This is a genomic window from Photobacterium salinisoli, assembly GCF_003614885.1.
In the GTDB taxonomy this organism is placed as follows: Bacteria; Pseudomonadota; Gammaproteobacteria; order Enterobacterales; family Vibrionaceae; genus Photobacterium; species Photobacterium salinisoli.
Window position 1 is genome coordinate 625,649 of sequence record NZ_QZMS01000011.1, and the last position, 57,671, is coordinate 683,319.

Annotated in this window: 47 protein-coding genes and 1 pseudogene (1 of these 48 cut by a window edge); 16 read left to right on the forward strand and 32 right to left on the reverse strand. The window is 49.5% G+C overall.

Translation table 11 applies throughout. The features are described 5' to 3' along the window. On the reverse strand, window positions 1-145 hold the start of the coding sequence (locus tag D6M16_RS14245) for a sensor histidine kinase (protein WP_162941044.1). It extends 1,313 nt beyond the left edge of the window; 145 of the gene's 1,458 nt are visible here — the first part of the coding sequence; the start codon lies at window positions 143-145; its stop codon lies off the left edge, out of view. After that, window positions 123-800: a response regulator transcription factor gene (locus tag D6M16_RS14250; RefSeq protein ID WP_120512521.1), complete on the reverse strand. Its 678-nt coding sequence runs from the start codon at window positions 798-800 to the stop codon at window positions 123-125. The genes D6M16_RS14245 and D6M16_RS14250 overlap by 23 nt, the downstream gene beginning before the upstream one ends. 154 nt (window positions 801-954) lie before the next feature. Between D6M16_RS14250 and D6M16_RS14255 the strand changes: the two genes are divergently transcribed. The 4 genes from D6M16_RS14255 to D6M16_RS14270 all read left to right on the forward strand — a co-directional run bounded on the left by D6M16_RS14255 (window position 955) and on the right by D6M16_RS14270 (window position 5,016). Then, window positions 955-1,437, forward strand: coding sequence for a GlcG/HbpS family heme-binding protein (locus tag D6M16_RS14255; protein WP_120512522.1), 483 nt, complete (start codon window positions 955-957; stop codon window positions 1,435-1,437). Between the two features lie 221 nt (window positions 1,438-1,658). Continuing rightward, window positions 1,659-3,086 (forward strand): Na+/H+ antiporter NhaC family protein, encoded by a 1,428-nt coding sequence (locus tag D6M16_RS14260; RefSeq protein ID WP_120512523.1) that lies wholly within the window; start codon window positions 1,659-1,661, stop codon window positions 3,084-3,086. An 11-nt stretch (window positions 3,087-3,097) separates the two neighbouring features. After that, window positions 3,098-4,201 carry a class II histone deacetylase gene (locus tag D6M16_RS14265; RefSeq protein WP_120512524.1) on the forward strand — a complete coding sequence of 368 codons (1,104 nt, stop codon included), beginning with the start codon at window positions 3,098-3,100 and terminating at the stop codon, window positions 4,199-4,201. A 17-nt stretch (window positions 4,202-4,218) separates the two neighbouring features. Continuing rightward, complete coding sequence (locus tag D6M16_RS14270) at window positions 4,219-5,016, forward strand: response regulator transcription factor (protein WP_120512525.1); 798 nt, start codon at window positions 4,219-4,221, stop codon at window positions 5,014-5,016. Between the two features lie 64 nt (window positions 5,017-5,080). Here D6M16_RS14270 and D6M16_RS14275 read toward each other — a convergent pair whose 3' ends face one another. From D6M16_RS14275 to D6M16_RS14310, 8 genes are all read right to left on the reverse strand, one after another. Continuing rightward, complete coding sequence (locus D6M16_RS14275) at window positions 5,081-5,830, reverse strand: carbonic anhydrase (RefSeq protein WP_205576897.1); 750 nt, start codon at window positions 5,828-5,830, stop codon at window positions 5,081-5,083. A 267-nt stretch (window positions 5,831-6,097) separates the two neighbouring features. Then, window positions 6,098-6,697 (reverse strand): pentapeptide repeat-containing protein, encoded by a 600-nt coding sequence (locus tag D6M16_RS14280; RefSeq protein WP_120512526.1) that lies wholly within the window; start codon window positions 6,695-6,697, stop codon window positions 6,098-6,100. A 20-nt stretch (window positions 6,698-6,717) separates the two neighbouring features. Beyond that, window positions 6,718-7,146, reverse strand: a complete 429-nt coding sequence (locus tag D6M16_RS14285) for a VOC family protein (protein ID WP_120512527.1) — start codon at window positions 7,144-7,146, stop codon at window positions 6,718-6,720. A 220-nt stretch (window positions 7,147-7,366) separates the two neighbouring features. After that, window positions 7,367-8,470, reverse strand: a complete 1,104-nt coding sequence (locus D6M16_RS14290) for an ABC transporter ATP-binding protein (protein WP_120512528.1) — start codon at window positions 8,468-8,470, stop codon at window positions 7,367-7,369. Window positions 8,471-8,475: 5 nt separating this feature from the next. Then, entirely contained in the window at window positions 8,476-9,333 is an 858-nt protein-coding gene (locus D6M16_RS14295; protein WP_120512529.1) for a carbohydrate ABC transporter permease, read from the reverse strand. Next, complete coding sequence (locus D6M16_RS14300; protein WP_120512530.1) at window positions 9,330-10,250, reverse strand: carbohydrate ABC transporter permease; 921 nt, start codon at window positions 10,248-10,250, stop codon at window positions 9,330-9,332. The genes D6M16_RS14295 and D6M16_RS14300 overlap by 4 nt, the downstream gene beginning before the upstream one ends. Window positions 10,251-10,393: 143 nt before the next feature. Further along, entirely contained in the window at window positions 10,394-11,614 is a 1,221-nt protein-coding gene (locus D6M16_RS14305; protein WP_420812256.1) for an ABC transporter substrate-binding protein, read from the reverse strand. Between the two features lie 742 nt (window positions 11,615-12,356). Further along, window positions 12,357-12,689: a hypothetical protein gene (locus D6M16_RS14310; RefSeq protein ID WP_120512532.1), complete on the reverse strand. Its 333-nt coding sequence runs from the start codon at window positions 12,687-12,689 to the stop codon at window positions 12,357-12,359. A gap of 632 nt (window positions 12,690-13,321) precedes the next feature. Here D6M16_RS14310 and D6M16_RS14315 point away from each other — a divergent pair. The 3 genes and pseudogenes from D6M16_RS14315 to D6M16_RS14325 all read left to right on the forward strand — a co-directional run bounded on the left by D6M16_RS14315 (window position 13,322) and on the right by D6M16_RS14325 (window position 18,343). Continuing rightward, window positions 13,322-15,658, forward strand: a complete 2,337-nt coding sequence (locus D6M16_RS14315) for an AAA family ATPase (protein ID WP_120512533.1) — start codon at window positions 13,322-13,324, stop codon at window positions 15,656-15,658. A 48-nt stretch (window positions 15,659-15,706) separates the two neighbouring features. Next, window positions 15,707-15,772, forward strand: a pseudogene (locus tag D6M16_RS22695) (hypothetical protein); the annotation flags it as partial. Between the two features lie 306 nt (window positions 15,773-16,078). Next, entirely contained in the window at window positions 16,079-18,343 is a 2,265-nt protein-coding gene (locus D6M16_RS14325) for an nSTAND3 domain-containing NTPase (protein WP_120512534.1), read from the forward strand. Window positions 18,344-19,438: 1,095 nt separating this feature from the next. Here D6M16_RS14325 and D6M16_RS14330 read toward each other — a convergent pair. Continuing rightward, window positions 19,439-20,155: a helix-turn-helix transcriptional regulator gene (locus D6M16_RS14330; RefSeq protein WP_205576898.1), complete on the reverse strand. Its 717-nt coding sequence runs from the start codon at window positions 20,153-20,155 to the stop codon at window positions 19,439-19,441. Between the two features lie 52 nt (window positions 20,156-20,207). On the opposite strand from D6M16_RS14330, the gene D6M16_RS14335 reads away from it, so the two are divergent. Next, window positions 20,208-20,573 carry a VOC family protein gene (locus D6M16_RS14335; RefSeq protein ID WP_120512535.1) on the forward strand — a complete coding sequence of 122 codons (366 nt, stop codon included), beginning with the start codon at window positions 20,208-20,210 and terminating at the stop codon, window positions 20,571-20,573. A gap of 81 nt (window positions 20,574-20,654) precedes the next feature. On the opposite strand, the gene D6M16_RS14340 is transcribed toward D6M16_RS14335, so the two are convergent. Genes D6M16_RS14340 through bcsQ form a run of 5 tightly spaced genes read right to left on the reverse strand, consistent with a single transcriptional unit; the run spans window position 20,655 to window position 31,261 of the window. Further along, window positions 20,655-24,473 (reverse strand): cellulose synthase subunit BcsC-related outer membrane protein, encoded by a 3,819-nt coding sequence (locus D6M16_RS14340; RefSeq protein ID WP_240435623.1) that lies wholly within the window; start codon window positions 24,471-24,473, stop codon window positions 20,655-20,657. Next, window positions 24,452-25,561 (reverse strand): cellulose synthase complex periplasmic endoglucanase BcsZ, encoded by a 1,110-nt coding sequence (bcsZ, locus tag D6M16_RS14345; RefSeq protein WP_120512537.1) that lies wholly within the window; start codon window positions 25,559-25,561, stop codon window positions 24,452-24,454. The genes D6M16_RS14340 and bcsZ overlap by 22 nt, the downstream gene beginning before the upstream one ends. Next, the gene (bcsB, locus tag D6M16_RS14350) at window positions 25,558-27,846 is read right to left on the reverse strand and encodes a cellulose biosynthesis cyclic di-GMP-binding regulatory protein BcsB (RefSeq protein WP_120512538.1); all 2,289 of its coding nucleotides are present in this window, start codon (window positions 27,844-27,846) and stop codon (window positions 25,558-25,560) included. Before bcsB ends, bcsZ begins: the two co-directional genes overlap by 4 nt. Window positions 27,847-27,849: 3 nt before the next feature. Beyond that, window positions 27,850-30,471 (reverse strand): UDP-forming cellulose synthase catalytic subunit, encoded by a 2,622-nt coding sequence (gene bcsA, locus D6M16_RS14355; protein ID WP_120512539.1) that lies wholly within the window; start codon window positions 30,469-30,471, stop codon window positions 27,850-27,852. A gap of 4 nt (window positions 30,472-30,475) precedes the next feature. Then, window positions 30,476-31,261: a cellulose biosynthesis protein BcsQ gene (gene bcsQ / locus D6M16_RS14360; protein WP_120512540.1), complete on the reverse strand. Its 786-nt coding sequence runs from the start codon at window positions 31,259-31,261 to the stop codon at window positions 30,476-30,478. Between the two features lie 668 nt (window positions 31,262-31,929). Between bcsQ and bcsE the strand changes: the two genes are divergently transcribed. The 4 genes from bcsE to D6M16_RS14380 all read left to right on the forward strand — a co-directional run bounded on the left by bcsE (window position 31,930) and on the right by D6M16_RS14380 (window position 37,112). Then, window positions 31,930-33,510, forward strand: coding sequence for a cellulose biosynthesis protein BcsE (bcsE, locus tag D6M16_RS14370; RefSeq protein WP_120512542.1), 1,581 nt, complete (start codon window positions 31,930-31,932; stop codon window positions 33,508-33,510). Then, window positions 33,507-33,653, forward strand: a complete 147-nt coding sequence (locus D6M16_RS22280; protein WP_162941045.1) for a hypothetical protein — start codon at window positions 33,507-33,509, stop codon at window positions 33,651-33,653. The genes bcsE and D6M16_RS22280 overlap by 4 nt, the downstream gene beginning before the upstream one ends. Window positions 33,654-33,674: 21 nt before the next feature. Next, on the forward strand, window positions 33,675-35,318 hold the full coding sequence (gene bcsG, locus D6M16_RS14375; protein ID WP_420812250.1) for a cellulose biosynthesis protein BcsG: 1,644 nt from the start codon (window positions 33,675-33,677) through the stop codon (window positions 35,316-35,318). 183 nt (window positions 35,319-35,501) lie between these two features. Then, window positions 35,502-37,112 carry a methyl-accepting chemotaxis protein gene (locus D6M16_RS14380; RefSeq protein WP_120512543.1) on the forward strand — a complete coding sequence of 537 codons (1,611 nt, stop codon included), beginning with the start codon at window positions 35,502-35,504 and terminating at the stop codon, window positions 37,110-37,112. A 59-nt stretch (window positions 37,113-37,171) separates the two neighbouring features. Here D6M16_RS14380 and D6M16_RS14385 read toward each other — a convergent pair whose 3' ends face one another. Then, window positions 37,172-38,050: a hypothetical protein gene (locus tag D6M16_RS14385; RefSeq protein ID WP_120512544.1), complete on the reverse strand. Its 879-nt coding sequence runs from the start codon at window positions 38,048-38,050 to the stop codon at window positions 37,172-37,174. 652 nt (window positions 38,051-38,702) lie between these two features. On the opposite strand from D6M16_RS14385, the gene D6M16_RS14390 reads away from it, so the two are divergent. The 4 genes from D6M16_RS14390 (at window position 38,703) to dinB (ending at window position 45,422) form a co-directional block, all read left to right on the forward strand. Next, entirely contained in the window at window positions 38,703-41,297 is a 2,595-nt protein-coding gene (locus tag D6M16_RS14390) for an alpha-amylase family glycosyl hydrolase (RefSeq protein WP_120512545.1), read from the forward strand. Between the two features lie 91 nt (window positions 41,298-41,388). After that, window positions 41,389-43,413 carry an alpha-amylase family glycosyl hydrolase gene (locus D6M16_RS14395; protein WP_240435624.1) on the forward strand — a complete coding sequence of 675 codons (2,025 nt, stop codon included), beginning with the start codon at window positions 41,389-41,391 and terminating at the stop codon, window positions 43,411-43,413. A 594-nt stretch (window positions 43,414-44,007) separates the two neighbouring features. Beyond that, window positions 44,008-44,253, forward strand: coding sequence for a hypothetical protein (locus D6M16_RS14400; protein ID WP_120512546.1), 246 nt, complete (start codon window positions 44,008-44,010; stop codon window positions 44,251-44,253). Window positions 44,254-44,339: 86 nt separating this feature from the next. Further along, entirely contained in the window at window positions 44,340-45,422 is a 1,083-nt protein-coding gene (dinB, locus tag D6M16_RS14405) for a DNA polymerase IV (RefSeq protein ID WP_120512547.1), read from the forward strand. Window positions 45,423-45,707: 285 nt separating this feature from the next. On the opposite strand, the gene D6M16_RS14410 is transcribed toward dinB, so the two are convergent. The 15 genes from D6M16_RS14410 to D6M16_RS14480 form a co-directional block, all read right to left on the reverse strand. After that, window positions 45,708-46,022, reverse strand: coding sequence for a BON domain-containing protein (locus D6M16_RS14410; protein WP_120512548.1), 315 nt, complete (start codon window positions 46,020-46,022; stop codon window positions 45,708-45,710). A gap of 63 nt (window positions 46,023-46,085) precedes the next feature. Next, the gene (locus D6M16_RS14415) at window positions 46,086-46,973 is read right to left on the reverse strand and encodes a F0F1 ATP synthase subunit gamma (RefSeq protein WP_120512549.1); all 888 of its coding nucleotides are present in this window, start codon (window positions 46,971-46,973) and stop codon (window positions 46,086-46,088) included. Next, window positions 46,973-48,511, reverse strand: a complete 1,539-nt coding sequence (locus tag D6M16_RS14420; RefSeq protein WP_205576899.1) for an alternate F1F0 ATPase, F1 subunit alpha — start codon at window positions 48,509-48,511, stop codon at window positions 46,973-46,975. The genes D6M16_RS14415 and D6M16_RS14420 overlap by 1 nt, the downstream gene beginning before the upstream one ends. Then, window positions 48,501-49,304, reverse strand: coding sequence for a F0F1 ATP synthase subunit B family protein (locus D6M16_RS14425; RefSeq protein ID WP_120512551.1), 804 nt, complete (start codon window positions 49,302-49,304; stop codon window positions 48,501-48,503). The genes D6M16_RS14420 and D6M16_RS14425 overlap by 11 nt, the downstream gene beginning before the upstream one ends. Before the next feature lie 3 nt (window positions 49,305-49,307). Then, window positions 49,308-49,589, reverse strand: a complete 282-nt coding sequence (locus tag D6M16_RS14430; protein ID WP_120512552.1) for a F0F1 ATP synthase subunit C — start codon at window positions 49,587-49,589, stop codon at window positions 49,308-49,310. A 42-nt stretch (window positions 49,590-49,631) separates the two neighbouring features. Next, a complete protein-coding gene (locus D6M16_RS14435) occupies window positions 49,632-50,300 on the reverse strand; it encodes a F0F1 ATP synthase subunit A (protein WP_120512553.1) in 669 nt (222 codons plus the stop codon). Continuing rightward, window positions 50,290-50,589 carry an ATP synthase subunit I gene (locus D6M16_RS14440; RefSeq protein WP_120512554.1) on the reverse strand — a complete coding sequence of 100 codons (300 nt, stop codon included), beginning with the start codon at window positions 50,587-50,589 and terminating at the stop codon, window positions 50,290-50,292. Before D6M16_RS14440 ends, D6M16_RS14435 begins: the two co-directional genes overlap by 11 nt. Beyond that, the gene (locus D6M16_RS14445) at window positions 50,579-50,914 is read right to left on the reverse strand and encodes an AtpZ/AtpI family protein (protein ID WP_120512555.1); all 336 of its coding nucleotides are present in this window, start codon (window positions 50,912-50,914) and stop codon (window positions 50,579-50,581) included. The genes D6M16_RS14440 and D6M16_RS14445 overlap by 11 nt, the downstream gene beginning before the upstream one ends. After that, entirely contained in the window at window positions 50,907-51,296 is a 390-nt protein-coding gene (locus tag D6M16_RS14450) for a F0F1 ATP synthase subunit epsilon (RefSeq protein ID WP_205576900.1), read from the reverse strand. The genes D6M16_RS14445 and D6M16_RS14450 overlap by 8 nt, the downstream gene beginning before the upstream one ends. Further along, complete coding sequence (atpD, locus tag D6M16_RS14455; protein ID WP_120512557.1) at window positions 51,286-52,719, reverse strand: F0F1 ATP synthase subunit beta; 1,434 nt, start codon at window positions 52,717-52,719, stop codon at window positions 51,286-51,288. Before atpD ends, D6M16_RS14450 begins: the two co-directional genes overlap by 11 nt. A 422-nt stretch (window positions 52,720-53,141) precedes the next feature. Beyond that, window positions 53,142-53,720: a TerD family protein gene (locus D6M16_RS14460; RefSeq protein ID WP_120512558.1), complete on the reverse strand. Its 579-nt coding sequence runs from the start codon at window positions 53,718-53,720 to the stop codon at window positions 53,142-53,144. 24 nt (window positions 53,721-53,744) lie between these two features. Then, window positions 53,745-54,320 (reverse strand): TerD family protein, encoded by a 576-nt coding sequence (locus D6M16_RS14465; protein ID WP_120512559.1) that lies wholly within the window; start codon window positions 54,318-54,320, stop codon window positions 53,745-53,747. Between the two features lie 20 nt (window positions 54,321-54,340). After that, window positions 54,341-55,510, reverse strand: a complete 1,170-nt coding sequence (locus D6M16_RS14470) for a toxic anion resistance protein (protein WP_120512560.1) — start codon at window positions 55,508-55,510, stop codon at window positions 54,341-54,343. After that, complete coding sequence (locus D6M16_RS14475) at window positions 55,500-56,570, reverse strand: toxic anion resistance protein (RefSeq protein ID WP_162941046.1); 1,071 nt, start codon at window positions 56,568-56,570, stop codon at window positions 55,500-55,502. The genes D6M16_RS14470 and D6M16_RS14475 overlap by 11 nt, the downstream gene beginning before the upstream one ends. A 358-nt stretch (window positions 56,571-56,928) precedes the next feature. Next, window positions 56,929-57,408 (reverse strand): GyrI-like domain-containing protein, encoded by a 480-nt coding sequence (locus tag D6M16_RS14480; protein WP_120512562.1) that lies wholly within the window; start codon window positions 57,406-57,408, stop codon window positions 56,929-56,931. Window positions 57,409-57,671: the final 263 nt, after the last annotated feature.

Below are 57,671 nucleotides of genomic sequence, written 5' to 3' on the forward strand. Positions count from 1 at the left end.
CCTGGTAATCCAGCTGATAAGTCAGAACCAGCGCCATCACAGTCACTATCAGCAGAAAACAGGCAAACAGGGTCAGCAAAAAACGGCTGAATAATGCACGCTGAGCCCCGCGTGTGGCTTGTTCAGCCCTGATGTCTGAGCACATAACCCACTCCGCGAATCGTATGCAGCAGCGGCGTCGCATAGCCTTTGTCGATTTTTCCGCGCAGGCGGCAGACCAGTACATCCACTACATTGGTTTGCGGGTCGAACTGAAATCCCCACACCTGCTCCAGAATCACGGTTTTTGATAACACCCGCCCCGGCTGGGTCATCAGCAATTTCAACAGCGCGAACTCTCGCGGTTTTAACACAATCTGCTCGCCGTCCCGCCGGGCCTCGCGCGATAATAAATCCAGCGTCAGCCCCTGATAACTCAGTACCTCTGTGCCAGAGGCGGCAGGCTGACGTCTGAGCAAAGTCTGACAACGGGCAGCCAGCTCAGCAAACGCGAACGGTTTGACCAGATAGTCATCGGCACCGGACTGCAGGCCCAGCACCCGTTCATCCACCGAGTGCCGGGCGCTCAGGATCAGTACCGGGGTACGGTGCCCTTCGCCACGCAGTTGCCGTAAAACCGTCATGCCGTCCATCACAGGCAGCATCAAATCAAGAATGATCAGATCATAGGGTTCCTGACAGGCAAGCTGATACCCCAGTTTGCCGTCGGCACAGACTGTGACCTGAAAATTCAGCTCTTCCAGCCCCTGTCGTACAAACTCACGAATAGGGGCGTCATCTTCTATCACTAAGATATGCATGCTTAACCTGACCGTGCCCGTGCTAACCAAAACGCTGATAGTACCATGGCAGCACATGGCCTGAAGATTACAAACTGGTAATCTTCAGGCAAGTCTGTGGCAATCCAGACCCAGTAAAGTCATGTCATTCCCCCATCCCATCAAAGGATATGACATGAAAAACCTGACCCCACTTTACCTGGCATGCGCTGTATTCGGCGCTTCTGCTTCGGCTGCAACAACAGTTGCAGAGGCCCAGCTTTCGTCCGGCACGGCTTTTGAACTTGCACAAGCCGCTGTCGCGCAGTGCGCCAAAGACAATTATGCCGTCACTGCCACTGTGGTTGACCGTTCGGGCCGGGTACTGGCACAACTGCGCCAGAACAGTGCCGGCCCGCACACCCTGGACAGCTCGCGTAAGAAAGCCTTCACGGCGGTCAGCATGAAGCAGCCGACAGCGAACCTGATGACACTGGTGAACGACAAGCCGCTGATGGCGCCGCTGAAAGACATGGATGACAATTTACTGTTTCTGGCCGGCGGCCTGCCCATTAGCGTGAATAATCAGGTCGTCGCGGCCATTGGCGTCGGTGGCGCGCCTGGTGGCCATCTGGATGTGGCCTGCGCCGAAGCGGCGATAGGTGCTGTTATCAAATAACGTTAACGCCATATTCTCGTTACTAAAATAATATCAACGGCATAGCTTCAGTTTTCTGACTATGTCGTTGTACATTGGGCCATCTCCCATCACGTTTTGTGTGTTTGGCCTTTCGCTCAGGTACTGTGCGACTTCACAATAACACTGTCCCTTTAGGGACATGTGCAGCCCCGGCCATTTCAATAACAATTCCATAACAACCTCCAGGAAGGATATCGGTTATGGAATACGCCATTACAAAAGAACGCTTGAGAACATTGCCAGTGTCCTGGCTATTAGCGATCAGTGGCCTCGTTATCGTCGCTGTGATGAGTCATGTCTTTTTTGCGGATCAGGGCGACTTTGGCCCCGCCTCATTACTGCCAAGTGCGACTGTCATACTGTTAGCGCTGGCGACCAGACGCACACTTGAGCCTTTGATTGCCGGCGCCCTTATTGGCTTTCTGATTATTTCTCCCACATCTGCATTGCAGGATTTTACCGGTGCGGCCTTAGAAGTGATGCAAGGCCCGGTAATGGGCTGGATACTGCTCCTGACCGGTCTGTTTGGCGGACTGATTGCCTTGCTGCATTTATCAGGCGGAACACTGGCTTTCAGTGAAAAACTGCAGCTTTACATTCAGACACGCCGACAGGCGCTGCTCGCGAGCTGGGTGCTGGGTTTACTGATTTTTATCGACGATTACCTGAACGCGCTGACGGTCAGTGCCGCTATGAAAAAAGTCACTGACAAACTGAAAATCTCGCGAGAAATGCTGGCCTATGTGGTGGATTCCACTTCGGCACCAGTTTGCCTGCTAGTGCCGTTTTCAACCTGGGTTATTTTCATTGCCGGGCTGATAGAAACTAACGGTGTGACGGAAGCCGGAAGCGGTATTGCTTACTACTTCACCCTTATCCCTTATGTGGTGTATCCCTGGATTGCCGTGCTGATCATCCCCCTCGTTGCGATAGGCATCATTCCTCCTCTGGGCGCCATGAAACAAGCAGAAGCCCACCCAGAGATCCCAAAAGAAACATTCACTGCTGAGCTCCACCAGACGCCCAGAGTGATCAACTTTATTCTGCCTATTCTGATCCTGATTGGCGCAACCTGGTACTTCAACATTGATGCCATGATTGGTGTCGGCTGTGCCCTCGCAACATGTTTTGTGCTTTATACACTGCAGGGAATCGCGACTTTCAGCCGGTTGTTTGATGAAATGATGCATGGTTTACAAACCATGCTGGTACCCATTGGTATTGTTTTTACGGCTTTTATTCTGCAAATCGTCAATGATAAATTAGGACTGACTCACTTTCTTATCAACACGGTTACACCTTACATAACCGCAGACTGGCTGCCCGTAACCTCTTTTATTGTCTTGTCTTTACTTACCTTTTCTACCGGCTCATTCTGGGGAATTTATGCAGTGTCATTCCCTATCCTTGTGCCTCTGGCTCAGGCTCTGGATGCCAACATGCCATTGACCCTGGGCGCTCTGATTTCAGCCGGTGCCTTTGGCAGTCACGCCTGCTTCTTTGGTGATTCCACCGTCATCGCCGCAAAAGGCTGTGGCATTTCCCCTATACAGCATGCCCTCACTCAGCTTCCCTATACTCTGATAGCGGCAGGCATCAGTTCTATTATCTTCATTGTACTTGCATAAGGATTAGCATCATGAACAAAACAGGTTTTGCCTTTCATGAGCAGTGCATGTGGCACGATACTGGCCCGTGTAGTGTATTTGACGCACCGGGAGGATTCATCCAGCCGGGTACGGCAGCAGAAAACCCGGAAACCAAGCGGCGTTTCAAGAACTTGCTGGATGTCAGTGGCTTATATGCAACATTGACCCCCATCACAGGTGATCTGGCTAGCCATGAAGATTTACTGCGATTCCACACGCATGAGTACATTCAGCGACTGGCGACGGCAAGCGATAGGCAATGTGGTGATGCCGGGGTCTGCGCACCCTTTCGTCAGGATGCTTTTCATATCGCCAGACTATCGGCAGGCATGGCTATCGCAACCGTTGAAAGTGTGCTGAAAGGAGACGTTAAAAACGCCTACTGCCTGACCCGGCCACCCGGTCATCATGCTGAAAGTCATCAGGGTAATGGATTCTGCCTGTTAGGTAACATCCCTATCGCCATTAAAGCCGCGCAGGCAAAAGGCATGGTGAAACGCGTTGCGGTTGTTGACTGGGATGTCCATCACGGCAATGGTACGCAGGAAGCCTTTTATCAGGATAAAGACGTACTGACCATTTCCATCCACCACGACAATAACTACCCGATAAATTCAGGAGCAATCCATGAGCGCGGAGAAGGACCCGGTGTAGGTTATAACCTGAATGTTCCTTTGCCTGCCGGCTCTGGAATAGGTGCGTATCACGCAACCATGATGCAAATTGTTGAACCCGCCATTGAGCGCTTTCAACCTGAACTCATTGTGGTTGCCTGCGGTTTTGATGCCAGTGCCATGGATCCTTTAGGCTGTATGATACTGAATGCCGAGACATACGGTTGGATGACAAAACGCCTGATGCTGCTCGCCGAGAAACACTGCGGTGGAAAAATAGCAATGATTCACGAAGGCGGCTATTCCGAAGGGTATGTGCCATTTTGCGGACACGCAGTAATGGAAGCGTTGAGCAATTCAACCCTGCATGTGCCTGATCCGCTGGGTTCAGACATTGCGAACTGGGGACAACAATCTTTGCAGCCCCACCAACAAGCGTTACTATCCGAGATAGTCCCATTGTTAAACGCTATCGGTTAAAGCTATAAGTGATTTTGATGCCTGTGTATCCTGCAAGTTTGCAACCTCTGGCTGAATTAGCGGCAAAAATCAGAACCCCTGACTTTTTGCCGGCTTTTGGACGCTTACTGGATAACTACTTTCCAGGCATCAACTTAGCGGTTTTTTTCTACCAGCAAGATCAACGCCCTGTCACTCTGGTTCATAATCTGTCTTATGAACAGGAGATCAACGCTATTTTTGCCTTGGAAAAACACTATCAGGATGACCCATTCTTTCAGTTCTGGCAGTCCAATCGCAAACCCTGCCTGAAAACACTGGAAGATGTCATTCCAGCCGACTTTTATCACAGCCCATTTTATAACGACTATTACGCCAGACTGGGCCTGTATGATGAAGTAATGGCATACTTTCCCCTTTCAGAACAACAGTGTATTGCTGTTTCCTTTGGGTTTTACAATCACAGAAAGCGCTGTAAACGAGACGAGGCATTGGAGCTGATTGTCTATCTGTTCCCTGTTCTGCAAGCCTTGTTTGAACAGTACTGGCTGAGCAGTAGTCTCCACGACAATATGTCGGAAGGGGAACCGCTTTACGTTTCCAACCAATTCGCAGCAGAAATCCTGACAGCGCGTGAAAGACAGGTGGTTCAGCTTATCCTTCAGGGCTTAGCCAGCAAGCAGATTGCAGGTAAGCTGAACATTCAGTTAGGTACGGTGAAGAACCACCGTAAGAATATCTATAAAAAACTGCAGATTAATAGCCAGCAAGAGCTATATCACCAGTTCTGGCTTTACCAGAATCAGGAGCAGCATAATCAATTGGTCAATGACTAAGCAGTGTGCAGGACTATTCACAGTTCTGATAACGCTCACACAACCCTTCAAACGACAAAGAGAATCAGGAAGCCACCACCACACGGCCATGCAAAGGCTGCACAGGGCGGTTATTGCTGTGCTTCATGATTTTCTTGAAATCTGTTATCTGCTTCGCCGATAGGGTCTGGGGCGCTTTCATCACCAGCCAGCGTACCCCTTCCGAGCAGGGCGGTGTCGTCAGTGAACCACTGAAACGATAATAGTCCGGCTGTTTCGGCAGTATCTGTCTGGCATCGACAGGCTGATTCAGCGCCACCGTTTCGCCGACGTTGTCCGGGATTTGCGGCAAGATCGATGCCAGTTCATCATTGACTCTGCCTTCTTTGAACATCACCGCAATCACGGCCAGACTGCCGTCTTTGCCGGCATGGACAAAATGCCCTTCCAGCGGAAAAGACTCACCGTGGATCAGGTTTTCACTGGGGGCATGAAAGTGAAACTGTTTCAGCTCAAACTGCTCACCATCAAGCGTAAGATAGTTGCCGGGCTGATAGTTCACCTGCACTGTGTGGCCATCATTCACGACACTGGCGGCAGAAGGCCGGTAGCTGAGGGCTAACGGCGCTAATACGCCTTGAACGGTAGCGGTTACATTGATCGGGGACTGATTTTTACCAGCCGCGCAGACGTTAAATTCAGGATCCAGCGTCGACCAATGTTCCGGGCCATTGTGCCCGCTGTAACTCCAGTGCGGCTTCTCGGCCGCAAACACCAAACCGGCCTGAATTGCAGCAATCAGACATGACATCGTTAAAACAGGGTGCTTTTTCATTTTCTCTCCAAACTTCATCTAAACCCTAACCTCAGACAATCAGCCGGGACTGACAAGCCAGCGTTGGCCGGACAAGATTCCGTCCCGGATTGTGTCGGCTTATGATAAAAGCGAAGAAAAAGCCGCATTGTCATAAAAGCGTCATAATGCACCTATTCTCATATGCGGCTCAATAAATTAGTTTGCAATAAGAAGCTTTACAAAGAAGTTTGACGCACTGCTCCCATTTCACCGACCCGCTTAATTGAAGTTTTCCGTTACCTCTGTTCAGTCCACCAGCTCAATACCCAGGCTTTCCAGCAGATGGAGCGCTTCAAATCGGGAGAATTTGGCACCTTCAACCTGATTGTCGAGCACGTGAATGTGGTAATGGGTCGATTCAGTGAAGTCGACCCGTCGCAAATCGGATCGCATAAACAGGCTGTGGGTAAAATCGCAGTAGGTCATGGCGGAGTCTTTAAAATCGCCTTCCCTGAAATCGACATCGTGCAGCTTGCAATCATCCAGCTTGAGCGCATTCAATGTCAGGCCGAAAAAAGACGCGTCATTGAGAATACATTTCCGGAACCGCAATTCATGATCAATATTAAATGAAGGCCAGTTGGCCTGCGTCCAGTCGACTCCCACCAGTTTACAGTCGAGAAAATGCACGTCGAAAAAGCGTGTGTGCGGGATCTTCAGTAAGCTCAGGTTACATTGATGAAACTGGCAATTGATGAACTTGCAGTTTTTGAAGACGGCTTCGGTAAAGTTACAGTCGTTGAATTCGCAGTCTTCAAATTCAATGCCGGCAAACTCAGAATAAGGCAACGACAGCTTCTCAAAGGTTTGATTGTAGTACTGCTCGTCATTTTCAATGTGTTTCACTGGTACATCCTTGAGTATCGTTATGCATCTTCAACTGGCAGAAAATCCGGATTCCACACCACTTCCCACACATGCTGGTCCGGATCCTGAAAATAGCCGGCGTAACCGCCCCAGAAAGTATCCTGAGCGGTTTTAATCACAGTGGCTCCGGCAGATTCTGCCTGTTGCATCACACTGTCGACCTCTGCTTTCGAGCCGACATTGTGCCCCAGTGTCAATCCGCCGGGTACAGGTGCTGACTGAGGTAGCCCGGTATCCTGCGCAATACTGCTGCGCGGCCAGAGCGCCAGTCTGAGCCCCGACTGCAAATCGAAAAAGGCCACAGCTCCGTGCTCAAATTCCTGGCCGACAATGCCGTCTGTGTGTAAGCCCATACCATCCCGGTAAAAACGAACCGCTTGTTCCAGATCATCCACACCGAGTGTCAGGACACTGATTCTGGCTTTCATCCTGCTTGCTCCTTATTTGGCTCTTTCTGTACTGCCAAGACTAACAGAATACCTGTCATTCGGCTCAGGCGGGAATGGAATATACGGATACCGGCTATGGCACTGTGTTTCTCTGCTGTACTTGCTGCTCTTGGCTTTCTGCTCTGAGATCAGACAAAAAAGCCCGCTCTGGCGCAGACCAGAGCGGGCAAAACAGCTCAAGTGAGCCTTCCCCAAGAAATCAGATAATGCGTTGCTGGGATTGCGCGTCGAAAAAGACCGCTTTCGACAAGTCAATGTAGAAAGGCATGGTTTCGCCCACTTTAGCCTCATAGTCCGGTGAAATACGGCACGCCACTTCCTGCCCGTTCATGGTAACCATGGCAATAGTGTCCGGGCCTGTGGGTTCCAGCACATCCACCGTCAGCGGCAGCGTGGTACAGCCTTCCCCTTCCACCCGCTGCTCTGTGATGTTTTCCGGACGCAGGCCGATCACAATTGACTGACCATCACGTTCACGCAGCGCTGCAGGCAAAGCTAGCAGGTGCGGCTCTCCCGCAACTGTCACGCTGGCAACCGGCTTGTTCTGGGCATCGAGATCCACTTTGGCCTGAATAAAATTCATTGACGGCGAGCCCATAAAACCGGCGACAAACATGTTGTTGGGCTGGTTGTAGATTTCTTTAGGTGTGCCCAGCTGCTGCAGTTCACCGTCTTTCATCACCGCGATGCGGTCGGCCAGGGTCATGGCTTCTATCTGATCGTGCGTCACATACACGATAGTGGTGCCCAACTGCTGGTGCAGACGTTTGATCTGGGTGCGCATTTCAACCCGCAGCTTGGCATCTAAGTTCGACAAAGGCTCATCGAACAGATACAGCTTAGGCTGACGCGCCAGTGCCCGTCCCATGGCAACACGCTGGCGCTGGCCGCCTGACAGCTGTGCCGGTTTGCGATCCAGCAAGTGATCGATCTGCAGCATGGCGGCAACGCGATCCACTTCCTGCGCAATTTTGGCTTTATCCATCTTGCGGATTTTCAGACCGAAAGCGATGTTGTCCCGCACCGTCATGTTGGGATACAGGGCATAAGACTGAAACACCATAGCGATATCGCGGTCTTTCGGTTCCACCTGAGCGACATCGACACCATCAATCAGGATCTCACCGGAGGTAATATCTTCCAGCCCGGCGATGGTATTCATCAGGGTGGATTTGCCACAGCCGGAAGGGCCGACCAGGATCAGGAATTCACCGGAATCAATGCTGATATCAATTCCTTTCAGGGTCTCAATCTCGGCATTACGGTAGGTTTTACGAATCTGTTTTAACGCGAGTGTAGCCATGCTTGTTATCCTTTCACTGATCCCGCGGTCAGACCGCGAACAAAATACTTCCCTGCCAGCACGTACACCAACAGCGTTGGTAATGCGGCAATAATGGCGGCGGCCATGTCGACGTTGTACTCTTTCACCCCGGTGCTGGTATTGACCAGGTTATTGAGCGCCACCGTGATCGGCTGGGTTTCTGCGCCGGAATACACCACGCCGAACAGGAAATCGTTCCAGATAGCGGTGAACTGCCAGATCACTGTCACCATGAAGATAGGGGTCGAGAGCGGCAGCAGAATCCGGAAGAAAATGGTAAAGAACCCCGCCCCGTCGAGCTTGGCCGCTTTGACCAGCTCATCAGGCACGCCAACGTAAAAGTTACGGAAAAACAGTGTGGTAAATGCCAGACCGTAAATCACGTGCACCGTCACCAGACCGGCTGTGGTATTGGCCAGTCCCAGTTTGCCCAGCAACGCCGCCATGGGTAACAAAATGACCTGAAACGGAATAAAGCAGCCGAACAGCAGCAAACTGAAAAACAGCTGAGAGCCCCGGAAACGCCACTTGCTGATCACATAGCCGTTAAAGGCCCCCAGCAGCGTAGAAATTGCCACCGCCGGGATCACCATCTGGAAGGAATTCCAGAAATAGCCTTTGATACCGTCGCAGCTCACCCCGGTACAGGCACCGGACCAGGCTTTATTCCAGGCATACCCCACCCATTCCTGTGGCAAAGACATCAGGTTGCCGCTTTTGATATCGGGCAGGGTCTTGAACGAGGTAATCACCATCACAAACAGCGGCATCAGGTACACAACGCAGAAAAAGAGCAGCCCGCTGTAAATCGCCATCCGGCCCAGAGTGACATGCTTATTCATGATTTCTTCTCCCGCAATTCGGAATAGAGATAAGGCACCAGAATCGCCAGAACGCCCGCCAGCATCATGATGGCACTGGCTGCACCCAGACCCACCTGTCCGCGGGTAAAGGAATGCGCGTACATAAAGAGTGCAGGTAAATCGGACGAATAGCCCGGACCACCCGCGGTCAGCGCGGTGACCAGATCGAAGCTCTTAATGGCAATGTGCGAGGTGATAATCACCGCACTGAAAAAGACCGGACGCAGGCATGGCAGGACAATTTTCCAGTAAATCGTCGGCATGCTGGCCCCGTCGATCTGGGCGGCTTTGATGATCGAAGAATCGATCCCGCGCAGGCCCGCCAGGAACATGGCCATCACAAAACCCGACGACTGCCACACCGCGGCGATCACCAGGGTGTACACCGACATGTCCTGATCCACCAGCCAGTTAAATTCAAAGCCGGTAAATCCCCAGTCGTGCATCAGTTTTTCGATCCCCAGACCCGGGTTAAGAATCCACTTCCAGGCCGTGCCGGTGACAATGAAGGACAGCGCCATGGGATAGAGATAAATCGTCCGGATTGCGCCTTCCTGGCGGATATTCTGATCCAGCAAAATCGCCAGACCGACCCCCAGTACAATCGCAATCAGCATAAACATCAGGCCAAAAATGCCAAGATTGGTCACCGAGGTGATCCAACGGTCGTTGTCCATCAGCTTCTCGTATTGCATCAGCCCGGCAAAATTAAAGCTGGGCAGAAAGCGGGAATTGGTCAGCGACAGATAAAATGTCCAAAACATAAAGCCATAAATACACACCACAGTGACCAGCATGGTCGGGGCCAGCACGATTTTCGGCAGCCACTTCTGTAATCTGTCCGCCAGGCTGGGCCGGGCCGCTTTCTGTTTGGTGAGCGACAAGGTTTGCTCCATAGTGCGTCCTTGATTCGGGTTGTGTCTCAATGATCACCTCTCAGGCACGCGCGTGCCCCGGCCTGAATATCGGATTCATTCGCCGCAGAGGTAAAAAAAGCGCAGGGGAACCGGCGGGCTGAACACCCAGCCCGCCGACAGGGTTACATGGCTGCTTTTACTGCACGAGCCAGCTGTTGCGCGGCTTGTTTAGGATCGGCAGATGTATCGTTGAAGAAGTTGGTCACCACATCATAGACCGCACCCTGCACATAGCTGGTGGTGGCCAGACCGTGGGCCATACTTGGCACCAGATCGCCCGTTTGCGCTGAGGCTTTGAAGGTAGCCATTGAATCCAGCGCACACTTGTCGAACTTGTCCATGTTCATGTCCAGACGCACTGGGATCGATCCTTTGTTGAGGTTAAACACTTCCTGGAAGTCTTTATTGAGAATGGTTTTGGCCAGATGTTTCTGCGCCTGCTCATTGTCTTTGTTGCTCAGTTTGAAGAAGGCAAAGCTGTCGATGTTGAAGGTAAACTGGTTTGCTGTGCCCGGCGCAGGTGCGCAGATGTAATCTTTGCCCGGCTGTTTACCGGCCGCCGCAAATTCACCTTTTGCCCAGTCACCCATGATTTGCATGGCAGCCTCGCCATTGATCACCATGGAGGTGGCGATATTCCAGTCACGACCCGGCGAGTTCTCGTCGATGTAGTCGTGCATACGCTGGAAGGTCGCGAAGGTTTCAACCATTTTCGGACCGGACAGCACGTCCATATCCAGATCAACAAACGCCTTGTTGTAGTCTTGCGAACCTAAAACATCCAGCGCAATCGCTTCAAACAGCGTTGCGTCCTGCCAAGGCTGACCGCCATGCGCCAGAGGCACAAAGCCTGCGGCTTTAATCTTCTCTGCCGCGGCAAAAAACTCGTCCATGTTGGCAGGCACTTTCGCACCGGCTTGCTTGAACACCTCAGGGTTGGCCCACAGCCAGTTCACACGGTGTACGTTCACCGGCACGGCCACGTAGTCGCCGTTATACTTCATGACTTTGGTCACCACGGCTGGCAGCACCTTGTCCCATTGGCCAGCTTCTGCCACATCATCCAGCGAGGTCAGAAAACCCAGATCGCCCCACTCCTGAATATCGTGACCTTTAATTTGCGCCGCAGAAGGCGGATTCCCCGATACCGCACGGGTTTTGAGTACTGTCATTGCACTCTCACCGCCGCCACCGGCCACGGCGAAGTCTTTCCAGCTATCGCCCTGCTTTTCCAGCATTTGCTTGAGCACAGCGGCCGATTTCGCCTCACCGCCCGATGTCCACCAGTGCAGCACTTCCACTTCACCGGCATTGGCCACAGAACTGGCTGCCGCGAATGTCATAGCGATCAGCGATTTTTTCAGAGTAAAGGTACCTTGCTTTGTCATTATTATGCTCTTCCTTGTTTATCAGGGATATGACCGGCGTGTAGGGTACAGAGCGCCGGTTGTGTAGAGTCTACCCAAGCAAGGAAACGGCACTGTAACAAAAGGAAACCCGAACGTAACACGCGCGTAACATTTAGGCTTATTTGATTATTTATCAGTGAGTTAGGGTGTTAAATAGATGCTAAAAAGTGTGATGTCAGTAAGGGGGAGGTTGCCCTCGGCAGGGCTGGCGGGAATTCATACAGCAAGTGCGATTTTTAAGACTGGGTGAGTATGTCGCGCTTGAGATCGGTGCTTCTTTTGGCATTGTGTGACGCGCGCCAGTTACTCTTTGCTGGCACAAACAGTAACCAGAAATGCCTTTTTGTTCTTTGGTGTGGGCCGGGACGGTTGTAGGCGCTCCCGGCGCCGACAACCTAAAAATTCGTCCTGAATTTTTCCCTGGGGGAATGGATTATTTTGATTTAGCGTAGACGATAAACAGGTGATTTCAGGTAAAGCAGAAGGTATGTCGCGCTTGGGTTCGGTGTATCTCTCAACATTGTATGATGCGCGCCAGACACTCTTTCTGGGGCCAAAGAGTGCCCAGAAAAGCCCTTTTGGTTCTTTGGTGTGGCCCGGGACGGTTGTAGGTAACTCTGGCTTATTTCTCGTGAATTGCCAGATACGATTAAGAGCTGTTACATCATTAGGTTTATTAAGTGTAAGTCCCCACGACTTCGGAAACTTCAAAACTCATTGCCAAAAAAGAGAGCCCAGAATCGGATTCAAAGTTATGAACTTCTATCTGAGAATGAGCCCATTGACGCGAACTTATATCCACAATAGCCGTACCACCGAGATATCCAGTGAAACCTTTTTCGATCACTAGGTTAGACACATTAGCAAACTTGAATCTTCTGAATGTACCCGTCCTATCGTGAGTAACCATCTCAATTGAACTGGATGAAGAATCCCAAGGATCGATGTTGTATTTCAACTCGACCAAATCATTATTTGCAAAATCTGCAAAAAGCACTTTTTCTGACAATTTGATCTCCTGGCACAATCTATCTAGGCTTTGACGTAACCAAACATAGCTAAGTATCCACGGCTAAGATCAGCAAGGCAAGGTGTTGATCCACAAAACCATTACGGATTATTTCGTTTCAGAAGAACGATAAACAGGAGTCTTCTGTTGGGCAGAAAGTATGTCGCGCTTGAGTTCTGTGCTTCTCTTTGCATTGATTAACGCGCGCCAGACACTCTTTGTTGGGCCAAAGAGTGTCCAGAAAAGCCCTTTGGTTCTTTGGTGTGGGTCGGGACGGTTGTAGGCGCTCCCAGCGCCGACAACCTAAAAATTCGTCCTGAATTTTTCCCTGTGGGGGATGGAATATCCTAATTTGTAACTCGTTTTTGGACAAAAGTGAGTTAGAGTTTCTAATAAAACTCTGCTGGTTTGGATTAGGGAAAGTAAGCCAATATTACTTAGCAGAACGTAAAAATCACCTAACTACCATCACATTCGTACTATTAGATCACATATATTAGCACTGCCCAACAACCTAATACGCTGCCATCCTTATTGTTCCGCTTCCAATTGACGGTTGTTGTGACGATCGACCACATTCTAGATATGACCCTTTGGTAACATGAAACATCATCTATCAAGTGGGTATCATAATGCTAAGAAGAATACGAAAAATTGAAGGCATCGGTAGCTATCACAGCGCAAGAGCTGGTAACACGCAATTTTCTGATGCGAACATAATCTATGGTGAAAACCGAAATGGTAAAAGTACGCTGTGTGACATTTTTTATTCTCTAGCGTCGAACAACCCAGAGCTAATCAAAGACCGCAAAGCTATACCAAGGCAAGGAACAGCGGCTAATGCAATGAAAGTCGAATTTCAGTTCGATAACGCGCCAATCTCTGTGTTTGCAGACGAAACTTGGGCACCTGGATTGCCTGCTGATTGTGAACTACATATCTTTGACCACAACTTCATTCATCGAAATGTAATGAGCGGTACGGTTAATAACCGCGAAAACTCAGAGAACATTTCAAACTTCATTCTAGGTGAAGAAAATACCGAGCGTTTTGAAGCTCTCAAAGCAGAGAAAGAAGCTTTAGCTACTACAAATGCAAGTTTACGAACAGCTAAGACTGCACTAGAAGTGAGCGGTATCACCGATGTAGCAACATACGTTGCTTCTGAACTTCCAACAGAGTCTATCGAAGAGCTGAATATTGCAATTGCCGCATCTATCGCTGAGCAAGAATTATTAACGGTACAGATTGGTAGCATCACTCAATCTAAAGGACGAAAGAACTTAAAAGATATTTCTACTACTTTTGATATCACAGCGATAAGCAATGAAATCAATGAGTGCTTAGCAACTAGCATGGAAGAAGCTCACACCGACGCAAAAGCTCTAGTACAAGCACACATGGAACACCTAAAAGAGCAAAACGGCTTTAAAGGCTGGGCTTCCAGTGGTCTGACTCATTTAGATGAAAATTGTCCATTTTGCGGTCAAGAACTTCAAGGCGATTCATTAGAACTAATCGAAAGCTACAAAGTTGCATTCAATGAAGCATTTTCTAACTTCATTAGGGAAACCAAAGCAAGTGCTACACAACTACTGACCAAGCAATTAATTTCAATTGATGAGCAAGCCATTAATCGGATTCACGAAGAAAATAAAGGAATACTTGAGCTATACCCTGAACAATCTGTGACTGAGCAAATAGCGGAGCTGATTCCGCTTGTAGATGATATGTATGAGGTAGTTAAGGGATCGATTAAACAGTTAAGCGAAAAACACAATGAGTTAAAGCCTCAAGTTCTTGAGCTTCTAAATGTTAAAATCGAAACAGCGTACAACTCTGTTGAAGCAATTGATTTCTCGCCTCTACAGTCGGCGATAAACTCATTTAATGATGCCAAGGAAGCCTATAAGGTCGTAATCGAATCAATAAATGAAAAGCTTATTGAGTTTAAAGACGGCCTTGATTCTGCAGCGCTAGCTGCTATTAAAACCGCTGAAAACACAAATCAGAAAGCACTTGAGAATAAAAAACTACGTCATACGTTAGAAGAAAAATGCGCAACTTATAGACAACTTAGCACTCAAGTGGGACAAGACCAAGAAACATACAATAACAACAAGGAAACACTAGAAGCATCACAAGAGGAGTTTCTAGATAACTACTTTGACGAGATTAACCTACTATTCCAAAGCCTTGGCTCTCGAAACTTCAATATCAGTAGAAAGCAAAATAATGGTGGTAGAAAAATAGTCTATGACTTAGAGGTCAGTTTCAACGGCACAAATATTCCAAGAAACAAGATGAACTGCCTGTTCAGCGAGTCTGATAGACGTGCTTTGGCGCTATGCATCTACCTAGCTAAAATTAACAAGCTTTCAAATGAGGATAAAGCCAAAGCCATATTGGTAATGGACGACCCTGTGACCAGCTTTGATAATGAACGAATCTCTAGCATTTTGAATAAGCTCTATGAGATTTCGCCAGCTATAAAGCAGTTGTTCATAACAACTCACTACCGTGGAATGGCCGCGACAGCAATTAAGAAGTTCGCTAATACGAGCGCACTAAAAATTGTAAAAGTAGCGAATGGCTCGGACTTTGCTGCTACTACAGAAGCAGAGATGACAGCGACGGAGCATGATGACGCATACAACGAAATCACTGCATTTATAAACAATGAAACCCAAGACAACAAAATACTGATACTTAGACCGTTCTTGGAAACAGAGCTTCGCCATCGATACAAAGACCAACTCAGAGCCAACGGAGCCACTTGGAGAACTGACTTTTCAGTTTGTATCGATACTCTCAAGAACAAAGGCATTATCACAGAAGCAGTAGCGAACGAGATTCATTCATTTAGAACAACTTTAAACCCACCCATGCACGTGTTGATGGATATGAATATTGAAGATGTTCGCAATACCGCAACTAATATGATGGATTTGATTTATAACCGCATGTAAAGCATAAGGGAGCCGAGCAAATACTCGGCTTTTATACAATTCAATTGGCTACACTGGACAGATGACGCGTTTGGCTATTTTCCATCTTATACTCTTGGTGCGATGTACGCGGCAATTTATCCCCAACCCGCAGACACTTTCAAAGTATGAGGTAAACCACACCACTGTGGCTCGAGAGGCTTGGCGAATTAATGCACCATGCATAGCTGCTAGCGAACATGCGAACAATAAATTGGCTTTACAAGTACCAAATGATAGTAATTTTCGGCGTCAGAAATAATATAACGAACCAAATAAGGAAGCCAGGATAGGCCTTTTGATTATTCCGTCAAAACTCAGCTACTGGCCTTTGAAGTGTTTCTGATGAAGATGTCATGATGTAAGCTAAGCCAATAAAATAGAAATGGATTTAGAATTTATATGTTTAATCTTCATACTCTTGGCTGGCACAGCTTTCAACAATTGTGCCTTTCGGTATTACGCGAAGTCCTCGGTCAAACTGTCCAGTCCTTTCTAGATACTAATGACGGAGGTAGAGATGGAGCATTTTCGGGTATCTGGAGCCCACAAAATGGTGAGTTGTTCTCTGGTCGCTTTGTGATCCAATGTAAGTTCACCGCTCGCGTTGGACACTCTCTCACACCATCAGATCTCGAAGACGAATTCAGCAAGGCCGAACGATTAGTCAGCAAGAATGAGTGTGACATTTATATTCTAATGACAAATGCTGGTGTTTCCGGTGCTACCGAACTAAAGATTAAGGAAAGGTCCAAAGAAGCAGGAATCAAAGATTTCCTTATATTTGGTTCCACTTGGCTGGAAGACCAAATTCGTGAGAATAAGCATTTAAGGATGATGGTGCCAAGAGTTTACGGTCTCGGAGACTTGAGCCAAATTCTAGACGATCGAGCATATGCTCAGGCCAAAGCTGTTCTTGAAACAATGAAAGAAGATCTAGCTAAGGTCGTTTTAACAGAGTCTTATCGAAAAGCAGCTAAAGCTCTCGACACGCATCGTTTCGTGCTTCTAGTTGGCGAGCCAGCCTCAGGAAAAACGACCATAGCATCATTGCTTGCGATGTCATCTGCTGACCAATGGGGAGCGTCTGTGGTTAAGTTGATGACACCTCAGTCAGTCGTTGAGCGTTGGAATCCTAATGAAAAGTCCCAACTATTCTGGATCGATGACGCATTCGGAGTGACTCAGTATGAAAGTAGCCTTGCCTCCGGTTGGAATCATATCCTCAATGAGGTAAGAACCATTCTTCGCCAAGGAAACCGTATCGTTATGACGTCACGAGACTACATCTATAATCGTGCACGTCAGGATTTGAAGGACGGTGCTTTTCCGCTCTTCCAGGAAAGTCAGGTTGTTATAGATGTTCATAACCTAACGTCTGACGAACGAAGGCAAATTCTCTACAACCATCTAAAGCTTGGAAGACAACCCAGAGAGTTTCGTGCTGCGGTGAAACCACATTTAGAGTCTGTTGCAGATCATGATAGGTTCATTCCGGAAACAGCTAGGAGGTTGGCAGATCCATTTTTCACCAAAAATTTGTATCTGTCTGATTTGAGCTTGGAGAGGTTTGTAGATAAGCGCGAACAATTCCTCATAGATACCTGTAAAGAGCTAGACGCCGGTTGCAAAGCAGCATTGGCATTAATTTATATGTCCAACGGTCAATTACAGAGTCCGGTCACACTGACGACTGCCGAGGATGACACTCTGAGGCGATTGGGCAGTGACTTGGGAGGGTGTACAGCTGCACTCGAAGCACTGCGCGATAGTCTAGTAGTTCACGTGAATTCGGACGGAAAGTCCTTTTGGACCTTCAAACACCCGACTATTGGAGACGCATACTCTGTCATGCTTCGAGGCAGTCCGGAACTGCTTGGAATTTATGTCCACGGTAGCGATATCCAAAAGCTGATGCGTCAGATAACTTGTGGAAACGTAGACATTGAAAAAGCTGTTGTGCTGCCTAGTTCTATGTTTGGATTACTCATTAAGCGACTTATTGCATACAAAACAAGCTCTGCCTACAAAACACAATGGATGTCAGGTTGGTGGGCTCGACGAGAACTGCTAAGTTTTTTAGTCGGACGGTGCAACAAGCAGTTTCTTGAATCGTATCTCAGTGCTGATCCCAAATTAATTGATCTTATCACTACACCTACGCCGAACTTAGATTTTTCAGTAGAAGTCGACCTAGCTATTCGCTTGTTCAAACTAAACCTCCTGCCAGAAAACGCGCGTAAAACACTGGTAATTACGGTCTCGAAATATGCTCAAAATGGCAAAGATGCCAGAGTTCTAAGTGACCCTGAGCTTCGTTCACTATTAAATGATAAGGAACTTAGAATACTAAGAGAAGCGATTCGTACTGAATTACTGCCGCGAATTGAGGAAGTGCGTTGTTTACATCAAGAAGAGCGCGATCCCGAAGAAGATCCTGAATGGCACATGAAACGTTTTACTCAACTGCTTTCATGCATTGTAGATGAATATCCACATAGTTTGCGTATTATAAATATTATTGAAAAACAGCGCATGCTAGTTAAAGAATGGGTCGATGAAAACCCACTGGAGGAAGACAGTTCGACTTCGCGAGATATCATAGTTGATGAACCGAATGTAAGCTATACGAGCAGTCGAAGCATTTTTGATGATATAGATGAGTGATATCTGCTACGACGCGATTTCTATAAACACTTTGTAGCATTACTAAAATTTGGTCAACAGAATTGGTAAAACTGGACAGGCCCACTGCGTCTGTAACACAGAATGGGGCAATAACGAGCTTCAAAACCTAAATATTGCCCCACTCCCCCAGGGAAAAATTCAGGACGAATTTTTAGGTTGTCGGCGCCGGGAGCGCCTACAACCGACCCGGACCACACCAAAGAACAACCAGGGCTTTCTGGGCACTCTTTGGCCCCGCAAAGAGTGTCTGGCGCGCATCACACCATGCCAAGAGAACCACAGAACTCAAGCGCGACATAACTCACCCAGCCTTAAAAGCCACACCCGCTGCGCGGGAATGACAGGTTGAAAATGTACATTGATGGCACTCCCGCAGGGAAAAATTCAGGACGAATTTTTAGGTTGTCGGCGCCGGGAGCGCCTACAACCGCCCCGGACCACGCCAAAGAACAAAAGGGCTTTCTGGGCACTCTTTGGCCCAACAAAGAGTGTCTAGCCCGCATCACACCATGCCAAGATAACCACAGAACTCAAGCGCGACATACCTCACCCAGCCTTAAAAGTCGCACCCGCTGCACGGGAATGACAAGTTGAAAATGTACATTGATAGCACTCCCCCAGGGAAAAATTCAGGACGAATTTTTAGGTTGTCGGCGCCGGGAGCGCCTACAACCGACCCGGCCCACACCAAAGAACAAAAGGGCTTTCTGGGCACTCTTTGGCCCCACAAAGAGTGTCTGGCGCGCATCACACCATGCCAAAAGAACCACAGAACTCAAGCACGACATACCTCACCCAGCCTTAAAAGTCGCACTCGCTGCACGGGAATGACAAGTTGAAAATGTACATTGATGGCACTCCCACAGGGAAAAATTCAGGACGAATTTTTAGGTTGTCGGCGCCGGGAGCGCCCACAACCGCCCCGGACCACACCAAAGAACAACAAGGGCTTTCTCGGCACTCTTTGGCCCCACAAAGAGTGTCTGGCGCGCATCACACCATGCCAAAAGAACCACAGAACTCAAGCGCGACATACCTCTGCAGTCTCAGCACAGGGGAAGTGAACATACATCCCTACCGCCGCGATGAAAGCTCCTTCTCCCGCCATTCCTGAAACAACCCATGACGCCGCCTTGGATACGCCTGATCCATCATCATAGGATCAGCAATCCACTCGGTACGGAAGTGGCGAAAATCCTGCCGCAGTTCGCACCAGGCGGCGAGCACTCTGCCCTGAGCGAAATAGCCGATCGCAAACGGCCAGATCACCCGGGTGCTCTCTTGTCCGTCGGCCGCGCGATAGCGAATGGCGAGTTTTCTTTCCCGCCGGATGGCCGTTCTGAACAGGGTCAGATCTTCCGTGGCAAGCTCACCGGGCGGGCCGACGCGGAGTGGCACCTCATTGGCACCCTGCACCAGATCGGCGGGGAGCACGGCGGTGACTTTCGCCAGTGCAGTGTCGGCGGCGCTGGCCATCGGCACATCGCCAAAGGCCGAGACCCAGCGGACACCCAGCATGATGGCGCTGATTTCATCTTCGGTGAGCATTAACGGTGGCAGGAAAAATCCCGGTTTCAGCACATAGCCGATGCCGGGTTCGCCGTCGATCTGCGCCCCCTGGGCCTGCAGTGTGGCGATATCCCGGTACAGGGTACGGATACTGATATTCAGCTCATCAGCCAGCCGCTGTCCGCTGACGGGCAGCCGGTGCTGGCGAAGAATCTGCAGTAATTGGAGTAATCGTTCGGTACGCATAGGCAACATGATACTGCCACTTTCTGACAGTGTCACGGGGTAAGCTCTGACTCTACCCAACGAGGATGAACACAAAAGGAAAGAGAAAATGATACCGAACCTATTGCTGCTATATGTGAAAAACCCGGAAACCAGCGCAGATTTCTATCGCCAGCTGCTTGGCCGGGAGCCTGTGGCCGCACTGCCGACTTACGTGGCGTTTGAGTTTGAAAACGGCTTTAACCTGAGTTTGTGGTCAGAGCAGGCACGCAATTTTGTCTCCGGCGGCGAGGGCCATCGCAGTGAATTCGCGTTTATGGTGCCGGATGACGATCAGGTCAAAGCGCTGTATGACCAATGGCAGACTGCCGGTGTCGTGATTGAGCAACCTTTGCATGACGCGGTCTTTGGTCTGACTTTTGTGGCACTGGATCCTGACGGGCACAGAATCCGGGTTTGCACACCGGATGAGTAAAGACGACTGAAACTGTTCACAACAGGCGCATTTTCATGCGCCTATTTTTATTTGTTCCAATCTGCGTGAAGGCCGCAAGTCTTAATCAAAATCGCTGTACAGGCGGGGCACAGTCGGCGGGTAATCAATCGGTTGCCAGCGATCGTTAAAGGTAAACCGGGTATACAGCATAAAATGGTTTGGCTCGTAGAAATCAGAGCGCTGCAAGTCCAGGGCGACCCCGACATACCAGCGGCTGCTGACCCGTTTTTCCAGTGCGCCTTCGAGCGAATAACCAAAGCCGCCGCCTGTGTCTGACCCACCGTCCGACAGGTAAGGCGCATCTTCTCTGGACCAGGAGTTGGACACAGAAGCGCTGACCAGATATGACCAACTGTTGTTGTAGCGACCGTAATAATTCACCGGCAGCGACAGCGACAGGTAGCGCTGCGGACTGTAATACCCACCGCTGCCCAGCGTGTACTCGCTCAGATTTTTGTCATAGTCGAAATACAGCACATTGGTGCCGATACTTAAACGCCGATCATCGGTGGCAATCAGTTTGTAATAGCCGCCGCCCAGCAGGGCCAGACGGGTATTATCGGCCACCTTTTCGCCGGTGATCAGATGATGTTGCACACTGCTCCAGAACCCGTACGGGCCGCCAATGTCCCAGCTGGCATTGAGCTTAACGCCTGTACTGACCACACCACCCCATTGTGTCCCGGCGGGATCGACAGAAGAACCAGCCGTCACTTGGGGCACACTCATCCCGGCATAGGACAGCACAGTGCTGGTCTCGGGCCGGCGCGACAAGGTGCCGGACACGCCGAAATCCCCGATATCTCCCTCAAGCGTGACGCCGCCCACCCAGGTTGACTGGGCAAAACCCAGCGGTGTGGTGCCGATATCCGCCTGCCAGTTCTCTGCCTGCCAGCCGATGCCCAGGGCCAGTCCGTTCTCACGGGCGCGCAGCGTGTCGTATTGCGCATTGGAATTGGCAAACTTGTCGAAATAGTCCAGATCGCCGGAGTCGAGCGAGACATAATCGGCCCGTAAGAGCAGATGGCCGTCCCATTGTTCGATGGGGATCCGCGCTTCAATCGGCACCTGACTGGCCTTGTTTTCCCCGTCCCGGGCGCTGTAATCCCAGCCGATGATAATGTGCCCGTCGCTGCGATCACGCAGACGGTCAATGTCAGCTTTGACATTGCGGGTCAGCCAGTAATCGTCGGCCTCCTGATACAGCGTCCGTAAATCGGGTGACTGGGCCTGTGCGGCCTGCGCATCCGCACTTTTTTCGATGCGATCCGCGTTCAGTGCCTGATAGCCACGCTGCCCGGCCAGTGTCCACTGCTGATTCTCCATTGCCAGCGCCATACTGTTGCGGTAATCCATCGCATCCGCATCCGGCCGCTGACTCAATAAACGGTTCAGTTCCCGGGCCTTGTGGTATTCGCCCTGACGGTTCATCACAGGGGCGGCCACCATTAACTGTCTGGCTGTCAGCTGGGAGCGGCTGGCATACAGCAGCTCAGAGACCGGCTGATAGACTGCCGCCTCCCCCAGCGCAGCACTGGTTTGTAACAGGCCCAGCCGGGCCTCGGTACGGTAAGGCTCAGGGGCAGCTTGCACTTCAGTGAGTACTGTCTGATAGAGCGCCTGGGCCCGGCTGAACTGCCGCTGTGCGGTCAGGATTTCAGCTTCTGCCAGCAAGCGCCGGCTATGCAGCGCAGTGAGTTCAGCCAGTGAGGCGGCGTTTTCCTGTCCTGCGTTGACACGCGGCTGTCCCTGCTTGTCCAGCCACTGGTCAAAGGCGCTGAAATGCGCCAGCTCAATCATCAGCTCGCCATAGCCAAGCTGGGCGCTTGGCGGCCAGGTATCTTTCGGAGTTAACTGGCGGTAGATATGCTCCGCCTGCTGACGCTCGCCTAAACCAGCCCAGATCAAGCCCAGCCGCGTCAACACGGCTGGCTGATCGGCATACTGCTGCGCCAGCGAATGCAGCTGCTCCCGCACCGCATCTGGGTTGGCCTGATAGCGGGCAGGCAAATCAGCCAGTGACTGTTCAAGGCGCAGCCGCAGTAAATTACTCTGCATCGCCTCGCTGCGCTTGGCGGCAGGGACACGAGACAGCACGGCAATCGCCTCTTCATCGCGCCCGGCCTGACTCAGGTATAAGCCATAGGCAAACTGCATCTCCGGATCGCGACTGCCGGCAGCCCATTGCTGCATCAGGGCATCCGCCCGGCTCCGCTGCCCGGCGGCAACTAATGCATCCGCAATGTCCCGTCGCTGCCAGGGCGAGGAGGGATTCAGTCTGAGCAATGCTGTGGCAAATTGCTCTGCGTCCTGTGTGTCATTCTCTGCCAGTGCACGGCTTAGTTGCTGCACCACTGACTGGGTTTTCATCTCCAGTATGGTGTCACGCACCAGCCGTTGCCGGGCCGGCGATAACTGCTCAGCAAAGCGAATCGCCGCCGCCAGCCCCTGGCTTTCCCGCGTCAGGTTCACCAGCGCGCGCACGGCCTGCGCATTGCCGGGATCACGCAGCAAAGCTTGCTGGTAGGCCTGAACAGCGGCATCAGATTTCTGCTGTTGCTGATACAGTTCTGCCAGTTTGATGTGGGCATAGGGTTCTTTGTCATTGACCGGGATGGCTTTTCGATAGGCGCGCTCGGCCTGACTCAGTCGGCCTTTTGTTCTCAGTGCATCGCCTTCATCCAGATACGCCCAGTATGAAGTGGCCTCCACCAGCGATTGCCACTTACTGGCATTGTCCGGATCATCATCAAGCTGCTGCGCCTGTTTGAAATAACCCAACGCTTTTCCCTGCTGGCCCTGACGCAGGTACACCATGCCCAGCCCGCCCAGGATCTCAGGATCGTCCGGCCGGGTGGTTAACGCATATTCCAGTTGTTTCCTGGCCTGCGGGTAAGCCCCCTGCTCGATCAGTGCCAGCCCCTGCCGCTTGGCCTGATAGGTGGGATCTTTTCGCAGGCTCTGCTCTGTTTCCCAGCGAGCCTGGGCATTGCGGTTGGCGCGCTGAATGGCTGTATCAGACGGAAAATAGCTGGCAACAATGGCATATTGCTCAGCCACTTGTGCCGATATCGGCTGCTGATCCAGCGCTCGCAACCAGGCACTGGCTGCCACCGTGCCGATATCAGAACGCAGTGCCAACTGACGGTAAGTTGCCAGAATCCAGGGATCGGCGGGGTCGCGGCGGCGAATGTGGTTTGCCAGTGCCAGCTGAAAAGAGGGCACGGCGGGATAGGCAGCATTGAGCTGCTCCAGTCCCTGCTTCACCCTTTCCCAGCGCTCACTGAGACTGCCTTCAGCCTGCAGGTATTCCAGCTGCAACTCGGCCGAGGGCATCCCGTTGGGGAAGAGCGCGTCATAGGCTTTCAACGCTTGCTCATAACGGCCGGCCCGCACCAGTAATCTGGCTTGCTGCAAATCGGCTTTTTTGCGGCCGTTAATCGCAATCAAATCATTCAGCGCCGTGAGCTGTACCGACTGCGGCGAGGTGGCTTTGAGCTGATTTCTGACTTCCTGCGCCTGCTGAAGCTGGTTTTGTTTGATCAGCAGCCGTGCCTGGTAATACAGGCCATCCGGATGCTGGCTATCAATTGCCAGTAAGCGCTCCAGCGCACTTTCAACGATGTCATCGCGACCTAAGGCCGTGGCCAGCTCAATCTGATTGACCAGAAACGCGACCGAATTGCTATCAGAAGACGCGGTGGACAAAGTGGACACCGAACTGACCGGCTGATACACCTGTTCAAGCTGCTGAGGTGTCAAAGGCGTTGTCGGCACAATACCGGCGTAAGCAGACAGGCTGATAGCCCCGGCGCTGAGGCCCAGCGCAATCAGGATACTGGCGTTAGCCGAAGCCGTTACTGACATCCTTTTTCCCATGCTGGCTCCAGTTCACCCTGTACGCCGAAGCGATAACGTTGCTGGTGCCAGCCTTCGCCAAACAGCGCCAGCACATTGTCGTAATAATGATCGTCCTGATTTCTGATAAGACGCTCTGCCACCCGCTCGGCCTGAGCCTGCAACAGTCCGGTTTCCCCTGACGCCGCCAGCAAGGGCAGCATGGCAGCGGAAAATCCGGCACTGCCCGGCTCCTGATACTGGCCCGTCTGAGTGTTCACCGTGCGTGGCGGGGCAGACAAAGCCGCAGTGGCCGCCACCATGGGTTGCATTGCCTTCACCAGCGCCACTTTGTCTTTTGAGTCTTCGCTGAGCATCCCGGCCCACAAGTAGGTACGAATGGCGTTATAACTCCCCACCGGCCCGGTTTGCCGGTCAGCGCTATAGCGACCTTCCGCCAGCGTGGCCCAGTCCGGGCTGAAACCCGCGGGCATGGTGTCCAGAATCATGGCAAGGCTGGTGCCGTACAGGGATGCCCAGTTGTGCTGCGGATAAAGGTGCGCCATCCGGGCAATCAACTGTAACGGCAGGTAACTCGGATTGACCCGATAGTGGCCGTTTTCCAGTGCAAACCCCTCCGAACCCGGCAACAGCACAGTGCCAAGGCCGTCGACAGTGACGGTTTCTTCGCGCAGTATCCGGCTGGCTATCAAATGCGCCAGCGATTGGTAGTAATGGTTATTCCAGAGACGGCCCGCTTCTGCCAGCGTGTACGCAATCCAGAGATCAGAGTCAGAGGCCGGATTATCATCCAGCACGCCCCAGCGTCCCGATGGCTGCTGTCCCCACAGCCAGGCCGGCAAACGCGCCGTCAGATCGCCCCCCGCCAGCTGGCTCTGCGTCCAGTCCAGCATCGCCGCAAAGGCCGGTTTGTCATTGGCAATCAGGGCAAAGAACAGGCCGTACGACTGACCTTCTGATGTGGTGATCCGGCGCTCGTCACTGCCATCAATCACGCGGCCATTGACCAGGTAAACCGATTTGAACGTTTGCCACTGCGGCCATTCACAGCGGCTTGCCTGGCTCTGGGCACTGAGCAGCAGGCTCAGCACAAGTATCAGGCTTCTCATTCATCTTCCCCGCTGCGTGCCAGCCTTCTGGCAGCAATTTTCCGCAATACACGCCACAGGAACACAGTGACAATCACCACCAGCAACGCCGCCAGAAAAGCGACAAGCACGGGGTGATTGGAGAAGTGATACCAGATCAATTTCAACACCGGCAGTTGGCCGACATAATAATGCTGGCCCACGTTATAACTGGCCACCTCCTGATCACGCAGGATCACCACTGAGCCTGACATGTGCTCCACTTTTCCCGAATCTATGATGGCATGATCGATCAGGCTGAATGCCTGCGGGCTGGCAGCCATGATCGCAACCAGGCTGCGCTTTTTGCTGAACGGAGACTCCATGCCTGTGATGGCAGCAAACTTGCCGCTGGCATCGACCGACACCAGATCGGCAACCTGCGGATTGCCAGACGCCCGGCCCAGCCAGTTGATGCCCGGCGACGTTTCGTTTCGCCCCGGCAGACGGATCTGGCGCTGACCGGACTGCAGGACCAGATTGACCTGATCAGGATTGCCAATTGCCCGGGTCAGATCCTGCGCCACGCCAATGCTCAGGATATCCTTGCCTTTCAGCGTGGCGCTGTCCCACTGATCTGTCAGTGACACTTTAATGGCCGGGTAACCGGTGTCGGCACCGAGTCGCCCCATGACATTCAAAAAGGTTTGCAGCACTTCAGGTGACGAGGACTCAGGCAGTACCACTGCCGTGTCCGACAGGTCTGCCATGCGGGTAAAGGGGAACCCGGAGGTTGCAAAGGAGCGCAGGTTCGGCATCTGGATGTAGTGCGGAAAGCCGCTGAAATCAATGGTCGAATCGCCGTCAACCACGGCATACTGCTTGCTCGGCTGGGTGATCTGGCAGTTCCCTTCCGTGACTGAGGCAAAGCCAAATTCGAAATCGATGAAATTTTTACTGCCCACTTTGAACGCCGGAATGCGAACCCGGTCGTTGCCGCCCAGCAAGCCGTCATCCAGCAGCGGAACACGTACCCGCTTGGATTCGCCGCCCTGACCGGCTGTCGTCAGGTTGAACGCTTCGACAAACTCATCGTTAATCCCCAGCGTGAGCCGCGAGCCCGAGTTTTCTTTCATTGGCGGCGAATAACGGTACTGCAGATCCATAGGAATACCGCGGCTCTGCCAGGTAAACAAATCCGGCGGCAGCTGAAAACTCAGCCGGACCGGCGGCGGGGTGCGGCCTTCTACCTGCAACTGACCACGCTGTTCCACCAGCTCACTGAAAGCCACAGGCCTTGAGGTATCCACCCAGTTAGGCGCGTCATAAGGGACGCGGGGTTTAACCTGAACCACCTGATTGATCTTCGCCATCGGGCCGGTTAACAGCTGGGTGCCCAGAGCCAGCCCCTGAACCGCGGTATTGAGATCCCGGCTGTCGCGGCCCTGTACCAGCAGCAGTTTGACATAAGGGTTAGTCGGGTGAGTGATCACCTGTAAATACGGCCCGTCGGCATCCGGGAAGTCACGCAGAAAGTCAGGTTTATTGTCATTTGTCACCAGCACCACGGCATGCTTGTCGGGCAATTGATCGAATAAGAGCGAAAATTGCGCTCCCCGCCATGCCGACAGCGAACCAAAGTGAGACGCCAGCACGCCTGCCGCTTTCATTTCGGCCAGATCATAGTCAGCCCCCATAATGACCGGCAGGGTTAACTGGCCAAAATCACGGGGATCAAAAAACGGTGCCGGCAATAAACTCAAATCACTTTCCAGCCGGGTTTTCTGCACAAACAGTTCGACCCGGCTGCTCTGGCTGATCTCTGCCCAGATACTGGCATCATTCGGGTTAGAGCAGGTTTTATGAGTGTTGCCAATCAGCTCAAAACGGATTTGGTTGTAGTTACTGAAGTAGCGCGAGTCCAGCGGCATAGACGCACTGATTTTTTTGCCCTGCTGACCGTCAGTGACAGGCACAACCCCCATCAGTTCGTTGTTCAGATATACCTTGATATGCGAAACCAGTGCCAGCAGCGCCGGAGAAGGCGTGACGTCGAAATGCAGGTTGGCTTTGGCAATCACCTCATCAAGACGCGAGCCAAAACCGACATTGGCGCTGGCTTCACTGCCGTAAATGCCGATAGAACCATTGAAACCCAATTGTGAGAATGCCAGCTCCCGCGGAGTCACAGGAGAGAGCAGATGAGAAGACGTTTCAGCATCGGCTGAATCGGTGTTAGCGGTTATGGCCTGCGCACTGGCCATTGCCGTCATACCCATACAGCTCAGGATGGCGGCCGCCATTTTTATTGTTTTATTAATTGTCATTTTTTAAGCCCTGTTGGGGACATTACGTGGTCTCAGTGACCAAATCAGGCCACCAAAGATTGACACTCCCTGAGCCAGCGTAGCGACTGGCGTCGGGCTGTGCTGAATCAGGCGGCGATATCCGTTCCAGCCAACCTGCAGCACAGATTTCATACTCGACATAGGCTTATCCGACTGATAAGACTGCTGCCACTTGGCCCAGATATCTGCTCTGGCAAACGTACATTGCACATACTGGATTTGCTGCTGTGTGCTGAGCTCAGTGAGCTGAAGTCCCAGCATGCCGTTGCCGCTAAAAGCGATGGTCGCCGGAAACACATAGGATTGCTCACCACGGTTCAGCACCACCTCCAGTTTCTGATTCTCCTGGACATTAAGGCGCTCACTGTCCCGCTCGCCCAGCTGAACCCGCAGGCCACTGAGTGAAAAATCTTTCATTTCTGCCTGCAGCAGGTGTCCGGACCGAAGCCTGACCGCCACCGGCATAGACACTTCAACCCTGTGATCCCGGCGTATCTGCTTGGCCTCAACCGCCACTGCCACTGCCGCGCCGAGGATCAGCAGGTTGTAGAGGGTCCAGACAATGTTGACCAGCACGGTGGCCATTTCGTTATCCGGCCCCCACCCCAGCCGGTAAATCCCCATGCCGAGTCCGATAATATTGAGCAAGACCAGCACCAGATAAGGCCGTGAGATCACCCAGTCATAGTGGGATTCTTTGACCAGCCCACCCTTGGCGGTGACATTGAATTTTCCTTTATGGGGTGCAAACAGTGCAACTGTGGTCGGCCGGGCGATATACCAGGCCAGAACGGTTTCATACACTTCGCCCCAGAATGAATAGCGAAACTCTCCCTGCATCCGGGAATTGGTCATGCTGGCATGCACCATGTGCGGTAACACGTACAGAATGATCGCCAGCGCCGGTGCATAAATAATAAAAGAATGCAGCAACAGAAACGCCAGTGGCGCGGTCAGAAAAATGATCCTCGGAATCCCCGATAAAAAATGCAGCATGGCATTGGCGTAACACAGACGCTGTGACAACTTGAGTCCTTTGCCAGTAAGCGGATTATCTACCCGGAAGATCTGCGCCATGCCTCTGGCCCAGCGGATCCGCTGGCCGACATGTGCCGACAGCGTTTCCGTCGCCAGACCGGCTGAAATCGGTTGTTTCAGATACGCCGAGTGATAGCCTAAGCGGTGCATCCGCAGTGAGGTATGCGCATCTTCAGTGACTGTCTCTACCGCTATGCCCCCGACTTCTTCCAGTGGCCCGCGACGCAGAATGGCGCATGAGCCACAAAAGAAAGTGGCATCCCACAGATCGTTACCGTCCTGAATCAGACCGTAAAACAAGTTGCCTTCATTGGGCACATGGCGAAAATTGGCCAGATTACGCTCAAACGGATCCGGCGAGAAAAAGTGGTGCGGTGTCTGAATCAGCGCCAGTTTTGGATCTTTCAGAAACAGGCCCATTGTCAGCTGAAAAAAGGCTCTGGACGGAATGTGGTCACAGTCAAAAATGGCCACATATTCTCCCTGTGAGCGCTGCAAGGCATAGTTAATGTTGCCCGCTTTGGCGTGCTCGTTGGTTGGCCGTCGCAGGTAATGCACTCCCACTTCCCGTGCGAAATCGCGAAAACTGTCCCGCTTTCCGTCATCAAGTATGTAAATATTCAGCTTGTCCTTTGGCCAGTCGACGCCCAGAGAGGCATACACAGTGGCACGCACAACATCCAGATCTTCATTATAAGTCGGTATCATCACGTCAATTGTAGGCCAAACTTTCGTATCTGGTGGCAGTGCAACCGGTTTTCTATTCAGCGGCCAGATATTCTGAAAGTAGCCTAAAATCAGCACGATCCAAGAATAAGTTTCAGCCAGTAACAGTAAAACACCCAGCATAAGCGCTAAAGGATCGTCCCAGTTGAGTGTGGAAGAATAGCGCCACCACAAGTAGCGGCAGGAAGCCGTGACCGACAAAATGATCAGCAGTAGGGTCGGAAAATGGCCGGGCATTCGCCGGCACATCATTGCCAGCGCCCAGAGCAATAAGACAAAAACCATCTGGGCTTCCAACCCGAACGGCACGGTAAAACAAATAAGGGCAAGCAAAACCACGGCGACCAGCAGCAGGATATTGACCATCCGTCCGGTATTGGTTTCTCTTAACACAGTGTCGAGATCTTCCGTGTCGGCATCGGTCGCTTTTTTTTCCAGCCATTGAATGAATCCGGACATACGCCCCAAAGGCAAATAGAAGATGGCTTTCACGCGGCGGATCAGTTGCCTGGTTCCCGCTTGCAGCTGGGTTTTAAGATGACCCGGCGATTGTGGCCTGACACAGAGCAGCCACAGGCTCTGCAGCACGAAGCGCACAGGATCCAGCAATGTGGGGGAGGCAAAGTTAATGTGCGGGTAGTAAATCAGAGGCAGACGCCATACCGGCACGCCGGCAATCTGCGGCTTGAGGCACACAAACGCAAAGGTAAACCACAGCCCGAGAATGAGATTTCCAATGCGGGAGACAGGCGTATTTCGCTCGCGCTCAAAAGCAAGCTTTTGCTCTTTGAACTGCTCAGTAACCCAGGATTTAAAAATCAGATTTAAGCTGTTGAACATAGACTCAGGAAACACACTGGATGGCTGATAATTGCGACACGCACCAAAAGGCGAATGACTGATAATCTTTTGCCGCCTGACTGGTGGGTGCAAGCTGCTGCACAGTGGTCAGGTTTGCCACACTGTCCATCAGAGCGATATCTCTGTGTAACAGTACCGGTGACAATTCAGCGCCAAGCTCTTTTTTCATGACTAGCATGAAATCTCGGCTGATCTCGGTTTCTGGCTGATACTGATTGAGCACATAGCGCACTTTTGCTGAGACAGGCGCATCGTTAAAGACAGCCAGGGTCTCAGAAACATCTTGCAGCACGCTGTAACTGGCGGCGTCAGGTGTTAACACTACCAGCACGACATCAAATAAAACCCCGAAGGATTCATCCTCCAGCATCGCCAGATCCGCCGATGCCAGGTGGATCAGTTGCCAGTGATCCTGATTGTCCCCCAGTTCAACACGCCCGAGTGCTTCCAGAATTTCAGCAAGGTAAGGGCCGCGGTTAGCCTCAAACTGTCGGGCTTTCGGCAATGACAGTTGGCCAAAAGGCAAAAATGTCACACCACTGGGACTTTCAAAGCCAGCCGACTGCCAGTCAGTGTTTGCACACAGGTGACTGGCCCACCCTTCAACGCTGGAGAGGGGTAAGCCCAGGTGTAAACGCAGCAAATTGGCAGGAACAGTATCAACAACCAGCACTTTTTTGTGCACTTGCACTAACGCCTGTGCCAGATTGGCCGTTACTGTGGTCGCCCCGGCACCGCCACGCAGGCTGAGAATCCCAATCCTTTTCATGCCATATTGGCCTGGCTACTGTTTTCCATGTTCGTGTGCCTTGTCCCGTAAGGTAAATTTTTACTTTTTAATATCAACCATTTATTTTTTATTTTTGAATATGTTTCGCTTTCGTTTAGTTCGACATAATCATGATTTGTCATGTTGTAAGATGCATAAATTGCATCAACATCTTTCGCAGGCATTACCACAATAATTCACCACTACTTAATAGAATTTATCAATGCCGTTAATACAATTTGTATTTAAGTACATAATTTTCAAAGAAACAAACAGACACTAACTTTTATTACACTTTTGCCTTTTCATTTTTAACATTCAGTCCACAAAAAAATCAAAAAACCGATTAGATACCCTTTATGCTTGTCACTAACACGCTGACTGAAATGACCAGAAAATAATGATAATATTCCCTTTAATTATGTGTGCATTTCGGTTCATAATCAAATTTCATCGTCAAGACATTGACCACATGAAAAAAGAACAGTTCTTTACAGGTTTCAGTGAGTACAAGGATACATCAGATGAATGATTCGACATTTTGAGTAAATTCTATATGATCTGATTATATTAGTAACATCTTTTCTGTCGTGATCTTACTGTGATGGTGCCTCTGCAAGCGTTAAACAGCAGGGAAAAGTGCCGATAGCGAGCAACTGGTATTTTATATGTCTACAAATCCAGACTTTACACACTTTGTCGAAATAAACAATTTCCCGTCGGTTTATGTGACTCTTTTTGACCATAAAACTATCGCAATCGATTATCTGACATCAATCATTAAACATAATAAAAACAATAACTTCACTTGTTTCACAAACAAAGAAAACTTTTATTCCGGTCTTAACGAGCAAAAAAGTGATCGGGTTTCAGCGATGTTAAAGGAAAAGTGTAAAAGAGCCTTTTTCCTGAATCAGAATAAAACCCAGAGTGGTATCCATTTTCACTTACTGCTGGATGACATCATCAAATTAAAAGTCGCAACGCATTCGCTTGCCGTTCTTTTTGTGCCGGATATATTTTTCACCAATATTAATAAAAAAAATCTCACTATTGTTTTAAAAATGCTTAATGAATACGCTGCCGAGCATGAGCTGGCTATACAGTTAATGGTGTACGGTTCTGTTACCTCAACGTCATTAACACCTGCATTGCTGTCACTGAACCGCCATCTGGCGGGACTGACCTCCATGAGTACGATCAGCGACAACAAATACAGCTACCATGTGCATTTCTGGTCGGACTCAGAAGGTATTCAGTCAGACAGAAGGTTTGTGATACAGAAAACAGCCCAGGGTGCACTGGTCGCGGTACTGGCTTCCACACCTGCTATCCCGGTATTCAGCAACCAGGATGACTCAACGCGGATTATCATGAGCCAGGATGTGCTGGATGAAGACATCCCGCTTCCTTCGCATGTTCAGCTGGCGGCGAGCAACGCAGCGATCATCAGTGATCCACACATTCCGCATTCAGCGACATTGATATTATCCTGCCAGTCGCCGGAAACGATCCGTCAGCTGGCTGTCGACTGCCTGCATTTACGGCAACAGGCCGGCCCGAAGCTCAAAATCATTATCAGAGAAATCAGGCAATGCCTGCGATATGCCGATGAGACTTTTCTGTTGCGTGCAGGCGTGAACCTGATTGTGCCTTATCACCTGCCCTTTCTCAGGATGATGAGCCAGGTTGATGCCATGCAGGGGCAATACATGACTCGCCCGCTGCCTGACAATACTGAAGAACTGCTGTTCAATGACCCGAACTTTCACGCTAGAGGATATATGGATAATCAAACATTTATCCAGTATTGCCATACAGTGATGCAGCAGTTTACTTCCCCGCGCCTGGGTATAGTGCTGGTAAAACTCAAACTGCTGTCAGGCATGCAGCCGGAGGAATGTCTTCGGTTGTGCCATATCCGGCGTGATGGCGATGTGATTACCGCCTGCAACCACGAGCTGTATGTTTTGTTCAGTGCCATTCGCCAAACCGATATCCATACCGCACTGAATAATATTTTTGATGTCCCTGTCCGGGATCTCTTCCGGACCGTTCATGTCATCAGCACACACTATGAGCTGGAAAAAGAACTGGAAGTGGTTGCGAAAGAAGCCTTGCCGGTTTCGGCAGAAATTAAAAGAATCACCACAGAACCGGCTATTTTTACCGGAAAAAGCAGCGCCGATGCTGAGATGGCCGTCCTTTTTGCCACGCCTAAGCGGCTCCGATTAAAAGGTGAATCATGAATATTGATGATTTTCTGCTCACCGCAGGGCTAAGCCTGTTAACAGGCATGATACTGGGCTATTACCTGCGCCAACTGATCGCGTTGGGCAAGCGCTTCCATCAAAGGTATATCAGGCGCTCCCGCTACTTTGAACAAGACTGAACTTATTACTAAGCAGAAATTATGACGATGACACGCTCTTCTCATTCATCACAGCAGGTTAAAGGACTGGGGTGGTGGAATGTTTATTTCATTGCAAAATTTGCCCTGTATTTCCAGGGCACGATTGGTTTTCACCCGCTGGAAAACGTCGCACTGGCGCTGTTTCTATTACTGCCGCTGCGTTCTCGTCTGCTTGAGTCTGTCAGGCTCATCGTCGCTTTGCCTGCTGCGGCCTGGTTGCTGCACTATGACTCTTTCCTGCCGCCCTTAGACCGCCTGTGGGGTCAAATGAACCAGTTGATGCATTTCGAATGGAGTTATCTGTTTGAACTGGCAGGGCGTTTTGTCTCTTTCCAGACACTATTGGGCCTGTTTGCGGTCTGCATAGGCTATCACCTGCTCAATCGCTTTTTACGCATATCGGTACTGGTGATGGCGGCGATGTTGTTTTTCAGTCTGCCCACCAGCCAGATAGCGCCTGTGATTGCGGATCAGGGAACATCTGAAAACACTACCCCGATCACCGGGCCCGCCGGCAATGCAAATACAACGGCTGCCAAAGTGCCAGCGGGAACTGATGATACCTCACTCAACCAGTACGTCTCTGAGTTCTTTTCCCGTGAAGCGAAGCGACAAGTTCTTTTTGATGACAGCAGCGTTCAGACGGCGCCCTTCGATATATTATTCTTAAGCATCTGCTCAGTCGCCTGGGACGACATCAGTATCGCCGGACTGGAAGATCACCCTTTATTTAAAGAGTTCGACATTCTCTTTGATCAGTTTAATGCCGCAACCTCCTACAGCGGGCCCGCCGTGATCCGTTTGCTCAGAGCCAGTTGCGGACAGGAGAACCACAGCCAGCTCTTTGCGGGCGCGCCATCTGAGCAGTGCTACCTGTTCGAAAACCTGAAGCAATTGGGTTTTGAAGAAAATCTGGTAATGAACCACGACGGGGTGTTTGACAATTTCCTTGAGTTGATTCAAACCGAAGGCAATGTGACAGCAGATCTGATGCCGCAAACGGGTTTCTCCCCGTACCAGAAGTCGTTTGACGGGGCGCCGATTTACCGTGACAAAGAAGTTTTGAATCACTGGTGGCAACAACGCCAGCAGGCCGGCAATGACAAAGTCGTCGCACTCTACAACACCATTTCATTGCATGACGGTAACCGGATCATTCATGGCAACCAATCCACCGGGCTGATAAGTTACAAATTACGGCTGAAAAGCCTGCTGGACGATCTGTACGCCTTCTTCCAGTCGCTGGAACAATCGGGCCGGAATATTGTGGTGGTGCTGGTGCCTGAACATGGCGCCGGCATGAAAGGCGATCGAATGCAGATCACCGGCATGCGGGAAATTCCGTCACCTTCGATTGTGCATACCCCTGTGGGCTTAAGAGTCTTTGGCAAAAACATCGTCCGTACCGGCGAGACAGCGCGCGTGTCATCACCCTCCAGCTATCTGGCGTTATCTCAGCTCATTGCCAATGTTTTGGAGCAAAACCCTTACCAGCGCGGTAGCTTTGATCCTGCCTCACTGATCAGCAACCTGCCCAGTACGCCCGTTGTAGCTCAGAACGAAGGCTCGACTGTCATCAAGGTTCAGGGCAAAAACTATGTCACTCTGGATGGCAGCAACTGGTCTGAATACCCGGCTAAATAACCGCCGTTACTCCATGGCTCTTCCACACCCCAACCGGGGTGTGGAAGTTACAACGGCAAATTTAACGCAACAGCGTGACTTTCAGTCATTTGCATAAAAAATAAAAGAGAAAAGATATTATTAATTATCTTAACCATGCAAAATACCTCCCTTATACGCCCTTGGTATCAACCTTAAATTCATATGAAAAAAAATATATTTACAAAACTTCTTGCCGTCCCTGTCACGCTATGTGTGTTTATGTTCATACTTTTCTGGAACCAAATGTCTGGAAACAAAGATACATTAAATGCAATGAATTCAATCTATCTTGATCGTGTCATTCCGTTGCAACAATTAAAAACAATTTCTGATGCCTTTGCGGTTGATATTGTCGATGCATTCAACAAGTGGAATATTGGAGTTCTCTCTCAGCAAGAACTGGAATTATCGGTATTAACAGCAAAAGACGTTGTTGCGGATACTTGGGAGAATTATCACTCAACCCATTTAACGGATGATGAAAGAGCCATCTCGAAAAAACTGACGGTTGAAATTAATGCCATAAAGCAAGAGCTTGTTGTTCTTTTAGAAGAAACAAGAAAACAAACTGAAGATAAAAATAAAATTATCAACAATGTCTACAATCATATAGAGCCTCTCTCAGGTCAAATAGACAACCTAATTAATATTCAACTGACGACATCTGAACATATTTATCAAACAAGTAAAAATACCTATGAAGCTAATGTTCAGCTTGGGATCATACTTCTTATTGCTGCCTGTATGACCGGCTTCATCTTTTCTTTCTGGATCATACGGAAAGAATTACGCGTGTTGCCTGAAATTACTGACACCATTCAAAAAATGTCTGATGGTGACTTTACTCCACGTGAAATGACGAAAGCCAATAATGAACTTGATTTAATAACGTCATCGTTGCAAACCCTCCAGCACAGTATTTTCAGCATCATCGAGTCTTCAGAACGCATTCAAGAGCAGTTGGCTGTAAACCAAACGCAAATATCGACGGTGATACACAACAACTCTGAGAATGCCCAGCGCGAGTTATCTGAAATAGAACAAGTCGCAGCCGCAGCCACAGAACTGTCTTCAACAGCATCTGATGTTGCTCACAACGCACACTCGGCAGAAACTGCAGCGATTGAAGCCATCTCCATCATCAACGCCAGTTCAAATACGCTACAACGTTCAGATTCAATTGCTGAAAGTGTCAGTGTTTCAATGAAAGAATCCGCACGAATAATCAACGAATTAAGAGAGCATTCAGAAAAGATAAGCTCAGTAGTTGATGTGATTAACAGCATATCGGAGCAGACCAACCTACTGGCGCTCAATGCCGCTATTGAAGCAGCCCGTGCCGGAGAACAAGGCCGTGGTTTCGCGGTTGTTGCCGATGAAGTGCGTGCACTTGCAGCCAAAACACAAAAGTCGACCATAGATATTCAAACAATCATCAGCCAGCTTCAGGAACAATCCAAGCTTGCTGATGAACACGTGAAGCTCAACACCGACATGGTTTCAGAGTCTCAGGTCATTACTCAGGCTTTGTCCGATGCGTTCAAAACGATTTCAGAGCAAGTTGGACAAATTTCGGACATCAATGCGTTAGTCGCTACCGCCTCAGAAGAGCAATCTTCTGTTACGAATGATATCTCTCACAGGCTGGAAGAAATCAGTCAAATCGTGCAGAAAAACTCAGAGAATGCCAGCCAGACGACACTGGCAAATAACGATATTTCGACATTAACTCAGCACCTCAGAAAAGAAATGGCTTTTTTTAAAGTCAGATAACATACAGTTCAGGCCCGGCTACGGGCCTGAACTATTAATAAATCACTTGCTTGTCACGCTTAAAGAGGCTGACATCTTGGGCATGGCGGTTTCGGTGTGCCCGGCACTCTCACATAACCTAAAGACATACCATCGGTATACTTTCCGTCAGACAAAGTCACGCTGACACTATTTATACCTGGATTGGCTGGCGTAATACTGATTGTTTTACTGCCCTTCAATGCACTCAGGCTCACAGATGTAGAGGCAGTCTGGCCATAGAGATCATCCCGAACACGAATAATCAAACGGGCATTCACGCTACTGTCCTTCGCCGCTGTTGAGTATTTATCAATCAGGTACTCTATATTTGCCTGCACTTTGCCCGAAGAATGGGTCGCACTTGCACTCACAATTCTTGGTTTTTTCTGAACCCAGACACCTTCAGCCGAACACATACCACCAGCTCGGTTAATCCAAACCAGACCGTAACCGTAAGTACGTGAAAACTTCATATTAAGATAGGAATTGGCATCGAGGTTTGATTTATCCTTACCGACATACCCGAATTCTGAATTGTTGAAATGCACATTAGCATAGCGATCAAATAAGTTACCTTTGGCACGAAATACTTCGTCCTGAACTACATGTTTTGGCACTTCCACCCGCAAATAGTCGAAAGAGTTGAAGAGGTTAATCAGCGACTCAAAAAAGTTGGCATATTCTTCCTGGTTATAATCCGTTTGATCCGGGTTAGAAGGATCAGGGTAAGTCTGTGGATCATTATAAATATTGTAACCACTCTCAACGGCACCCTTCACATCTTCTGATTTAAAATCATAAGATTTTACTCGTCCGTACTCGCAGCCATTTGGTAAATCAAAAGTTCGTGCCTGAGCACTCACTGAAGTTGCCGCGAATGCTACAGCTGCAAACGTAAGACAGAATTTTAACTTCATTGTTGTCATCCTTGTTATTGAACTCAACGGGAATTGTATTAAACCCAACACATGAGCACACAAATGCATGTGCAACTGAATGATATAACGAAAAATTAGATGATTAGACAATGAGAAAAGGATAAATATGAGACATCATAATGGTATTTACTCATAAATATTGCATATAAATATAATCAAGCTTGGCAAGCACAAAAACGAAAGTACCTGCATTCACAGTTTGCCGCCGTACCTCGTTCCCTTTATAGCGGACTACTGATGCGGTTTTGATACCACAATGAAACCCCAGATACTGGTCAGTACGATTACCAGATTATGGTATCCGGCAAAAGCCAGCCCCGCGGCACTAAGTGCCAGAATGATAAAGACCACCGAGCAATGATGATCCCCCTCAGGGCGTAGAAAAGGGGGCGTAGGAAGGGGCTGAGATAACAGGATCACAGTTCATTTTTTTCTTGCCATACAATGAGTTAGCAGGCTCACATTTCAATTGAATTTCACCGGAAACGGCATTTTCAGCGTTATTTTTTGTGCTATTTACAACTCACCTGACTGGATGAAACTCCACGTCAAGTCTGTAAATAACCATAACCAATAACTCGATCCGTTCAGGGATTATGTCTCCCGCAAAGGACGGTAAAAGGAAATTGAAATGAGAACCTTACCTACGCTTATTGCGGGTGCGGCGCTGTTAAGCGCCCCCGCACTCGCCGACTGGCATTTCCGGGGTACCCCGAATCAGTGGAATGCGGCAGCAATGACACAGATAGCGACCACTCACTATCAGACGTGCCAGACATTTCAACAAGGGGATGCCACAGGAGGGCCACGGTTTAAAATCGACCGCTACGGTGACTGGCAGGAAAGTTATCCCACCGGTGATTACACGGTTGCCGGCGATCAGAGCTATCGGATCGACTTTTACACCGACAGCCAGACGATTCTCACCACGCCTGTGGCCAGTTGCGACAGCCAGTCTCTGGCGCAAAACTTTCCGGCACTGCACTTTCGCGGCACGGCAAATCAATGGGCCGCTGAGGCAATGACCCTGGTCGATAACAACACCTGGTCACTGTTGGTTGATTTTGACGGACAAACCAATCAGCGTTTTAAGTTTGATCTGACCGGAGACTGGTCACAAAACTATGGTGACAATCAAAATGACGGCGTGTTAGACGCATCCGGCGATGATATCTATACCCAGGCCAACGGCGAATACCTGGTCACAGTGAACGACCAGACACTGCACTATACCCTCACCCCCGTAAATCCCTGTACCTCAGATTGCCCCACACCTCCTACTCTCGGCGCACACTATCAGCCAGATAAAACCACTTTTTCGATCTGGTCGCCGGATCACAGCGATGTCACTGTGACCGTAAACGGGATCGAATATCCGCTGAGTAAAGTGAGCGATGCCAACGGCTACACCGATATCTATCAGGTTGACGTCAGCGGCGATCTGCACCTTGCCGAATACACTTTTAAGATCAATGGCATTCCGGTGCGCGATCCCTACGGCAAAATGGTAAAACCCGGCACAGGAGACAGTGAAGCCATCAATATTGTGATGGACATGTCACGCACGGGCCCTGCTGGCGGCTGGGCTGAGCGTCCTGCACTGGTGAACCGCGAAGATGCCGTGATTTATGAAGTGCATGTCCGCGATTTCACTATCGATGCCAGCTCTGGCGTCAGCGCAGACAAGCGCGGTAAGTTTCTGGGCATGGTTGAAAGCGGCACCCGTTACAACGGGCTGAAAACGGGCATTGATCACCTGGTCGATCTGGGCATCACTCACGTTCAGCTGCTGCCCGTCTATGACTTTGCCACCTGCGACGGACTCCCTGACAGCGATCCTTGTTACAACTGGGGCTATGATCCGCGCAATTACAACGTCCCGGAAGAGCGTTATTCACAGGTGCCGACCGACTACGAGGCGCGTGCCAGCGAGTTTAAAACCATGGTGAATGAATTTCACAAAGCCGGGATCCGGGTCATCATGGATGTGGTCTACAACCACACCTACGCCAAAGAGATGTTTGAAAACATCAGCAGCAGTTATTACACCCCCACGGATCTGTCCGGCACAGGTAATTCCATTGATGCCGACCAGCCTATGGTCAGCCGCATGATTCAGGATTCACTGGCCTACTGGGTGGATGAATATGGCGTTGATGGTTTTCGTTTCGACCTGATTGGCATTTTCTCTTATCAGGAAGTGGAGAAATGGGGACGCGCGCTGAACCAGCAATTCCCGGATCGCAATCTGCTGCTTTACGGTGAACCCTGGAATGGTTACGCCAGCGATCCGAAAGAAGCACAACGTGTCCGCTACGGCACAACGCATCACATGGTGCAAGAACATGTCGGCGTCTTTAACGGCGCGTATCGCGAAGCCCTGAAAGGGTCAAATGATGATACCCGGACCGGCTATATGTTCAATAATCTGGACAGCGCCGATGCGGGCTGGTCTGTTTACGATGGCATGCGCGGTTCAGCCTACGATCCCAATGACAGCCGCAACAGCACCTGGTTCAGAAACTTTGCCGCCGATCCGGAGCAAAGCATCAACTATATTTCTGCCCATGATAATTTCGGGCTGTGGGATAAGGTGTATTTAAGCCTGTCGGGCAATGTTGTCCAGAACAGCTCGCACCAGATTCTCAGCCTGACGCCACCAACCAGTCTCGATTATGCCAAACGTGTGGTGAATTTTGGTATGGGCATGGTACTGACCAGCCAGGGCATCGGGTTTGTTCATGCCGGGGACGAGTTCTTGCGGACCAAAACCGACAACGAACAAATGAGCGATCCGGATGCCTGGAATTTCGGTGCACACGGCGGGACCCACAATACCTACAATGCACCCGACAGCTTTAACAGCATCAAATGGCAACGCCGTGCTGACAATGCGGCCACCTATGATTACGTCAAAACACTGATCGCGCTGCGCCGCAGTCACGCCGGTTTACGCATGACCTCAAACCAGGACATCGCCAATTACCTCACAGTTTCCAGACCGGCTGAATTTGGCGGGCAACTGGTCACAGGTTTGATCACCTACCCGCAAGACACACATCACCTGTTTGTGGTGTACAACAGCGGCAACAATCAGTCCATCAGCTTGCCTGAAGGTGACTGGACTCTGGTTGCCGATGCGTCAGGGGCCCGTCATCAGACGGGGTTATCCGGCAGTGTAGTGGTTGAAGGCACTGCAGTGACTGTATTTACCCAGCCCCGTTAATCGCGTTTATGCGTGCCCCTTGCAGCAAGGGGCACCTATTCGCCGGCAAACAGATATCAAACATTCAAAGAATAACGACAGGAAGTGAAACGTGAACAAAAGGATAGCTCATTCCACACTCTCATTACTGATAGCCACGGCCCTGGCAGGATGCGGAAGCTCAACCCCATCTGCGGACGAAAACCCAACCATTGCGCCTTATGCCTGTAACTCAAACGTTGCCGAGCAAAGCCAACAGCTACGGATTTACCAGGTAATGGTAGAAAGCTTCGTCGATGGTGACCCGAGTATTGGTCATGGCACCGGCTACGGCACCAGCCACCATCAGGGCGATTTGCAGGGGATTATCGACTCTCTGGACTATATCCAGTCGTTAGGTATCAATGCTATCTGGCTGACGCCTGTGTTTGCATCGGTACCCACAGCAGGCCAGGATCACTGGGCGGACCGTTTGGATGCAACCGGCTATTATGCGACCGATTATTTTTCGATTGATCCGAAATTTGGCACCTTAGAGACCGCAAAAGCATTGGTCGAACAGGCCCATGCCCGGGGTTTGTATGTGTTCTTTGACGGTGTGTTTGGCCACCACAAAGAGAATGTGGTGCCATCCCCAACCGGAAAGCTTCCCGTGGGCAACAGCAATCCGGTCAGCTACCCCGAGAGCCTGCCTTTTTATCAGGAAGTGGCAGCTTACTGGATCAAAACACTCAAAATCGATGGCTGGCGGTTGGATCAGGCTTATCAGGTGCCTCTTGATGCCTGGCAGGACATTCGCAAGACGGTGGATGAAGCCTCGCAGTCGGTCACTTACGTCAATCACCTTGGCGAGACTGTGCATCCGCTGGGTTACATGGTGGCTGAAATATGGAATAACGAGAACGTCATCAATCAGGCCGGTTATGGCCCGCAAGGCGCACCGGGACTGTGTTCAGCCTTTGATTTCCCGGTCCGCTACCGGTTAGTGGAAACCTTCGCCGTGAATGAAAACAGTAACGGCGGCAAAGGCGGAAGCTGGCTGGCAGAAGGCATGGATTTACATCGTCTGTATCCCGATCATGCCAGACCCAATCTGATGCTGGGCAACCATGATCTCGTTCGCTTTGGTGATTTGCTGCAACGGGGCAATATTGCAGAGCCCACCGATGATCAATACTGGCAGCGCCATAAAGCCGCCTTATCTTTCCTCGCCGCTTATAGCGGCCCCATCACCTTGTATTACGGTGATGAAATTGGTGATCAGGTTGAGCATTTTGCCGAAAAAGTGCCTGGCGATATCTGCGCCATACAGGGCTTGTGTGATGATCATGTGGCCCGCTCCAGTGGCAAAGTTGACGGCGTCAGCACCACGCTGAATGCGCGCCAGCGCGATCTCAAAACCTATGTCACTGAGCTGATGACCATGCGGGCGGCGCACCCGGCCTTGTACCAAGGTGAACGCCTTAACATTGTGGCCAATGACAAGGTGTATGTGGATCGCAAGCAAAACGATCAGGACGCCGTGGTGTATCTGGTCAGCACCACAGACGCTTCGCAACAACTGGCTTTAAATGCCGACACGCTGGGATCAGCCGGAGATTTGATTGACTTGCAAAGCGGTGAGCGCTTCCCCCTCAGCAGCGGACACTACAATGTTCCGCTCAATGGCTTTGAAGCACGCTTCCTGCGCATTGCATCCCCGGTACAACCTGCTGTCGATCTGACAGCCAAAGCCCTGAGCGTGACGGGCACAGGCCTGATGGCAAAGTGTGATAATCCCACAGTGACTGAGCAAGGCCCGGTCAGCAAACCGCTGTATGTGGTGGGTGATTTCACCGATTCAGGGTGGAAGCACAAAGACAGCCGACAGTTCGAATACAAAGGCCAGAACCTGTATCAGGTCGTGGTCAGTGAACAGGCCGGCAGCTTCCGTATGCAGTACGCCAGTCAAGACTGGTCGCCTCAGTATACGGCCGAAGGGCTGGAACTCCGGCCGGGTCAGGAAACCCCGCTCACGGCTGGCAGCTATGGCAAAGACACAGCTGCGATGCTGCCTGAAGCAGGACGCTATGTATGGAGCCTGACTTTTCAGGATAACGGCTTACCCGACGCCGTCATGGTGTCGAAATGTGAGTAAGTGAATCAACGGCGAGTGCGGTGCGCTCGCCACAATCGGCTAAATGAAAGCATCAAAATAAAAACACATCCGCCTGCAACCCGGTCTCTGAACCAGCATATTTCTGCCTTCAAATATTCTGATAGATTTAATAATAACCACTAAAAATATCAATTATTTACTCAATAAAAGAAAATATAAAACATACTTTTTTACATTCACTTACAACCCATAAAAAATGGATTGTTTTATTGTGACTATTCACACATAAAAGATATTTTCTTCTAGCTTAAATTTTTAATTAAAAGATTATTGCGAACGAGATCATCAGCTGCATATATTGGTAATTATCAATATAAAATTATTTCTATTATTATCTCCGGCTTCGTAAAAGACAGTCTTATAAAAAATCGTGGCACAGTTAAACACATGTTATCTATCCAAAAAGGCAATATCCATTTAAAACGATGCTTTATATCTGCATAAAAACCTAAATCATCACTTCCGGAGAAATAACATGAAAGAAGTAATCTTTAATCGAAAGTTACTTCCCTTATCGCTTGCCAGCCTGCTCTGTTCGCCTCTGTATTCATACTGGGATTTGTTGGCGCCATAGTGGATATTTCTATTATCACCAATATCCAGACACTGTCCCGCCAGGGAGAGCTTGGCAAAAATTACGGCCTCTACTCAACGGTAGCCAACACAGGTGAATCGTTATCAGGCATTGTGGCTGGTGCACTGACCATGCTCGCTGGCGGTTTCTCTTTTATCTGCATGGCGAACTCTATTGTCATTTCAGCCAAGTGGGCACTGGTTAAACTCAGACAAGAAGAAAAAACACATGAACGAACCGTGTAAAATTGCTCTTTGCCGGGAAGCAAAGATGTTAATCGTTTCAGAAAGAACAAGCTGCGTCTCTACGCGAATGTATTGAGATAGAAACGATGCACGCTGGAAGAGAACAACACGGAGACAGGAAGTTTATTCATATCGACATGGACTGCTTTTTCGCGGCAATCGAGATGAGGGACAACCCTCATCTCAGGGATGTTCCTATCGCCATCGGCGGCAGTGTTGAGAGCCGCGGGGTGGTTTGCACAGCGAACTATCCTGCGAGGAAATACGGGGTGCGCAGTGCCCTGTCGACAGCAAAAGCGCTCAGGCTATGCCCTGACCTGACACTCATCCAGCCACGAATGGCGTTGTATGAATCGGTTTCAGAACAGATGCATGCCATTTTTGCCCGCTACACCCCCTATAATGAGCCAGTGTCTCTGGATGAAGCCTATCTGGATGTTAGTCAGTGCAGCGCATGCAGAGGGTCTGCAACTCTGATCGCCCAGGAGATCCGCAATGCTATCGAAAATGAGCTGCAGCTCACCGCTTCCGCCGGGGTTGCCCCGGCAAAGTTTCTCGCCAAAATTGCCTCAGACTATAACAAACCCAACGGCCAGTTCGTTATTGCGCCTCATGAGGTTGATGACTTTGTCAAAGCCTTGCCGCTGCGCAAAATTCCCGGAATTGGTCCGAAAACTGAGGAACGCTTGCAAGCGTTAGGCCTGAAAACCTGCGGTGACGTACAGCAATGGGATCTGGCTGAGATCATTAAAGAGTTTGGGAAATTCGGCCTCATGATCTGGGACAGGTGCCATGGCCGCGATGACACGGCTTTCTGCGTTGAGCAGCCGAGAAAAACGGTCGGTGTTGAACTCACCTTGCCTCAGGATATTCATCAATGGCCTGAATGCGAAGCCATTATCAAACAGCTTTACCCTGAGCTGAAACGGCGGCTGTTCTCTTACAGCCCGCAATACAAAATTTCTCGCCAGGGCGTGAAATATAAATTCAGCGACTTTCACCTCACCACTCACGAACATATGTTCCCTATCCTCAATCAAGCCGATTTGCTGAAAACGGCCAAAAAAGCTTGGGATGAACGCCGGGCAAACCGGGGAGTGCGCCTGGTCGGGCTGAATGTCACGCTGCCAGACCCCCAGCTTGAACGGCAACTGCCGTTATTATGGTGACGTGAACAGTATGCCCGACCTTAAATCATTGGAAGAGATTAAATAGAAAGTGTTTTTTATTGGTTAATACTTTTCGCTGAACTTCATTAATTCCCCTTCACTCTGTGTCTTTTATATATACTGCATTACGTTTACATTAAATAAGATATCTATGTTTGAAAAATTAATAACCACCAAGTGTTTTCACGTAGTTAACTGCCATAGCGTAATACCAGAGTAAGAGGGTAAAAATAGCTTCTGCTATATCATTAATAATAATCGTATTAATGATATAGCGAAGATGTGCTAGTACTTCACACTAAGATTATTATCGACAGATTTCACGCCTGAGACGCCTTTCGCCAAGCTGCCCGCTTTTTGAACACTGGCTTGTGATTTCACAAAACCACTGAGCTGCACCACACCTCTGAAAGTCTCCACACTGATATCAAGTGACTTAAGTTGGGGATCATTAAATATGGCGGTTTTGACCTTTGCAGTAATGACAGAGTCATCAAAATACTCGCCTGTACCTTGCCTGCTCGCCGTTGAGCCACAGCCAATCACAAACAGTAATGCCACAATGGTTAAGATCGAAGTAAAATACTGTAATGCTTTCATAACAAACTCACTCCCGCTGTTGTCACTTAGGCAAGAATTACTGATTACATCTACACAGTTCCATTATGGTCTATGCGTCGCAGTCCCGTACGACTCAAACCCCGCAATAACATCAAATAATTCTTCATCAATGACACGCTGGCGTAACCGGTGAAAATCCGTGCCCAATGTTTCCAATTGATTCTCAATGTTCTTTTCTGCACGCTGCATGGCTATCAGCCGACAGGCATTTTCACTTGCTAACGACTCTGCACAGGCACGGAACAAAGAAACAAAAATATATTCCTGCACAAAAGCAACAATGGCCTGTTTGCGCCCCTGAATCACTTCCGGCAGGTTTTGAGTCGGCCATTCTCGCTGAGCAATCTCGCTAAACCAGACCTCGTCAAGAGGCAACAAGCGCAGGCAATGCGGTTCGAAGGTCGCCCCGGAAACAGGATGATTATGGAATAAATACACCGGACCAATATCGCCACGTATGCGCCGGTTTTCTATTTCCGACCGAATTTGACTGACCATAGCCGTGATTGCGCTCATTGAGTTGGGAAGCTCAAAGCTGGTATCAACGTCCAGATTACAGTTTTCAAGACCGGTCTGAATACGCTCACCCACAGTCCATATCCTTTTCCGGCATGGATGCTCACTGAGCGTCTGAACCGCAAAATCGACCAGGCGCTCGTTAAACTGTCCGACTAAACCCTGATCTGAGCCAAAAATCACAGCAGCGACCATATTTTCGTTCTCACGAGTTTGTGTATTGGTAATCGAGCTCTGGCGGAGGCCTACGAGCAGAGCAAGCTGCACGGCCCTGTCGTAGTCCTCCAAAGCGCTTACGGCATTCTCATACTCATTAATACTTGATGCCGCTATCGCTTTCATCGTACGTACGATCGCGATAAGGTCAGACGCTGTCGCAATTTTACGGCGTAGGCTAACAGCACTATTACTCATCACTTTTCCTCTTGCTCTGGCAGGAAATCCATTAATACCTGCTTAGCAATATCGGTAATCAATGCCCGATCTGCAGCGCTGAGCGCATCGTCAGAGTCTAATTGCGCGATCAGTTCATCCGGTATATTTACAGCGGCAGCACAGATGGCAAGTTCTGCTTCTGCCATCTGTGCCAACGGCACGCGATCCAGTAATCCTGCGGTCAATGCCAATAACACGCTAATCTGTGCTGGAACAGCAAGCGGCGATAACTCCTGCTGTTTCAGGCAAGCCCGGATACGTAAGCCATGTACGAGTTTCAACCGCGTCGTTTCATCAATCCGGGCACCAAAGCGGGAAAAGTTCTCAAGTTCTTCGAACTGCGAATATGCCAGCTTCAGGTCACCCGCTACAGCCCGATACGCAGCGCGCTGTGCCTTACCGCCAACACGGGAAACCGATTTACCCACATCGACGGCTGGCAATACACCTAGCTCGAAAAGGACGGGCGACAAATAAATCTGACCATCAGTGATCGAAATCAGGTTGGTCGGTATATACGCTGAGATATCTTGTGCTTCCGTTTCAATGATCGGCAAGGCGGTCAGCGAACCTCCCCCAAGGCTGGGGTTGAGGTGCGTTGCCCGTTCTAACAGACGAGAATGTATATAAAAGATATCCCCGGGAAAAGCTTCTCGTCCAGGCGGTCGGCGCAGTAACAAAGAAAGTTCCCGATAGGCTCTGGCATGGTGCGTAAGATCGTCATAAACCACCAACACATCCCGGCCCTGGGCCATAAAATACTCAGCAATACTGGTCGCAGCATAAGGCGCAATATAAGCGAGTCCCGGCGGGTCATTCCCTTCAGTCACCACCACTACAGTGTATGCCAATGCCCCTTTTTCACGCAGCGTCGCAATGACTTTGGCTACCCCGGAAGCGCGCTGACCAATCGCGCAATATACGCAGAGGACGTTTTTGTCGTGTTGGTTAAGGATGGTATCCAGCGCAATCGCGGTCTTGCCGGTTTGACGGTCACCTAGTATTAACTCCCGCTGTCCGCGACCAACGGGAATAAGGGCATCAATCACTTTAATCCCGGTTTGCAAAGGGACACTCACAGCAGCCCGATCCATGATATGCGGTGCGGGCTGTTCAACCGGCAAGCGGGCTCCGATCAGCAGCTCCCCCTGATGATCAAGGGGTCTGCCGGTCGGATCAATGATCCGGCCAAGAAGACGTTCACCCACAGGCACATCGACAACATGGCCACAGCGCTCGACCGGATCACCCGCCTGTAGCTGCCAGTAGTCACCAAGCAGAACAACACCAATTTCATCTTCATCCACATTAAAGGCGATGCCCTTAATATCACCGGGAAATTTAAGCACCTCCTCAAAGCCAACGCCAGGCAGCCCGGAAACCTTAGCGATACCTGCGGCAATACTGGCAACCCGCCCGAATTCTCTGGGCGTTAATTGAGGCGAAAAGCTCGCGCAGGCTGCGTCAATCGTGGCAAGTGAGGCATCCAAAACGCTCTTGAGCGACTCAGCTCTCATCAGCATTGTCCTTAGCCTGTACCCCCTGTTCAGGTACTGTGGCTTTAATCAGTTCATCGACACTGTGTTCCAGTGCCTTGAGATATTCCTCGATACTCCATGCCACTTTTTGTCCGTCTGTACTCAACTCAATACCACTGACCATTTCCGGCGCCGTAGCGAAACGAATGGCTGACGTTGTGCCGAATATTTTCCTGACTTGGGTTTCAATAAACAGTCGGTTTTCTGACGGGAGTTCAAAGGCAGAACGCACCACAATAGGCTCAGCATCTGTACGCAGGGCGCTCGCCAATTTGCATTTTTCGTCAGTGCTTAACGCTTGCAGGCGGGCCACAAAAGCGGACGTTATACGTTCCTCAAGCTTCACATCAGCCAAGTCCGCCAACACCTTGCGTGCAATAGCAAAAACCTGTTGTTGCATGCGGCGACCAATTTCTTGCCGCAGTTCTCTGGCTTCAGATTCCAGATTTTCCTGACGTTTAGCACTGAGTAACAGGGCTTCTTCACGCGCTTTCTCCAGCAGACGCAAACGTTCCTGGTTCGCCGCCACTTTCGCCTGGCTGAGCAATTGTGCTCTTTCCTTATCAAAAATCGCCTGCTTCTGCTGAAACGCCTGGCTCACTTTTTCGGCTTGGATCTTTACTGCATCTGCGTCAGCCAGTTCACTGGCTATGCGCTGCTCCCGTTCGTCGATAGCATTGAGTATCGGACGATACAAAAACCGTTTGAGCAGCCAAACGAGTATAAGGAAATTAATAATCTGAGCGCTGACAGTAAACCAGTCGATGAGCATGCGCTATTTACCTGCCATCTGACCGATAACATAGTTCCAGAATGGATTAGCAAAAAGCAGAATCATCGACAGCACAAAACAATAAATAGCAATTGATTCGATCATAGCAAGACCAACAAACAAGGTACGGGTGATCGTTGCTGAGGCATCGGGTTGCTGCGCCAAAGCACTGAGAGCTGCGGCTACAGCCCTCCCTTCTCCTAAAGATGGCCCAATGCTGCCGATAGCCATTGTCAGACCAGCTGTAATAATCGAGACGACCGCAATAACTGTTACAGTATCCATAGAAGTCCTATTCATGTTTTAGCTTCTGGTTGAGTGTCAGACTTACTGACGCGAACGTGTCGCCGCCGCAATATAAACAGTCACCAGAATGCTGAAAATATATGCCTGAACAATGCCGGTTAGCAGCCCAAGCGCACTCAGAGCGATCGGAAAAAGAAAGGGAGTGAGAGACAGTAGGACGGCAAGAATCATAGTGCCACTCATCATATTTCCGAAAAGTCGCGCGGCCAGAGCCAAGGTGCGTGAAAATTCACTGATGATATTGAAGGGCAGCATAATCACTGTCGGCTTCAGATAAGCGCCCAGGTAAGCCCTCAAGCCACAATCCGAAATACCGTACATGGGGACGGCGATAAAAACACAGATAGCCAGTGCTGTGGTGGTAGAAAGCGAACCGGTCGGTGGTTCGAAGCCAGGAACAATGGTGAAAAGACTGGCCGAACCAATAAAGAGAAAGAGGGTACCAATAAAGCCCAGATACAGACGCGGCCGGGCCAGACCAACTTCGCTAATCTGATTGACGATCCCAATCACTATGATTTCTAACAGGTTCTGCCAGCGACTGCGTTTCAATCCCCGGGACAAACGTCGCGTCACCAAATAGGACCCCAGCGTCAACACCGCCATCAGCCCCCAGGTAAAAATGATAGTCGCATTGATTTTAAACAGGCCCCACTGCCAGAAAATGATGCTGTCCGGACTAAGGTGCATTATTGCCCTCCTGAATCGCCTCAGCTGAGCGGGTAAGCCGAATGATGACCCAGCGCGCCAGGCTAAACCCCACTAAAGCGGCCAGCCAGTGCTGCCAGCTGTCACCACAAATCCAATAAAAGCCAGTTAAAACAATCCCGGTACGTACCAGCAGACTACTGAAAAACCACAACGCCACATAGTCAGAGGCTATCGTCTTCTGAACGGTTAACCACAATCCACCGAAAAAAATGATACCCAGCACAATCCCCATTACCAAAGGGGCGACAAACCATAGATTATTTATCATCGTCAGTTTCCTGTTCACGAATTTCGCGACCTTCTTTGGCCAGCCAGTGCCAGGCATTGGCACAGCCAATAACCAAACCGGCCACCAGTAAAGCCAGCGTCCAGGAATGTTCGCTGGGGTATCGGTTATCAAGCCAGATGCCCAGTGCGATCCCGAGCAGGGTTGGTATCGCTACAGACCAGCCAACCAATCCCATCATGCCGAGGCCACTCCAGACTGTTCGCGATACATGCCGCTGAGACTGCCGCTTTCTCGCTGCCTTCGTCCCTATTTGCTTACTGAAAACCGTCTTTTTGATTGGTGACTTACCTTTTTTCTCATTCATGATGCAGAGTGAAAAAGCGACGGATAAAATCGTCTTCGATTTTCGCTAATACCGAGCGCACACTTTTCTCCTGCTCGTCCAGCGCAAGGAATTCCTGTTCAATTGCATCATGCAGTTCTTCTAACGCCAGCCCGCCGATGGCATTTCTCACTGAAACCAACACATCGGTGCCCACTTTAACCAACACACCTTCGTCTACAGCTATATAAACCTCTCCGTCAGATGCGGTTTCATAAATCAAAATGCCCGGCACAAGTGCGGCTGCGCAATCAAGCCTGTTCGGCAACAACCCAAAAGCGCCACTGTCTGACTCTGCGACAATGCGAAGAACGTTATTCTTCTCTGTGAAAACATGATAAGGCAGTAAAATTTTAAGCTGCATGCTCGTTGCCGGCATCGTTTACATCCTTCCGCTTCTTCGCATTGTCAGAAGATTCACCAACAGCGCCAATCATATACAACGCGCTCTCCGGTACATCCTGGAACTCATCGTTTAAAATGCGCTCACAACCGTCGAGAGCGTCTTCAAGGCTAACCAGCTTGCCTTTAAGGCCGGTAAATTGTTCCGTGGTAAAAAAAGGCTGGGTAAGAAAGCGTTCCAACCGGCGGGCCCGACCGACGATTTTGCGGTCATCATTAGATAATTGCTCTAAACCGAGCATGGCAATGATGTCCTTGAGATCGGCATATTGGGCTAAGGTTCGACGAATCTCCTGCGCCAGTTCATAGTGCCGTTTTCCGATGATATTAGGTGTCGCCATTTTCGAATTCGACTGGAGTACATCAATTGCTGGATACAACCCTTCGCTTGCCATTTTCCGCGACAGGACAATAGAAGCAGAGAGGTGCGAGAAGGTGTGCACCGCTGCGGGGTCGGTGAAATCATCCGCGGGAACATAAACGGCCTGAATAGAGGTGATAGCGCCTCTATCAGTATTTGCTATGCGCTCTTCCAACTGTGCCAGTTCGGTGCCCATTGTAGGCTGATAGCCAAGCCTGGCGGGCATCTGGCCAATCAAACCAGAGACTTCCATACCAGCCTGAATAAACCGGTAAATGTTATCGATTAATAGAAGAACGTCGCGATGTTCATCGTCACGGAAATATTCAGCCATGGTCAATGCCGCATGCCCGACTCTGAAGCGGGCACCCGGCGGTTCGTTCATCTGCCCGAATATCATCACCATACTCTCCAGCACACCCGCTGCCTTCATTTCGCGATACAGCTCTTCACCTTCACGACTGCGCTCACCAATCCCACAAAAGATGCTCACACCTTCATGCTGCCCAACCATGTTGTGGATCATTTCAGTTAAAAGCACAGTCTTACCGACACCGGCTCCTCCGAACAAGCCCGCTTTTCCGCCTCGTTCCAAGGGGATCAAGACATCGATAATTTTGATCCCCGTTTCAAAGATACTGGATTGTGTTGAACGATGCTCCAATGCAGGAGGGGCACGATGAACGCTGCGCCACTGCACCGTTGGTTGGGGCAGACGATCGATGGTATGACCAAAGACATCAAACATCCGCGATAAAATCGCTTTGCCGACCGGCGCCATCAAAGGGCCGCCACTGTCGACAACCACATCGCCACGGGCTAATCCCTGCGTGGTGGTCAAAGCGATACCTCGCACACGCTGCGCATCCAATTGGGCTACAACTTCAATAGCAATTTCGTCATCCACCCCCGTGCGCAACAGAGAATGTATCTGCGGTAACAGGGATTGAAAAAGGACATCGACGACACTACCTCGAACGGACACGATGACGCCTTTATTGAATGAACTTTCAATACTTTTCATATGCGCCCCTACGCACCAAGCCGCTCTATGAGTCCCTTTTCTATAATTTTCTAAGTCTAGTCCAGATCGAGACAGTACTTCCCTGCCACTTAAACAAAAAAGCTCAGATGAACTCCCGACACCCGCCACTAAAAAATACAAAATCTTTCTTCAAGGCATCGGCGAGCAAGGACAAATCAGGATCATTACGCTTCACATCCTCTGTGATGAGCGCTCCGGTAATATCGGTGTTAAGCGCGCCCTTGATATCTGTCGCACAACCGGAAGTTAAGGTGGTGAGCCGGGATTAGGTGTTTGAGGGGGATAAATTAACGGCCAATAACTCACCGCTATAGTGTATGCCTTTGTCTCTTTTGTTTACTCTCAATACAAAAAAGCCATGAACTATCATCATGGCTTTAAAAGAAAAAAATCAGCTGTCATTACAGTGATGAACAAATCGTTGGAAGCATGTCATTCACATTAGTACCATGAACAGGCTGGCCTTTCGCTGAGAAATGCCATTCATTATTCTGACGAGATAACAATGCGATATAGATTCCAGTGTGATTACCTTGCTCTGACAGGGTGAACCGACATAGTTCAGCCTGCGTTTGGTCCATCACTCGGCAATACGCATTTTCTACTTTACTGAATGGCTGACCGCGAAAGCTATTTACTGTCAGGGCCATATAACTCACATTTTTCGGCAGCTTTTCCAGATTGATTTTAATCTGCTCATCATCGCCATCGCCTTCACCGGTTCGGTTATCACCCTGATGCTGAACGCTTTTACATTTTGACTTCAGTTTCTGGAAAAAAACCGTATCCAATACCTCGCCCGTCTCGTTTAACAACACACAAGAGGCATCAAGATCAATATCGCTCGCACCGAAAATGGCACCAAAAAAACCTGTGGGTTTCACCGGGTTCCAACCCAAACCAAGGGTCAGTTTTTTCAATTCAACTGACGCACTCTTAGTCAGAGATATGGTGCTGTTTTTTTCTAGTTTAATCGCCATAACTACTTCTTCCAGGTCTGATAATTATTGGTAACCGTTGACAAAATCAACCAGACCCAGCTGATAGCCTGCACCTACTGCTTTGAAATTCCACTGACCGTTTTCTTTAAACAGAGAACCGAATTGCACAGAGGTTTCACTGTGGAAATCATTGCCCAGATTGAACTGTGCAATCAGCTGACCCGAGTCTTCGTTGTACAGCTTGATGTAACTGTTTTTCACCAGACCGAAATTATGATTACGGGCAGGGGCATCGTGAATTGTCACAATCAGAGAAATCTCATCGGCGTCTGGAGACATATTGGTCAGGTTAATTTTGATGCTTTCGTCATCACCTTCACCGTTACCGGTACGGTTATCACCTGTGTGAACAACCGCTCCCTGCGGACACTTCAGGTTGTTATAAAAAATAAAGTGGCCATCAGAGAGGAGTTTTGGCTCGCCCTGCGCATTGTGACGACAAACAAAAGCCGATGCGTCGATATCAAACGGTGAGGTATTGGTCACCGGATCCCAACCCAGGCCCAGACGAAGATTAACCAGACCCGGCTCTGTTTTTTGCAGGTTGATGGAGTTGCCTTTTTCTAGATTAATAGCCATAACGTTTCTCTAATGATGATTTAATTAGACAGAACAGACAGTAATTCTGTTTTCATGGATTCCATTTTCTGGCTGGCGGCCTGACGTTGTCTTGCGCCTTCCTGCTCAATGGTGACCACATCCTGCAGGGTGCTGATCAGTGTGGTCTGAACATGTTCAAGGGTTTCGATATCCACAACAGAGCGCTGATTGCTTCGTGCAACATCCAGCGTGTTCTGACGCAGCATGTCGGCATTTTTACGGATCAGATCATTGGTGGTATCGTCAATCTTGTTGCTGAGCTGAACGGCTTTCTTCTGCTCCAACATCGAAATTGCCAGCGTAAACTGCTTCTTCCATGCCGGAATGGTCAGGGTTTTGATGTTGTCGAATTTCTCAACCAATGTCAGATTGTTGGTTTGCACCATGCGGATCATCGGCGCGGTTTGCAGTGCCAGCATTTGCAGTGATTTCAGGTCATACACACGCTTTTCAACCCGCGTAGCAATGTCTTTCAGGTCACTCACCTGCTGGGCAAGAAATGAAGAACTTGCTGCTTCTTCAGCCATGCCATCAATTTTCTGCTGAATCAGATTCAATTTGGCTTCGCCGAACACAATGCAGGAAGACAGCTCTTTGTACTCATTCATATTATGAATAAAGACATTGTCCAACTGATGCGCACGTTCACGCAGACTGGATTGCTGCTTATCAATTTCCTTGACCAGTCGCTCAAGCTGCGTGTTCACAGAGTTAAACTGTGCCAGGATTTTTTCTTTGGTGTTCTTAACCTTCGAAATCAGTTTGGAGAAGAAGTTGTTTTCCCCCACCAGGGCTTCAATATTGACGCCCTTCGCCAGACCAATCACCTCTGTCAGGTTACCAGCCATGTGCTCCAGATCTTTACACTTCACATGCTTCAGCATGTCATCCGAGTAGCTGCTGATCTTCTGAGCAGACGCATCGCCCAGCGTTGCGACGCCATTCGGACTGTAAACATCCATTTGGGATAATTGGCTGACAAGGGTGGTTCTGAGCACTTGTGTATCAATCTGGCATTGCTCAAGTTCGGACTGATACTGCCCCATCGCCTGATCTACCGCAGCCTGAACAACCGCCTGCTCAAGCGCAACCGGGGATTGTGAGACTTCGGTGGATTGCCCCCCTGGCACAGGGGTTGCTGTGTTTACAAAAACAGGTTTAAACGTCATTTTTATTCAGCTCTATGATACTGGAAAATAGTTTTTCCTGGACTTCGTTCAGTTCGTAATACAATGAGATTTCACTTTTTTCATGAAGTGCAATGGCAGTTAAAAACTGTTGTTTCCACACCTGGATGACATTAGTACGAATATCTTCCAGTCGGCTAAAACCATTCACCAAATTTGACGAATAAAGTTTTAATTGTGGTAATGTCATCAACAATGATTGACGTAACACCTGCAGGTTAGACAATTTTCTATCCCATCGACTTACGGCTTCTTTCTTTGTCGCAACAATATCTATCTCGAAAGGATTAGATGTTATTTCACTGTTTTTATCCGAATGCAACTCTGCGTTAAAGGCAGCCACTTTTATTTTAGCAGCCAGAATTCTCAGCTCTAATTCCTTATAAATTGAATGAACCTCTGACATACGATCCTCAAACTCAGATAATGTGGATTTCATTGATGTCAAATCCTGGAACACAGAGTCGATTTTTGCATCCACCTGATCACAGGCAAAATCAAATTCATGTTTAATAAATTCAATTTTTCCTTTTTTAGTTCGCATAAAGGTCGAAATTCGGCTCGACATCTTCTTTGGGTTAAAGATAGAAACATCAATACTCTTAACAATATCGATTACCACCGAACCCAAATCAGTCAGTTTATCAACCTTACCCAGCTTAGCGTAATCAGATAACTCACCCTGTACATCTTGAAAACGTTTCGATAAGTGGTTACAAAATTCAATTTGAGCCGTTGCACTTTCAATATTAATTTCATCTGAGAAAGTTCGTACTTTCAGATAATCATTCGCTGATATCTCTGAGCCTTCACCTAAAATAGCATCTACTGATTTCTTCCATTCACTCGGAATATCTATTTCACCATTCACCGACTTAACCTGGTTTGAAAAAAGTAAGCCAGGCGACCGGTTAACTTTTCCTGGTGAATCTGACACTTTAGGTGAATTCTCTTGTTTTACCCGAGCAACAGAAGAGAAATCTTTTATGTTTGCTTTCTTATCTTGATTTTTTTTAGATGCACTATGAAAAGTTTTTACCATTCTCTCACTCTGCTCTAAGTCAACGTCGTTAAACCTATAACGATAAAGCATTGATTCTGACAGCAGCAATCCTATTACTCACCACCTTTCATTACAACTTTTGAAATGTATTTAGATACTGTCATTTTTACTTATCCCATAGTCAAAATCACGCCCCTTAATCAAAAGTTAAATTCTTTGACTCTGATTCAATATACAAACAATTAATTTAATTTTTCTAAAAGCCATAAAAACAACAAAAAAATAAACGTTAACTAAAGTTAACGTCTAAAACTTTCACAAAATGAATATTATTTGTTAACAATAGACAGTGTTCAAACAATGTAATCACTGTTTGATATAGACTGACAATCAGGGACTATGAAAGCGTAGTATCGGTCTGAATGCCAAACTGAATTTCTACAACATTCTTGTCTGAATCCGGCCCGCACCAGTTGTGGTAAACCTCGCGGCTTTCACCGGTCAGTCTGCACTGTTCGTCTTTCATTTCCAGTAACAGTGGCTGGTAACCTTTGACAAATAAATCATCCAGCGGACCTTCAAAAACGCAGGTAGCGCAATGCAAATCAGGTAAATACTTCGCCTCAATGTCGCCTTTCAGAAATTCGTCACACTCGCCAGCGACAGGCAGGCAGAAATCCATATCAAATTCGGTCTGGTCGTCCTGAGGGAAATGATAGGCAATGAAATGCCACGGTCCTGTGACAGACAAATTTGATCGATCAATAAGATCCTGAATCTGCCTGCTGCAATCAACGCTGGCAGGGCCAACATCGGAAATATACAAACGCTTTCTGATAAACAAAACCTGACCGGGGGAAGTGTGTTTAATCTGCATACTGTTGTCCTTTTTCGTACCTGAAAATTCCGCAAGAGTATTTCAGTGTTGCCCCAGGCTGGCAAAGACCAGAGAAAGGGAGTGGAAGGATCGTCACAATATGCACTTAAGTGCGCTTTGTGAGGTAACGTATGCAGATTTTTCAAATCTCTGAATTCATCGGTATAGGTATTGCGGTTCACCTCGATAAGTGATTTTACTTACTTAACGCGGTGTCCAACAGTATTGGATCAGATCCAGAAAACGCTGTTTTCTCGCCAAAT

Excerpts from the sequence above, each read along its gene's own strand:
- D6M16_RS14250 (WP_120512521.1), bottom strand. The coding sequence starts at position 800 with ATGCATATCTTAGTGATAGAAGATGACGCCCCTATTCGTGAGTTTGTA.
- D6M16_RS14255 (WP_120512522.1), top strand. The coding sequence starts at position 955 with ATGAAAAACCTGACCCCACTTTACCTGGCATGCGCTGTATTCGGCGCT.
- D6M16_RS14260 (WP_120512523.1), top strand. The coding sequence starts at position 1,659 with ATGGAATACGCCATTACAAAAGAACGCTTGAGAACATTGCCAGTGTCC.
- D6M16_RS14265 (WP_120512524.1), top strand. The coding sequence starts at position 3,098 with ATGAACAAAACAGGTTTTGCCTTTCATGAGCAGTGCATGTGGCACGAT.
- D6M16_RS14270 (WP_120512525.1), top strand. The coding sequence starts at position 4,219 with ATGCCTGTGTATCCTGCAAGTTTGCAACCTCTGGCTGAATTAGCGGCA.
- D6M16_RS14275 (WP_205576897.1), bottom strand. The coding sequence starts at position 5,830 with ATGAAAAAGCACCCTGTTTTAACGATGTCATGTCTGATTGCTGCAATT.
- D6M16_RS14285 (WP_120512527.1), bottom strand. The coding sequence starts at position 7,146 with ATGAAAGCCAGAATCAGTGTCCTGACACTCGGTGTGGATGATCTGGAA.
- D6M16_RS14290 (WP_120512528.1), bottom strand. The coding sequence starts at position 8,470 with ATGGCTACACTCGCGTTAAAACAGATTCGTAAAACCTACCGTAATGCC.
- D6M16_RS14295 (WP_120512529.1), bottom strand. The coding sequence starts at position 9,333 with ATGAATAAGCATGTCACTCTGGGCCGGATGGCGATTTACAGCGGGCTG.
- D6M16_RS14300 (WP_120512530.1), bottom strand. The coding sequence starts at position 10,250 with ATGGAGCAAACCTTGTCGCTCACCAAACAGAAAGCGGCCCGGCCCAGC.
- D6M16_RS14305 (WP_420812256.1), bottom strand. The coding sequence starts at position 11,614 with ATGACATTCGCGGCAGCCAGTTCTGTGGCCAATGCCGGTGAAGTGGAA.
- D6M16_RS14315 (WP_120512533.1), top strand. The coding sequence starts at position 13,322 with ATGCTAAGAAGAATACGAAAAATTGAAGGCATCGGTAGCTATCACAGC.
- D6M16_RS14325 (WP_120512534.1), top strand. The coding sequence starts at position 16,079 with ATGTTTAATCTTCATACTCTTGGCTGGCACAGCTTTCAACAATTGTGC.
- D6M16_RS14335 (WP_120512535.1), top strand. The coding sequence starts at position 20,208 with ATGATACCGAACCTATTGCTGCTATATGTGAAAAACCCGGAAACCAGC.
- D6M16_RS14340 (WP_240435623.1), bottom strand. The coding sequence starts at position 24,473 with ATGGGAAAAAGGATGTCAGTAACGGCTTCGGCTAACGCCAGTATCCTG.
- bcsZ (WP_120512537.1), bottom strand. The coding sequence starts at position 25,561 with ATGAGAAGCCTGATACTTGTGCTGAGCCTGCTGCTCAGTGCCCAGAGC.
- bcsB (WP_120512538.1), bottom strand. The coding sequence starts at position 27,846 with ATGACAATTAATAAAACAATAAAAATGGCGGCCGCCATCCTGAGCTGT.
- bcsA (WP_120512539.1), bottom strand. The coding sequence starts at position 30,471 with ATGTTCAACAGCTTAAATCTGATTTTTAAATCCTGGGTTACTGAGCAG.
- bcsQ (WP_120512540.1), bottom strand. The coding sequence starts at position 31,261 with ATGAAAAGGATTGGGATTCTCAGCCTGCGTGGCGGTGCCGGGGCGACC.
- bcsE (WP_120512542.1), top strand. The coding sequence starts at position 31,930 with ATGTCTACAAATCCAGACTTTACACACTTTGTCGAAATAAACAATTTC.
- D6M16_RS22280 (WP_162941045.1), top strand. The coding sequence starts at position 33,507 with ATGAATATTGATGATTTTCTGCTCACCGCAGGGCTAAGCCTGTTAACA.
- bcsG (WP_420812250.1), top strand. The coding sequence starts at position 33,675 with ATGACGATGACACGCTCTTCTCATTCATCACAGCAGGTTAAAGGACTG.
- D6M16_RS14380 (WP_120512543.1), top strand. The coding sequence starts at position 35,502 with ATGAAAAAAAATATATTTACAAAACTTCTTGCCGTCCCTGTCACGCTA.
- D6M16_RS14385 (WP_120512544.1), bottom strand. The coding sequence starts at position 38,050 with ATGAAGTTAAAATTCTGTCTTACGTTTGCAGCTGTAGCATTCGCGGCA.
- D6M16_RS14390 (WP_120512545.1), top strand. The coding sequence starts at position 38,703 with ATGAGAACCTTACCTACGCTTATTGCGGGTGCGGCGCTGTTAAGCGCC.
- dinB (WP_120512547.1), top strand. The coding sequence starts at position 44,340 with ATGCACGCTGGAAGAGAACAACACGGAGACAGGAAGTTTATTCATATC.
- D6M16_RS14410 (WP_120512548.1), bottom strand. The coding sequence starts at position 46,022 with ATGAAAGCATTACAGTATTTTACTTCGATCTTAACCATTGTGGCATTA.
- D6M16_RS14415 (WP_120512549.1), bottom strand. The coding sequence starts at position 46,973 with ATGAGTAATAGTGCTGTTAGCCTACGCCGTAAAATTGCGACAGCGTCT.
- D6M16_RS14420 (WP_205576899.1), bottom strand. The coding sequence starts at position 48,511 with ATGAGAGCTGAGTCGCTCAAGAGCGTTTTGGATGCCTCACTTGCCACG.
- D6M16_RS14425 (WP_120512551.1), bottom strand. The coding sequence starts at position 49,304 with ATGCTCATCGACTGGTTTACTGTCAGCGCTCAGATTATTAATTTCCTT.
- D6M16_RS14430 (WP_120512552.1), bottom strand. The coding sequence starts at position 49,589 with ATGGATACTGTAACAGTTATTGCGGTCGTCTCGATTATTACAGCTGGT.
- D6M16_RS14435 (WP_120512553.1), bottom strand. The coding sequence starts at position 50,300 with ATGCACCTTAGTCCGGACAGCATCATTTTCTGGCAGTGGGGCCTGTTT.
- D6M16_RS14440 (WP_120512554.1), bottom strand. The coding sequence starts at position 50,589 with ATGATAAATAATCTATGGTTTGTCGCCCCTTTGGTAATGGGGATTGTG.
- D6M16_RS14445 (WP_120512555.1), bottom strand. The coding sequence starts at position 50,914 with ATGAATGAGAAAAAAGGTAAGTCACCAATCAAAAAGACGGTTTTCAGT.
- D6M16_RS14450 (WP_205576900.1), bottom strand. The coding sequence starts at position 51,296 with ATGCAGCTTAAAATTTTACTGCCTTATCATGTTTTCACAGAGAAGAAT.
- atpD (WP_120512557.1), bottom strand. The coding sequence starts at position 52,719 with ATGAAAAGTATTGAAAGTTCATTCAATAAAGGCGTCATCGTGTCCGTT.
- D6M16_RS14460 (WP_120512558.1), bottom strand. The coding sequence starts at position 53,720 with ATGGCGATTAAACTAGAAAAAAACAGCACCATATCTCTGACTAAGAGT.
- D6M16_RS14465 (WP_120512559.1), bottom strand. The coding sequence starts at position 54,320 with ATGGCTATTAATCTAGAAAAAGGCAACTCCATCAACCTGCAAAAAACA.
- D6M16_RS14470 (WP_120512560.1), bottom strand. The coding sequence starts at position 55,510 with ATGACGTTTAAACCTGTTTTTGTAAACACAGCAACCCCTGTGCCAGGG.
- D6M16_RS14475 (WP_162941046.1), bottom strand. The coding sequence starts at position 56,570 with ATGGTAAAAACTTTTCATAGTGCATCTAAAAAAAATCAAGATAAGAAA.
- D6M16_RS14480 (WP_120512562.1), bottom strand. The coding sequence starts at position 57,408 with ATGCAGATTAAACACACTTCCCCCGGTCAGGTTTTGTTTATCAGAAAG.